Source organism: Fortiea sp. LEGE XX443, assembly GCF_015206815.1.
GTDB lineage: Bacteria > Cyanobacteriota > Cyanobacteriia > Cyanobacteriales > Nostocaceae > Nostoc_B.
Map to the genome: position 1 here is coordinate 57,672 of NZ_JADEXZ010000013.1, position 41,441 is coordinate 99,112.

Sequence of the window (41,441 nt, forward strand, 5' to 3'; positions counted from 1 at the left end):
TTCTCCAAAATGTATAGATAGTCCTATACACTGGCCCGCCAACTAATAACCAAAGTATCAAGACGATTTCATTAATCAATCCGGCAGAATATAATATTGGTAATATTAAAATTTCTCTCCTCTCACTTTCCGGAAGGGCGATTGCTAGAAGCCTCATCAGGTAATTAATACAAGTTATCCTATTAGAAAAAAATGAGTGTTGTATTTGTTATTAGAAAAAAATCTGGCTATTGCCTACGGCACTGGCGAAGCCAATCGCTTCCTATACAAAAGCTCTGGATTTCAGAAATAGCAAAAGTTTTCGGAGACTGAAAGAAGAGGGATATATACTAAATTGACATTATTGAGTGTTAAATTCAGTAAATTTACTAATATTTCTGATTTGGGTAAGCGCCGTATCTGATCCAAAACTGATCTCTAACTAGTGCGATCGCTCACGGTATTTGCCACTGCGGCGCGATAAAATTCTAAAACAATAGTCATAAATAAAGGCTTAAATGGCAGAAACACTATTTTTTAACGCTCTGCGGGAAGCCATTGATGAAGAAATGGCTCGTGATTCCAGTGTATTCGTTCTTGGTGAAGACGTAGGACACTATGGTGGTTCCTATAAAGTTACCAAAGACCTATACAAAAAGTATGGTGAATTGAGAGTTTTAGATACTCCCATCGCCGAAAACAGCTTCACTGGTTTGGCAGTCGGGGCGGCCATGACGGGGTTGCGGCCGATAATTGAAGGCATGAATATGGGCTTTCTGCTCTTAGCCTTTAACCAAATCTCTAACAACGCCGGGATGCTGCGCTATACTTCCGGCGGTAACTTTAAAATTCCGATGGTCATTCGCGGTCCTGGTGGTGTAGGTAAACAATTAGGCGCAGAACACTCCCAACGTCTAGAAGCTTACTTCCAAGCTGTTCCAGGGTTAAAAATTGTTGCCTGTTCAACACCTTACAACGCCAAAGGGCTACTAAAATCAGCCATCCGCGATAATAATCCAGTCCTGTTCTTTGAACATGTATTGTTGTATAACTTAAAAGAAAATTTACCAGAAGAAGAATATCTCCTGCCCTTGGATAAAGCCGAGGTTGTGCGTCAAGGTAAAGATGTCACAATTCTTACATATTCACGGATGCGTCATCATGTGATGCAAGCTGTGAAACCCTTAGAAAAACAAGGTTACGATCCAGAAGTAATTGATTTAATCTCCATTAAGCCATTAGATTTTGATACTATCGGTGCATCTATACGTAAAACCCACCGCGTGATTGTTGTCGAAGAATGTATGCGGACTGGGGGTATTGGCGCAGAGTTAACTGCTTCAATTAATGATCGCTTATTTGATGAATTAGATGCACCAGTTTTGCGTCTGTCTTCTCAAGATATTCCCACACCTTACAACGGCACTCTAGAGCGTCTCACCATTGTTCAACCAGAGCAAATCGTCGAAGCTGTACAGAAAATGGTCGCAATGCGAGTGTAAAAAAGTATGAAGTGTGAAGTCTAAAAAAGTGTGAAGTGTGAAATTTGAATTTCAGCATAGCTTACAGCAAGATGCGAAGCGTCTAGCCCTTTCATACTTCATACTTTATACTTCATACTTCAAAGAACGCTATTATAGCGTTTGTCAGATGCGAGTTATGGTATGCAAAGACAGCGATCGCTATTAGCATTGATTTTTGCCCTGATCATTGCCGCTATTGTGGCAATTGTCCAGATTCCAGTGCCTTTAGGGCTAGACTTACGTGGGGGTTCCCAGCTTACAATTCAGGTGAAGCCTACCCCAGAAATCCCCCAAATCACAGAACGTGAATTAGAAGCCGTTAAAAAAGTTGTCGAGGGTAGAATTAACGGCCTTGGTGTTTCTGAACCAGTCATTCAAACCGTAGGTGCAGACAAAATTCTTGTACAGCTACCTGGGGTAAATGATCCAGAACAAGCAGAAAGAGTTCTGGGTGGTACTGCACAATTAGAATTTCGCCAACAAAAACCAAACACCGAAACCCAAGTGTTTGCCTTTCAGTCTTCCAGATTAGAGTTGAAAGCAAAGCAGCTAGAATTACGCAATAGCAAAGATAAAGCTGCGATCGCCAAAAATCAAGAAGAATTACAGAAAAATAATCAAGCAATCCTAGAATTGTTTGACAGCACCAAGCCACCACTCGATGGCAAATACCTCAAGGATGCCTATGGTGAACCCACTCAACAAGGTAACAATTGGAATGTGGCCATTCGCTTCGACCAAAAAGGTGGTGAACTATTCGCCGACATCACCAAAAACTTGGCTGGTACAGGTCGCAGTATTGGTATATTTCTGGACAACGAACTCATCAGTGCGCCTGTAGTTGGGCCAGAATTCGCTGCTACTGGAATTACTGGTGGTGCAGCAGTAATTACAGGACGATTTACAGCACAGCAAGCTAATGATTTAGGTGTGCAGTTGCGTGGTGGCGCGTTACCCGTACCTGTGGAAATTGCTGAAATCCGTACTGTTGGCGCAACCTTAGGTCAAGACAGTATTACCAGCAGTATCTACGCTGGTAGTGGTGGTCTGCTTTTAGTATTAATATTTATGATTGTGTACTACAGACTACCAGGGGTGATTGCGGATATTGCTCTGATTATCTACGCCATCCTCACTTGGGCTAGTTTTTCTTTGTTGGGTGTAACTCTCACACTGCCTGGTATTGCAGGTTTTATCCTCAGTATTGGCATGGCTGTGGATGCCAACGTGCTAATTTTTGAGCGCACACGAGAAGAGTTAAAAGCGGGCAAGTCACTGTATCGTTCTGTAGAATCTGGCTTTTACCGTGCTTTTTCTAGTATCTTAGACGGCAACGTTACTACAGTTATTGCTTGTGCTGCACTATTCTGGCTAGGTGCTGGTTTAGTCAAAGGTTTTGCCCTAACATTGGCTTTGGGTGTAACAGTCAGTATGTTTACTGCTATTACCTGTAGTCGTACCTTCATGTTTTTGGCAATTTCTATTCCTGCACTGCGGAAACCAGAACTATTCTGTCCAAATCTGTCAGCATCAGGTGCATCTAATAAGGCTGAGGTAGCTCAATGAAACTGAGTATTAACAAATCGCGATCGCTTTGGTGGACTATTTCTGGTGCCATAATCCTGGCTGGTATTATCTCAATGATCATTTCTTGGCAAAACCCGAATATTCGTGCGCCTCTACGTCCCAGTTTGGATTTTGTGGGTGGAACAAGATTACAGTTTGAGCGGGATTGTACTCAACCTAGTAACTGTGATCAACCAATTGATGTCAATGTTGTTCGGGAAGTCGCCAAAGCACAAGGATTAGGTGATAGTAGTATCCAAGTTGTTGCTGATAAAGAAACAAGGGCAGAAAACGGGATATTAATTCGGACGAAAAACTTAAATCGCGATCAGCGTACCCAGTTGCAAAATGCTTTAAGTGAAAAAATCGGTAATTTTGACCAGCAGAAAAACCAAATTGACACTGTTGGCCCTACCTTGGGAAGAGAGTTATTTACCTCTGGTATGGTGGCTCTGATTGTATCCTTTGCAGGGATTGTTTTGTACTTGACCTTCCGGTTCCAGTTAGATTATGCCATCTTTGCTATTATCGCTCTGTTTCATGATGTGGTCATAACAACAGGCATATTCTCAATTTTGGGTCTGGTTTTGGGAATTGAAGTAGATAGCCTTTTCATTGTCGCTTTACTGACAATTACAGGGTTCTCAGTCAACGATACAGTGGTAATTTACGATCGCATTCGAGAAACCCTCAAAGCTAATCCCAATCGCCCAATTGTTGAAATTGTAGATGATGCGGTCAACCAAACACTAGGAAGGTCAATCAACACTTCATTCACAACTTTGTTGACTTTATTTGCCATCTTTCTCTTTGGAGGAGAAACACTGAAAAACTTTGCCTTAGCTTTAATTGTTGGCTTCGTAGCAGGAGCTTACTCCAGTATTTTCATTGCTAGTACTCTCCTGACTTGGTGGCGAGAACGTACAGGTCAATCTATCCTAGTAGCAAGCACCGAAGCTATGGATACATCGGCTGATAATTAGTCAAGAGTCAATCTTCCTCATGACCTTTTCCTGCTATGGATCAATCTGAACAACCATCAATAACTGACCCAGATTTTGCTCAACAAGTTCAGAAACTACATCAGCTGACTGTATATGGCAGATGGTTATTTGTGACCTTTTTATGGCTGATCATTGCACCTGTTTGTTTGTGGGATTTACGTTCAGAAATTTCTTTGTGGCAACAATATTTTACCTGGGTAGCGGTGCGATATGGACTCATATATCATCCACTGTCTACCTTAGGTTTAAGTTTTTGTATCGCCATGACTGTTTCAGTTTTAGTTTGGCAAAGCCGGAATATTTTAATTGGGCTACCACAGGATGAAAAAGAACGCTTAGAAAAACAAGTTTGTCGAATCCGCCAGCAAGGGCCAACTCACCCCCTGTGGAAGTTAATTTGTCAATAAAGGGGTTAGATAAATAAGTTTACATATAGTTGCATGTAAGTATACGTATGCGGAAATTTCTAGCACAATCTAAATAAAAGCAAAAATACTTTACACATGAACTGTACTCAGATTAAGTTTAGCGATCGCCATTCTGATATAGACCTTTACCAACTCCAAGAGTTATTTAATATTTCAGCTTTTTGGGCAGAAGGACGTAGTATCGAGGATTTAGGCATTGCTGTTACCAACAGCGAACCAGTGATTTCTCTGTGGGATGACACAAAACTCATTGGCTTTGCCAGAGCAACTTCTGATGGTATCTATCGCGCCACAATCTGGGATGTGGTGATTCACCCAGACTACCAAGGTACTGGCTTAGGAAGCAAGTTAGTCGAAACTGTTTTGAGCCATCCCCGCATGAAGTGGGTTGAGCGAGTGTACTTGATGACCACTCACCAACAGGGATTCTACAAGAAAATTGGTTTCACATCCAATACCACCACAACTATGGTGCTACATAACCAATCTAAACAACTGGTTTCCCTATCGGTTGCGGAATTACAGTTTCAGGAATAGCTAAAGGGAGAGAAATTTGTACCCTAGTTAGTTGCTCAGTTGATTCTTGTGCTGTTGAATTTGGCAGGATTTCTAGCTTTCCTCCCATGAATTTTAACAGAGTTTGATTGAGTAATAATTTCATTCCTGGGGAAAGATTTAGCTGATCATTTTCAGTTTGAGGAGGCTTATTATTATTTTTAATTAAATCAATCGGTTCACTTTTAGGTAGCGCATGGCTAGGAATATCCAGGTAAATATGAGCCGTATTAGTAGTATGTAAAACAGTAGCGGAAACACAGATACTACCTTCCTGCATTTGCGTAATGGTAGTATCTATTAAATTTACTAACACTTGGCGTAGCCAGCGATGATCTGCCAATACATAAATTTCGGGATTTATTGATGACACCTGCAATGGAAAATTACGATTCGCCGCCAGCATATAAGTTAAGTCTTTAACTTCCTGAAACACTGTATTTAAGGAGCGAGGCTGAATATCTAATTTGTTCGTTCCGTATTCAGTTCTGGAAATGCTGAGAATTTCATCCATCAAACTTAGTAGTTTCAAAGCTTTTTCGTGAGCTTGGGTAATAAATTCTCGTTCTTCCTCCGGGTTTTCACACAAGTCTGATAAAATTAATTGATGCAAGCTAATCACACTATTGAGTGGCGATCGCAATTCATGGGTAGTCCGTGCCAAAAAACCCGCTTTAAACTGGCTCATTTCCTGTGCCATTTGGTATGCCAGCTGCGTTTGTTTGATATCTTGCAGCAGTTTTGGCACAGTTTGTTGCTCTTCTGATACTATTGGTGATGAGTTAGAGATGGTGTTTACCGACTTTGCAAATAACCAGCGAAAACCCATTCCTAATACTATTCCGGCTCCGAGATATACCCAGTTGCTCCAATTCATATTTTGGCAATTATTAACTTTTTAATTGACCACAATGGTAAAAAATTGATTACGGATTTTTTCATTAATCTAGCGTAATTTTCCCTTGGCGCAAAATTTGCCAGTCTGTCCCAGTCCACTTGGCAACAGTGGAAGGTACACCAACCTCTGACATTTCGCCAAAAAATTCTGTAGTTGCCAAGGTTAAAGCATCAGGAAATTGCACCGTAATTTCTGCCATTGTTTTTAAAGGCGGCTGACCAGAAAAATTGGCACTTGTTGTTGCTAAAGGGCCAGTTTTCGCCAAAATAGCACGAGCGATCGCATTATCAGGTACTCGAATACCTATCGTCTTTGGATCAGTCGGGTTGACATGTTTAGGTAAGCGATCGCTGGCTGGCAATACTAACGTTAGCGCTCCCGGCCAATATTTATTCACTACTTGTTGCCAAAGTTCATACTCATCCTCGCTACCTTTGACGTAAGGCCATAAATCCTCAGCACTAGCAGCCATCAAAATCAAAGGTTTGTCCTGACTACGGTGCTTGGCAGCAAAAATTAAAGCGGCTTTTTCTGGTAAAGTTGCCAGCGCCGGCACAGTATCTGTGGGAAAACTCACTAGGCAACCAGCTTGTGCGCCAGCTATCAGGTCTTCTAAATTAACTTGAGCCATGTTTACGAAATATTAGGAGTTATGAATGAAAAATGTGTAATTTTTTGTATTTTCACTCATATAGCAGGTGACAGGGAACAGGTGACAGGTGACAGGGTTAAAAGTCTTTTAGTGCATGAGTTTTATCATTGGCCAATGTCCTAACTGCCTTGGCTACTGCTATAACTCCGGTAAATAGTCCTGGCAAATATAATTCGCGGCTACACAAACTAAGTCCGCCTGCGCGGACTAAAATTTAGGGATTCACATAAGCTAGGGCAAAACGTTCAATTCCCTCTAAATCAGAGTGGATTTGAATATTGCAATAGCTACCTTGATTTTGCAAAAGTTCTCGCACTGTATCGGCTTGCCCTAACATCATCTCAATCAACCACACACCACCAGGGCGCAAATAGCTGGAGGAGACTTCAATTAAATGGCGAATATCATCTAAGCCATCAGCACCACCATCCAAGGCCAAATGTGGCTCATGTTTCATCACTTCTGGTTCTAGGGTAGCCACAGTTTCAGTAGGGATATATGGCGGATTGGAAACCATAGCACTAAATTGGCCTTTCAGAGATGTTAATGGTTCCCACCACGAACCTTGAGCAAAGTGAATCCGTTCGGCAAATCCCAAATTTTGGGCGTTGGCTTGGGCAATTTCTAGGGCTGCGGTACTGTAATCAACAGCATGAATTGTGGCTTTTGGCAACGCATCCGCAAGTCCAATAGCGATCGCACCACTACCAGTTCCCAAGTCTACCCAGTGTCCTTGGTCTAAAGGGGGTATGGCCTCACTCTGAGAAATGGCTGCTACAGCTAAATCAATTAAGCACTCTGTCTCTGGTCGAGGAATCAAAACCGCACTCGACACCATGAGTTTAAATTGTCGCCAAGGGGTGATTCCAGCAATATACTGCGCTGGTAAGCGATCGCGCAGTCTTCTCTGCCAAAGCTCCTCTAAATCTATCAAAGACATTGCCATTGGTATTCCAGACAAGTCTTTGAAAGACTCTAAACATAATGCTAAACGGTCTAAACCAGCGATTTCTTGTAGCAACCAATCAACTTCGTATGGTGAAATATCATTGGCGATCGCAGCTTGCATTGCTTGGTTGCGCCACCGCCAAAGTTCTATACCCGAAACTACCCTTGGCCTTTGCTCTACCATGCTTTAACGTTTTGACTTTGCAGACTGGGAATGACTACCACCATTTAGTAGAGTTCGGATTTAAAGTACGTAAGTCATAAATTCATTATTTTTTAGGAGCAGGTGTCCTAGAAGGTCTATTAGCTGGTGGTTGATTAGGCGTGGTTGATTTAGGCGAGAGTGAGCTGAGAAATTCTATAGACTCCCGTGATGGCCATAGAACAAATTTACTCATATTTGGATCGTTACTGCTATTGAGTGTATCAATAACACTATATAGATCTGCTACTTCGATTCCCGCATCCTTAGCTTCTTGTGGCACAGCTTTTTTAAACTCGTCTAACAAAGCTGTGGCTTGTTCTTTCTCGAAATATAAAGGAACATACCGCTCTTTGCTTTGGGGAACAGGAATGGTCAAATAACCTTTCTTCAATTTCGGTATAAACAAGGGAATACCGTTAAATTGCTGGACTTTTTGACCATTTTGATTCAGAAGTGTTTTTGCTGATTCTAACTGTTGTTGCGTTGGCACTAAAGTATAAATTGTAGAATCTTTTTTCTTTTTAGCTTCTTGAACTATCTGATAGTAATTTGCTAATGACAGAGGTGTTACCTGGAACGTGCTTGCTAATTGGGGGTTTTCTTTCTTGATCCGAACATCCAAAAATTTCTGAGCATCTTGCTTGCTGATAAAAAAACCGACTTGTGAAATAGCCTTAGATTCGTTGTTTCTTGAGATAACTAAAAATTCGCCTTTAGGGTTAATAAGTGTAAATACAGGTACTGACTGTAGCTTTTTCACTATTTCATTTTGTGGCAATGCTACTGCCTGCAAAGTCCCAATCTCCGATATTCCTCCAAAGATTACACTACCAGCTATACCCAATGTTGCGCCCCAGCGAACTAATGCTTTCATAACTACTCCTAGCGTCAATGGTTTTTTTATTAAGTCAGACTAATTGGTTGGATTTGCACAGCACTAACTTGTTTTAGTTATATAGCAATCCATTCAAGATGTGAAAAAGCCATTATGGCTGTTAAATGGTGACAATCAACTCGCAAAACGGAATATTTCTAAATTCTTGAGAACTCCTATGATATTTTCGTCGCAGTGGATTGTGCTGCAACTTGATTTTTTAATTTCACTTCGCCTTTCACCTGCACAAGAATTATAGATGCCTATTACATTCAGATCTCAACGAATGAAAAATTTTGCTGACTGTTGAGACGATTAATGCCATTTTATTGTCTTTCTCAAAAACTGGTGACGCGATCGCAAATTAAATCGTTCCATCTAGCTATTGAGCTATTCACAGCATCAATCAATACCTAGCTCGGCTTCCGGCTAGTTCTGCGATTAAATACAATATGCCCAAACCTTTCTCAGGGAATATCTTGAGCGCATTACAAGGTAAATTCTTTTATCTGTATATTTTTCCATTTATTGTTAAATTTACTACGCAACTTACTTATTTAGTGGGCATCAAGTATAGTAAATTCTGATTTAGCTTTGAAAAAATAAAAAAAACTCCTATCTATGAAATAGCAAATAGGAGATTTACAGACACAAAAATCAAATCGGGATGACAGGATTTGAACCTGCGGCATCCTGCTCCCAAAGCAGGCGCGCTACCAAGCTGCGCTACATCCCGGATATTCTGATTAAGTTTTGCTGATTTTCTTTTTTGGCCTATACAGAATATAAACCTAAAAGCTTTGACAGTTATACTTTACTTGGTTTTGCCAAGATGTCAATCTTACCACACCACCAATTCTAGTATACCAAACTTAACATATATTTGCCAACCACTTCTATGTTTATCGTCTCCCAAAACAAAATTTCGCTTAAATACCAACTTAGCTGTTCCAATTAACAAGGCTCAGGGTTACTGTGGTTGTTTTGATCACAATATTTTTTAGTGAGGATACCAAAACATTCCTTTAATACCTTCAGGATCTGACATAAAACCCATAGTCCGATAGAAATCAACAACATGAGGATCAGCAAAGAGAGTTACATTACTGATTTCTTCGCTTCTGAGTTTTCTGAGTACGTACTTCATTAAGGCTTTACCCAGTCCTTTACCTTGAAAGTCTGGATGAACGACTACATCCCAAATCGTGGCATTAAATGCGTGATCTGAGGTAGCGCGGGCAAAACCAATGAGCCGCCTTTGGTTTCCTCGCACTTGCCACATTGAGGCAACGAGGAAACTATGCTCAATAGCTTTTTTAACTTTTCTCAAGGGACGGCGCGACCAACCAACTGCATCACACAGTTCTTCTAATTCATACAGGTCAATATCCCGCTCTGTGCTGAAAACGATACGTTCCGCGTTACGCGCCGCAGCATCGCCATTAACACCAGAGCCGCTTCTAATTTCCCCTGTATGCTCTTCAAAAGAGGTTGTTTTATTTGTCGCTAAAGATTCAGGAGTACTAAACCAAGTTTTCCAAAAACCCATGCCAACGTGGTTCGGGTAGTATAACTGAATTGGCTACCACTCACTTTGAGTGATGATTCACGTTTGATTGAGCCAGTACCATATCATATCCTCCACACTAGAATTTTTTTGGGTGTTTTCGGGATAGGCAATGGTAACAGCCTTTCATAGCGTGTTTCTTACCAATCATTTTCAACTTTAGCATTTTGTTGTAAAGCCTAGGAGAAATTCCCCAAAAGGCAAAGTTTTGAGAGTCAATTGTATATATGGGGATTGGGTGTTAATTATTGGGTATTGGGAATAATGTTTACTAGTACCCAGTCCCCAGTCTTCAGCACCCAGGTGACAAAAGCAAGCGAGTCTTACCCCAACAATGGCTTCTGGTTTAAAATCTTCGACACTGGAACTCCTAAAGCGCTTTAATCGAGCGTTTCCCCAGTTTTATGAGCAATTTGTCAGTAGTGAGATTCAACTGCAAAATCTCCGGTTAGCTTACCGTCTCTATAAAACCAGACGCGCCGTTATCGAGTTGAAGCCGGAAGGTAGCAAAAGCGCCCTGCACTTTGCCTACCGCAACCAGTCATTTCTCCTCAGTGATATTTTTGGTGTATTGGCAGCTTACGGTTTGACTATCCACGGTCTTAGTCTTTATGGTCAAATTCGACCTCCAATGCTAGTTTTCATTAAACTTTTGGTATCTCGTGGTAGCAAAGCTTTGACAGAAAAAACCTCAGAAAATGTTTGTCGCGCCATACGGGAAGCTTTGGGAGGGCGGTTTGAGGTTGAAGAAATGTTAGCCGTGGAATTTAATTTAGATGCTGGCTTAGAACAAGTACAAACTGAGTTCTATGTAGATCCTGTATTTCATCTGCCTGCTCTGGTGATTGAGGCAGATAACCAACCAGGATTATTTTACAAAGTGATGTACGCCATCTGGCAAGAAGACCTGCTAGTGGTCAATGCGAATTTGTTAGTGTGGCGGGGACGCACGCGGTTGATTCTCTATTTGTTGGGGCCGAATGAAAGCCTGATTCCTGAATATTTAGGACACAAAATTGCTGAAGGAGTCCGACAGAGGTTGTTAGGTAAGTAATCAAAGGCTGAACTTATATGTTTCACACTTCATACTTCAGCCTTTTACATTCTGTATTTAGTCGTACCCATCCTTAAGGGTACGATATAAGTATGGCAACCATAGAAATCTTGGGCGTTCCACACGCTTACGAGTTAACGGCTCCCACATCCTGCCCTCATGCTTTGGTGTTCATCCACGGTTGGCTAAACAGCCGTGGGTACTGGCAGCCTGTGATTTCCCGTCTGTCAGCAGATTTACAATGTTTATCTTATGATTTGCGAGGTTTTGGTGAGTCACAGTGCCAACCGGAAATTGATGTCAATCAGCTACAAAGTACTGTTGCTATGACAGCCCACTTTCTTGATACATCTGACTCATCATTTGATTTTCTGTATACACCAACTGCTTATGCTCAAGACTTAGCAGCTCTGTTACAACAGCTAAATATTACCAGTGCATGGCTGATTGGACACTCTTTGGGCGGCACGATCGCTCTTTGGGCAGCAGATCAAATGCCTGACTGTGTTCAGGGTGTGATTTGTATTAATGCAGGTGGTGGTATTTACCTCAAAGAAGCTTTTGAACAATTTCGTTCAGCCGGCCAGCGATTTTTACAAGTTCGTCCGCGCTGGCTATCTCAGCTACCTTTGATTGATTTGCTGTTTACTAGAGCAAGTGTAGCCCGTCCTTTAGACCGTCATTGGGCGCGTCAACGGGTGATAGATTTCGTTGTTGCTGACCCAGAAGCTGCCTTAGGGACGCTGTTAGAATCAACAACTGAAGAGGAAGTTAACCGATTACCTCAATTAGTGTCGCAATTGAAGCAGCCAGTTTATTTTCTGACTGGTGCCGATGATAAGGTAATGGAACCCAAGTATGTTCGCCATTTAGCCAGCTTTCATCGGCTTTTCCAATACTGTGGTGACAATGTGATTGAAATTCCTGATTGTGGCCATTTGGCCATGTTAGAACAACCAGATGCCGTCGCTAGTCATATTCGTTCAATAGTTATTAGTCAAGAGTCAAGAGTCAATGGTCAATAGTCAATAGTTTTGGAGTAAACGACAAATGACTATTAACCATCAAAGTTTGATACAGCAATATTTAAATACCAAAAGATTTTTAACTCTGTAACATGTAACCTGTCACCTGCTATATAACTTCATCACCTGCGTAAGAGCTAGTCGTGACTCAACACCCAACGTTAACGGTGAGATGTGGCCGCGAGATAAGTGGTGAGATGCAGCACACGCAATCATGGCGGCGTTATCAGTACAATATTTCAACGGCGGGAACAGGACACGTAGGTTGTGCTCGCTGGCAGATGCCCGTAAGTGCTTTCTCAAACCGCTGTTTGCTGCTACCCCGCCACCAACGGCAATGGTATTAAGACCATAGTCAAGAGCGCAGGCGATCGCTCGTTTGGTGAGTGCTTTTGCTACAGTTTCCTGAAAACTCGCCGCTACGTCTGCCACCGGAACTTTCCCACCATCTTTCTCTAATTGCTGTACTAGCCGCAGTACGGCTGTCTTTAAGCCGCTAAAACTGCCATCATAGGGATGAAACCCTCCACCTGGTAAAGAAACTTTACCTTCTGGCAAGATAAAGGCTTGGGGATCACCCTGTTGAGCCAGGTTGTCAATAATTGGCCCGCCCGGATAACCTAGTTTTAATAATCGTGCTACCTTGTCAAAGGCTTCCCCCGCAGCATCATCCCGCGTTTCACCCAGGGTTTCGTAAACACCACAGTCTTTAACGTAAATCAAGCTTGTATGTCCGCCTGAAACTAGTAAGCTAAGAAAAGGGGGATCTAATGTTGGCTCACTCAAATAAGTCGCGTAAATGTGGCCTTCGAGGTGATGAACTCCCAAAAATGGTTTATTGTGTACCATCGCTAAAGTTTTGGCAGCAGTTAATCCTACCAACAGCGCTCCCACGAGTCCAGGGGCGCATGTGGCGGCGATGCCATCAATTTTTGACCAGTCTAACCCGGCTTGTTCCAGAGCTTGAGCGATCGCCTCGTTGATTGTTTCCAAATGCTGGCGAGATGCCACTTCCGGCACGACTCCACCATATTGCTGATGGATTGGTATTTGGGAAGCGATAACACTACTGTAAACTTGACGATTGTTAACAATTGCGACGGCAGTTTCATCACAACTGGTTTCGATTGCTAAAACGTTGACCATCTCAGGGTTCTGCAAAATAACTACTTGTTTGAGAAGCTTTAACTTTTATTTACTTAAACTTTACTCGGTTCCCAGGCAAGAGTATGATGACATGCTAGTTAGCCAAATAAAGAATGTACAAGCCGCTTCGTTTTGTACATAAAACTTTTTCTTTTGTAATAAAAGGAAACAACTCCATGCGACGATTGTTTGCTTTGATTTTAGCGATTTGTCTTTGGTTCAATTTTGCTCCGCCAGCTAAAGCTCTAGGGGCTAATCTGACACCCTGCCAAGACAACCCCGCATTTCAAGCACTAGCCAAAAATGCCCGGAATACCACTGCTGATCCTCAATCAGGTCAAAAGAGGTTTGAGCGTTACTCTCAAGCACTTTGTGGCCCTGAAGGCTACCCTCACTTGATTGTTGATGGTCGTCTGGATCGGGCTGGGGACTTTTTGATTCCCAGTATCCTCTTTCTCTATATAGCCGGTTGGATTGGTTGGGTAGGACGTGCTTACCTAATCGCAGTTAGAAAAGAATCTGACTCCGAACAAAAAGAAATCCAAATCGATTTGGGTCTAGCATTACCCATCATGGCCTCCGGTTTTGCTTGGCCTGCAGCAGCTCTCAAAGAATTCCTTTCTGGCGAATTAACTGCTAAAGATTCAGAAATCCCTGTTTCTCCACGTTAGTTCAGCTTCACTTATTTATTGATTTTGGAGACTAAATACATGGCTGAAAAAAGCGATCAATCATCCTATTTGATCAAATTTATTTCCACAGCACCAGTGGCAGCGACCATCTGGCTGACAATTACAGCAGGCATTTTGATTGAATTTAACCGCTTTTTCCCAGACCTACTATTTCACCCAATGCCATAAGCGGAGCATGGGATTTAAAACTGTTGCATGTGTAATTGAGAGGCGAACATAAAATTATGGCGCAAGCAGTAGATGCTTCTAAGAATCTGCCCAGCGATGTGAGAAACCGGGAAGTAGTTTTTCCCGCAGAACGCGATCCTCAGCTGGGAAATCTCGAAACTCCAGTGAATTCTTCTCCGGCAATCCAGTGGTTCATTAACAACTTGCCAGCTTATCGTCCTGGTTTGACTCCTTTCAGACGTGGGCTAGAAGTTGGTATGGCACATGGCTACTGGATATTTGGCCCCTTCGCTAAATTAGGACCCCTGCGTAATGCTCCGAATGCTAATTTAGCTGGTTTACTAGGAGCTATCGGCTTGGTAATTTTACTCACAGGGGCTTTGTCTTTATATGCTAATAGCAATCCTCCCAAAGCACTGAATAGCCCAACTGGAGCTTCAGCCCCAGATGCTTTTCTATCTAATGAAGGCTGGAATAATTTTGCCAGTGCTTTCTTAATTGGTGGCATTGGTGGTGCAGTAGTTGCTTACTTCTTAACTAGCAATATTGCATTCATTCAAGGTTTAGTGGGTTAATTTGGTTTCTTGGTAATTGGTAATTAGTGATTAGTCAAAGTTGGGAGTCGGAAGGTTTTTTGTAATAAGAAACTTTAGATGATGACTTTCTAATTACTGATTATCATTTACCAATATGTAGCTGTACTAGATAAAAACAAATGTATTTTTGCTACGAAAATATTGGAAGGACACATATTTCTATGTGTCCTTTATTATTAGATATGCAAAATGCTTGGGTTTGATTATCCAAATAAAACCGCTTCGATCGCCTCAACAGCGGTTTCAAAATCGTCATTTACGATTTGCAGATCAAATTCATCAGCAGCTTCAATTTCTGCTTTAGCACGACATAGGCGACGAGCGATCGCTTCTTCAGCGTCTTGTCCACGACCACGTATCCGTTTTTCTAATTCATCAAAGGAGGGCGGCAAAATAAAAATGCTCAGGGCATTAGGAAAGGAAGCGCGAATTTGTCTTGCCCCTTCTAACTCAATTTCCAGCACTACCAACTTACCAGACTGAATTTGGTTTAGCACAGCTTCACGCGGAGTACCGTAATAATTCCCCGCAAATTCCGCCCACTCTAAGAATTCACCTTGAGCAACCAGTTGTTCAAACTTACTACGGTTAATAAAGTAATAATTTTTGCCATTTATTTCTCCAGGGCGAGGAGAACGAGTTGTCACGGATACAGAATAATAAAGTTGCGGATGACGCTGCAACAGCGATCGCATTAAGGTACCTTTGCCAACTCCACTGGGGCCGGTTAAAACAATTAACTTGCCTGTAGGCGAGCATTCTTTGGTAGTAGCACTAGTCTGGATAGGTAAAACTTGCATCATCCGTTCAACCTGTGAATTAATCAATAAATATGATTTATGAGTTTGTGTTCGTTGCCAGGGCGACCTCGACTAACGAATTTGTAGCACTGGTGACAGAAAGCCAGCCTAATTCACATGGTACTGCCGATATGGTGCAAATAGAATGGACGTTTGTCAATTATGCCTAGTTAATTATCTACAGCATGATGATCACGAGAAATCACAAAACGATTTGCTACCGTTTCTGGTTGAATCGCTGAAAGGATTACGTGGCTGGAATCTGTGATAATTACAGCCCTTGTCCGACGACCATAAGTTGCATCAATCAGCTGACCTCTGTCCCGCGCATCGGTGATGATCCGCTTAATTGGCGCAGATTCTGGACTAACAATCGCAACTACTCGGTTAGCCGAAACAATGTTGCCGAAGCCGATGTTTATTAATTGAATTTCCATAAATTAACTGACATTTAATGTGGCACGAGAATCCAGTAAGGAATGTATTCCCATGTTATCCCTAAAAAATAGGAGTTACAACGCATCACATCTAGCCAGCTTTAGTTTTTATAGAGCAAATGCTTTTTTTAGCTGTTTATTTGACAAATATACTGAAAATATTCCCCAAGACACATGCACAACTATGAGAATGCAATCTAGTCCAAAGAAGCAGAGGGGAAATACTAACGACCATTGACTTTTTTTAATTCCTGCCATTTTTGTCGTAGTTGATGCAAGTTGGGAGTATGACCGCCATAACGCCAGCTAACATAGGCTTGACTGATTTCATCTATAACTTGGGCGGTGGCTGGCGCATGATGTTGATATGAAACTTTGGCATACTCTAGGGGTGTTTGTGCTGGATGCTTACCTAAACCTTTGAGCGCAGTCCATTGCAGCATTTGTTGATAAAGTCTTTCCATCGGCGGTAATTTACTTAGCCACCGACGCTGTAACCACTCGCGCCACTGTACCCAACCTAGCCAAGCAAAAAAAGCGATTGTGGTTCCTAAGGTTAAGCCAGTTAGTATACCCAACCAACCTTGGGTAAATAAAGCAAAAAACCAAGCGATCGCTCTTGTTGTCCAGGTAAATATTGTCCCGAATACATTGTTAAATAACCCAGTCACAGGCGACGGTAGCCACCCAGCCACCCAATTCCAAAATTGGCGCAAAACGCTAAAAGTTTGGGAATCTTCGATGGATGGGGGAATTAAGGGATGATTGGGAATTGGATCAAAAGCAAACCAGCCATATTTGGGGAAGTAAACTTCTGTCATCGCATAAGCATCGGTGTTACGAACAACATACATTCCTGTAAAGGGATTAAACTCCCCAGAACTAAAACCCGCTACCAACCTCGCTGGAATGCCAATGGAACGGAGCATCATGGTTAGCACTGTTGAGAAGTGGTCTGGATAACCACCTTGATGCTTAAACAAGAAAGCTTCAACCAAGTCTTCTTTTTCGGACAAATAAGGAAAATCGAAGGTATTTTCGGGAATAGAGTAGCGTTGTTTTATGTACTGAGCCAGATAAAGCGCCTTCTCGTATGGTGAATCTAAAGTTTTGGAAACTCTAGATACATTGTCTCGACTGTAGTTAGCCAGAATTTCTTCAGTAAATTTTCGGACTTTGGACGCAATTTCTGGCGGGATTTGCAGATAGTATTTTTGAATATGCTGCGGATATTTAGTAGTAGCTTTTCCTAGCAAAGTCCGATCGCGGTATGGTACTTCTGAAATAACTGTGTAGGTAAGGTCTTCCGATAAACCAACAGGCGATCGCAGTCCATCTTCTTTATCCACAGCCACAACTGGTGTGGGAAAGTAAATTTCCTTGGGATGGGTCATCGCCGGAATCAAGTTCGGCAAATCTGCTACTACTGTGTAGGTTTGCACTACTTCTCTAGTTTGAGCAGAGGTAGCAGGAGGAGACAGATAAATTTGATAAGACCAAGGCGATCGCTTCAAGGTGATAACATCTTCGTTACGGGAAATCTCCCAACCTTTACCTGTGTAGCGGTCAAATGCTAGTACACGCCAAAATCCTTCTGCCTGCGATCGCACCCGCATCACTACCTTGGGTGTCATATTTCCCCGCAGGTTTTGGTTTATTTGGCTATTAAAACCGTAATAAGAACTATCATTCAGCTTGCCTGGTTGCCCAGTTTGGCTTTCTCCTGTCCCATTGCCTTGATTTTCGGCATTACCTTGGCGGACATAACCAGGGTTAATAATGCTCCTTCCGGTAAATCCACCTTTAACATCAATTGGTGAACTGACAGGAAATGTCCGTAATTGATAGCCAGGGAATCGGGGTAAAACTGCAAAAATCCCTAATCCCAATCCCACAATTAAACTAAAGAGTAAAAAATAAAAAGGTAAATTTAATTTTAATGGTACTTCTTTTGCCTTTTGGCTTTTAACTTTTGACTTATCAAGACCGATTTGGGAACGGTAATTTAAAACTAAAGTTGGTAAGGCGATCGCTAAAAATAATAGTAATACAGGCGCAAAGGCTAACGTTTGACTCAGCGTTGCTGCCACACCCAATAAAATCAACCCAATCACTATTGAATAGCCCAAGTCTTTACGCCGGGGCATATCAAAACTGTGGAGTATTTGAAGTTGAATTAATAACTCTGCTAAAGCCAGCCGTGTATCATTTAATTCTCCCAATAACCGCCCAAAGAATGCACCTAATCCAATTAACATCCCAATGGCAATACAGAATTTAATTGGCACATTGGGATTTCGGCGATAGCGGTAACTCCAAACAGCACCAACAACACTTAAGGGGACTGCCCAAAAACTAAATGTTGTCTCAGCAGCAATATCTACTGCCACAGTCCCCATAATCACCAACGCCAGTACTAGCACCCGCAAGGAAAGAGAATCTTCCACTGCTGTCAAAGGCGATATCTGGATATTTTGTCGCCAATTATTAACTATAGGTAGACGCGAAAACCAATTAATCCTGGATAAGTTAAACATTTAAAGGATCAGAAATGGTGTAGATGCAGTCAACAAAATGCTTGGTTAGTCCAATTATTTCTCTAGTTGTAGCTCATACCCTGCCAAAAATCTTGTTCAGATAACAGTAACTCCCTGAAGGCATCCTTTGGGAGTTTAAATATCGTTAGCCCTAATGATCGTCTCAAATCAAAAAACGTAGAAGCCCTAATGATCGCTTGTTAAAAAAAAGATAAGCTCCAAAACCGCGATAATCTTCTTAATTGCTCAGTATTGCTCAACCGAATTACGGCAGGTTTGGTGACTTTGGCTATGTTGTGGGATTAATCACGAACAACAAAGGCTGTTGGTCTACTTCTGGAAATTCCACTTCCAATGTATAAGTTGGGTTAAGTTCCTGGCATGATAGCTCTACACTCAAGCATCCCGAACTGGAAGACTGAGCCATTGCTAAGGTACCTTCTCCCCGCAAAGTCAAAATTCCCTTTGTGGGTAAGTTACCTTGAACATGCAATTGTGTTTGCTTACCACGAGTTTGGTATTCTACCCTCAAAGTCAAGATACCCTCGCTTGTCAGCCATTGTCTTTCTACTACTGGACTATTTGGCGTGACTGGTAGACTCAGATTTTCTAGCAGTTGTTTAGCAGCCAGTAGAGACAATGCCATTTGTTGGCGTGGTTGTAAATCTGGGTAATCGCTTTCGATATTGAGCTTTTGATCGAGAACTTCCACAGACCGATAAGGACTTCTTAGTACCAAACCGGCTATGTCGTTCAGCACCTGAGACTCTTGAGGGAAAAAGCTCTCTACTACCTGAACTAATTTTGCGCCTAAAGGCAGTGCAGATGTCAGCAATACTTGACACTTTTCTAGCAACTCCCGAAAAACTTCCTCTGGTAGAGGAATCGGCAGATTTAACTTAGATTGTTGTACCTTCCACCCCCACGCCGGAACTAAGGTAAGCGATCGCTCTTCTAAGCGATCGGGGTATTCCATTAATTGTGTTTCCCAAGGGAATAAAGGTGGCTGGTTTTCGATTTCGGTTTGTAACCGACGCTTGAGTACGGCTTGGAAACGATCTTGCACAGTAGGAATGTCTCCCAGTTTAAAGGTTTGGGGTATCCCTCCCAACTCTGGCTTACCACTGGCGAAGGTGGTGGCTGGTTTGAGAGGGTGATTAACCCCGTCAATTTCCTTAAACTCGACCAAGTTAGGCTCATCAGTGTTGACATCATTTGCCAACAACCAAGTGAGTAAATGGTTTCGTAAGGATTCTGAGTCACTATTCATGAGTAGATGCACCTGATCCGGACACTAATGAGTTACGAATTTCCCAAGCTTGTTCTAGAATTTTAAACCAGCGTTTTTGCAGTTGTGCCATTGATAACCCTAGAGTTTTAGAAATTTTTTCGTCAGGTTGACCTTGTTGTTTCAAGTCTAATAAAGACCGCTGTTTATCGTCTAGCTGGGAGGTGTAGGCTTCCCATTGCTGAGGAGTTAGCCCCAAATTTGTCTGTAAAGAAGCTTCCAACCATTCGTGTACTAGTTCCCAACGATGTAACAAAGCAAACCTAATTAAATGATACTTGAAGCGCTGTTGTAAGTAATCTCTCTGACGAGGGGTGAGATTTAAAATTGTCTCTATTTCCTGTGTGGATAGATCCTGAAGACGCAATGAGAAGTAATCAGCGCAATCAGATTGTTGTTTTTGCTCCAAATAACTCATCAATTCGGTAATCACAACAGAACGCAAAGTATCTTCTTCGGGTTCGGGTTCGGGTTGCGTCGCCATTGTTGAGCGTAACTGATGTACTGCTGGCTCTTCCCAAGAACCATCGCCGTCACCGGAGCTACCTTCAGAAGCTTGTTCTATATCTACGCTGGTTTCTGGGGGTTGCTGTTGCGAGAAGGTCTGCGCCCGTAGGATAATCAGCTGTTGCTGACGACCTGGTAAAGGAATGCGCCGCTTACCGTAGCGTTCGGTAAAGGCCATGTACTCTGCTAATTCCAGGAGAGATTGGGGACGATAGGTAGTACCTAGTTGATTTTCGCGCCGGAAAGCGTTTAGTGCTTCCAAATAAAAACTTTGTAGAAAATCTTCGATGATAGTCAGCCGCCCTTGATAGCTCAATTGCCGCTGCGGAGGATTAATGTAACGATAAATAATGGCACTCAGGGTACTGTGTAACTCAACTCTGCCCCGATTAGAACCCAACTGATAGTACCTAAGACATTGTTGCAGCCGATGTCTGGCTAGGGTCATTGCCGAGTTCTCTACGGCACCAGAAGCTTGGATACGTTTACTTTCGCTGCAAATCCGATATACTTCAGTGGTAATGCGTGTTGCCACATCATGGCAATTCTGTTCTGAGGCTTTGGTTGATTGCCTAAACTCCTTGTACAGGAGTTGAAATATCACCTCCACGCCGATAGTATGTTCTCCCAGAAAAGTTGCGGTTGGAATAGTTGCGGTTGCGGCTGAATTCATAGTCTCGGTGTTTAAAAGACCCTAACATACATAGAAATAACCTGTACGACGGTGAGTATTGGCTTTGTGTGTTTTGCGTATAAGCTAAACGCAGGGCTGTCCTACATTGAGGATATGGCTGATTTTATTATTCCCAATTCCGATGGAATTGTTCACACCTTGACCTGCTGTGATTGCCATTACCCAAAAGTCGTTGACAAGTCATTATGGATTTAGAAACACAAATTCAATTGCTGATTGACAATGCACCCCGCGATGGTATTTCACCACATCTTGTTGCAGCAATTGCTCCTGCTTTTCGCGCGATCGCTCAACAATTACGCCACTCCCAGTACTATATTCTCCAAAAGGAGGGAAGCTGGGTCTTAACTACATTGAGCCACCGTGCAGATCCAGGATTGGAGAAGCAGGTGATTTACGCTTTTTCTACCATACAGGATGTTTCCCTAATTTCATCTGCTGGGCGAGACCCTCAAGTGGTGGCTACACCTATTGCTGTCACCCATATTTTGTTCCAATTATTGGCGTTAGCACCCGTAGATAGCATAGTTTTTTTAGAAACACCAGGCACACTCGATCATGCTTTTGAAGTGCCGCGTTCTCAGTTAGAAAAAATCATGCAAAAACAGCTAAAACAACAGATGCAACCACAAAAACAGCCAAGAAATATACCACCCGACATTGCCTAAAATAAATTTGGAGTTGGGATTTTTTGGATACAATCCAATTTTCCAACTCCAAACTCCAACATCAAAAATTTATCATCTAAAATTTTTAATAAAGTCGACTCAGTACGTAGTCAGTGATGTCGATTAAGGCTTGACGTGATTCTGAAGGAGCAAGAACTGCAATATCTTCAGCAGCTAACTTTGCATGATGAGCCGCTAGTTCCCGCGCCTGCTGTATTCCTTGACTGTCTTGAATCAATGCTAGTGCTTGCTCTAAATCTCCTGCTTGGGCAAATTGGCGTTTAATTAGGACTTCTAAATATGGTTTTTCCTCTAGGGCAAATAAAACGGGTGCAGTCAGATTGCCACTTTTCAGGTCAGAACCAGCTGGTTTACCTAAGGTATCTGTTGTGCTGGTGAAATCTAAAATGTCATCCATAACCTGAAACGCTAAACCAAGATTTCGCCCGTAGCTATATAAATGCTGGGCTGTTTCTGGAGAAACTTCACTAAGTAAGCCTGCGGCTTTAGCGCTGTTGGCGATTAATGAGGCGGCTTTGTAATAGCTTTTTTCCAGGTAAGCTTCAATTGCTAGGCTACTATCAAAGCAACTCATCCCTTGTTGGATTTCTCCAGTGGCCAGATCCATAATTACTTCTGAAAGCAGTTTGACTACTTCTAAGTTGTCTAAGTTTGCCAGATACCAAGATGATTGGGCAAAGAGAAAGTCTCCTGCCAGTACCGCAATGCGGTTCCCAAACAAGCTATGAACGGTTGGCACACCACGGCGCATTTGCGATTCATCTACAACATCGTCATGCACTAGGCTTGCCGTGTGAATCATTTCTGTAATTTCTGCTAGGCGACGGTGACGCTGGGTGATGTCGTCTTTTAAGATGGTCGCCCGTGATATCAGCAGGACGATCGCTGGTCTGATGCGCTTTCCCCCAGCTCCGAAGAGATGTTCGGCGGCTGCAAAAAGAATGGGATGGCGATTGCCAACTAACTGCTTGAGGTTATCGGCTAGTAGTTGCAAGTCTGCTTCCACAGGGGTAAACAGGGAGTTATCTGGGGTCATGGATGGGCGGACTCTGGCTTAGGTTACGAAAGTTTACATATCCTAATACTCATTTTAAGATAACCCTGTGCCAGCGCAAAGTTTTGCTGAGAGAATACTTATCTTTAGGCTGCCAACTCACCACTGAGTGTTGAGGCTATGTCTCTTCAGTTAAGGTATATGGGCAGTTTTAGTGGTCTTACTTCACTCAAAATGATGCAGAATTTTTTTATTATTTCTACAAATAATTTATCTAGAGGTTCGTCACCATGCGTTGCTTGTGCTTTCTTCACTAATAATTTTATATTTTCTTAAGTATTATCAGTATATATACAAGTATAAAAACATAAGATTTTGTTGTCTCATGCTTGAGTAAGCACTATTTTTGAGAAATAGCTTTGATTTTTATGATAAATTTATATTTAACAGTACACATTGTAAGTAACAATAAGTACATCAGTAGAATATTGCGTTTTTTTATTTATGATCAAATTAGACACAATTAATATTTTTAATTAAAGAAAAAGTTGTTTTGGCTTTGAATTTAGTCTTCTAGAAAATTCAAAATTTAGCCTCAAAGATAGCTTAAAAGTCAGGTTCGTTGTGCTACGCTAAAATGTAGGGATTTTAAATTTTTCAGGTATTGACAACGTAAAGGTAAAGCACTGTTTGGTGAACTTACCTCAAAATTGTTGTAAATCCAGAATAGCTAGTAGCCGCAAAATAAAATCAAGAAAATTATTTCTTGTGATTTTGTAGCGGCAGATAAACTTCTTGGGATGGAGTTAGGCGTTACCCTTACAGGAGTTCGCTTTCGGCTTTCAGCGTATGTTGTAAGTCGTGGTATATCCTACCACAGAAGCACGAAAAACAATAATGCAGACTAAGTGAACTGCTGAGGAGCGCAGTTAATTATGCCGTTTGGCAATTTAACTGGTGTGGTATGTGTTGTCTGCAAATAGCTTCAACTAAATAGTTATTTTGTTGACCGGAGAGTGTGATATCTCTACGGCAACTTTAGCATAGCAAACTACAGCCATCAAAAATTTTGTTGAATGGTTGAGTTTCTACGCAATGTATGGAATTTGATATTTTTCTGGAAAAAAAGCTGGTAGAACTATGATTTACACAAATATGCCTATGATGATTTTTATTTTAGCTGCTGGATATTTATTCACAGTTTATCTATTATTAGCACTAGCAAAACGCAGTGGTCAAAAATATGCTTCTCAGAATTTTCTGCCAGGAAACAATGAGAAACATCAACAGGAAGTTTCTGTAACATCACAGATAACTGAAGTGGTTAATAGTCAAGAGTCAATAGTCACATAATTATGAAGTGTGAAGTGTGAAGTATGAAGTGTGAAATTTATTTTTAAGGCTTCATACTTCATCTTGTTTATAAAAATTGGGAAACTACTGTACTATTTAAATCCACAACCTCAACCATTGGGGTATGTCCTAGCCACTGGACTGCGGACTGAGCAAATTGTTGTGGACAACCGCTAACAATAAAGCGAGTTGGTAATGGGGGGTGAGTGTTAGTTAAGCCTAGCAACTCTAAGTCTTGGTCACATGCGGCCGCGACATGAATAGCTGGGTCAACTAATTTGACATGAGCGGGAAGAAGCGATCGCAACACTGGTGCAAGGTGAGGATAATGAGTACAGCCGTAGACCAAAGTATCAATTTCTTGCTGGAGTAAAGGCTCTAGGTAAGAACGTGCTACCTCAGTAGTGTAAGGGTCGTGAATGCGATTTTGTTCAATTAGTGGGACAAATTCTGGACATCCAACTTGCCAGACTTGAACCTCAGAATCATTTTCCAGAATCGCCTGCTTGTAAGCATTACTTTTAGCGGTTGCTGGGGTAGCAATGACACCAATACGCTTTCCTTGCTGCACCGCGGCTTTAGCGCCTGGGAGAATCACGCCCAAAATCGGGATGCTAAATTCTTGACGCACAATTTCTAGGGCAAGGGCAGAACTGGTGTTGCAAGCCATAACCACCATTTTTACCTTCTGCTGTTGCATCCAGCAGAGAATTTCGCGCACAAATTGGAGAATTTCTCCTTGGGAACGGATACCGTAAGGCAGTCTTGCTGTATCACCAAAGTAAATAATTGATTCATTTGGTAGTTGGCGGTAGATTTGTCGCAGTACCGTCAGCCCACCCACACCACTGTCAAAAACGCCGATAGGCGCACGTTGAGGTTCTTTATCAGAAAAATCGTAAAGATGACCTTCAAAAATGGAAGATGAATACACAGGCAGATATTGATTTAGGTTTTGGCATTTAAAATACAGAATTTAGCAGACAATTTGTGAACTGACTACTAAATTCTTAGCTTTTAAGAAGTTTACATACCACCTCATTAATTAAAAATTTTTACTATATTTTGAGATGAGTTGTATTCTTACCTTTGACGTAAGTACTTGAGAACACCACTAGCGATCGCATCTGCCATCCGATTTTGATATTCTGGTGAACCCAACCGCGGATTATCTTCCCGACCAGACATATAACCTGTTTCTACTAAAATTGAAGGCATAGAACTTTTTCTCAGAACATAGAACCGCGCTTTGCGTGTGCCTCGGTCTTTAAGAGTGCCTATATCTTGAAGAATAGTTTTGCGAACCACTTCAGCTAAAGCATAACCACTATCGTAGTAATATACTTCTAACCCATTCACATCAGGGCGATTACCTACTGAATTAGCATGAATACTAACAAATAAAGTTGCATTTACACGCTCTGCAATATCTACCCGTCCCTGAAGCTCAACAAAAAAGTCAGCATCTCGTGTAAGAACTGCTTGTACACCATTTTGCTCTAAAATAGCAGCTACCCGTTTACCAATCGGTAAAACTACATCCTTTTCTAATAGTCTACCCAAACCTGGCGCGCCAGAATCTTTACCACCATGTCCAGGGTCAATAACAACTAGCAGTTTTCCTCTGGGGACTGGACGTGTTTCTGGTGGTATCGTTTGGGGAACATTTATATTGAGTTCTGGTAATTGATCTCTAGTTGAGGGTAGAGGAGGTAAAGCAACTGGTGGTGTAATCGCCCGATTGCGTTGTAATTGTAAAGTTAACAACTGATTACTAATTTGGTTGAGTTCCCCAATTTGGATTCCAGAAGCTGGTTGAACCAAAACATCTACCGAATCTTCCTGGGGCTGAAGACGTACCCGCAGAATGGGACTATTGGCATTAAACGCTGGCCCGGTAACTCTAGGGGCTAACTTTGCATTGGCGATGGTAACGCGAAACAAACCAGAGGATCTATCCCAACCACCCTTAGCAGATACAGGTTTATCAGAACGGATTAAAAGTTGAGTACCATTATCAGCTAATTCCACAGATTGAATTATTGCTGGTGAATCAGTCGCCTGTGAAATCAGACTAGAATCACTATCACCCGGCAATTTAACAACACGACTAGGTATAATTACGAACCCACCAATACTACTAGTACTTGCCCGCCAGTCTGGACTATTTTTATCAACATACAACGTCATGCGGACTGTTGGTTGTCTTGTTTGTAACTGGTAAAATTGAATCCGACTGACACCATAGCGATTAACGGATAAATCTTGTTGCGCCAAACTTGATGATAAGGACGCACCAGTAATATCAATATTAACTGCTCGTTTATCTGAACTGCGATTTACTTGAATCTGAGGATTACCACCGTTGGTACGGACAAAAAAACCATCACCAGTAACTCGGAAACTTTCAAGTTGAGTGACTGCGGCGAGAGTGTTTCCTAGTGGTCTAGGATTAGTTGATGTTACTGAGTCTGTTTTAACTACAGAGTAAATATTTCTCGATGAAAACTCAGTATTAGATGTTGGTTGCGGAGAGATAGGTTCTGGCTGTATGGAAATATCTGCTGAAGAACCTATGGATGCTAATGTTGGTGTTGGTAATTGTACGAGCCAACGACTGCCAGTACTGGCAACAAATTTCACTTCTTGGGGGTCAATAGTATAACCCGGCGCTAACTCTACTACAATGCGGGCGGTTTGAGGTTCAAATTGCCCCACACGAATTGAGCGAACTGCGCCACCCACTGATTGTGTTAATTGTGGCCGTCCAAAGGTTGTATCTGGTAAATCAATCACCAGGCGTGTTGGGTTAAATATAAGCTGTGCTTTGGGTTGAACACTCCCAAAAGTATTAAATTCCAGACGGTTTTGCTGGGCATCAAATTGCCAAGACTCCAATTTCGCTGCCAAAGCTGGCGACGATAATAAGAAGATCGTTCCAATAGTACCGGTTAGTAACCAGTGTAGTTTCACAGTCATTTCTCCTAATTTGCATTCATAGAAGTAAGCACAAGATGAAGATTGGAGTATTCCATTTCATCCTTTAGCTTTTAGCCTTTTTCTTAGTAAACCCTCACACCATCACCGCCACATTATAGTTAGTCTTTATCAAGAGTTTGGAACAGTGTTATCCACTGACAATAACTGCTGTTAGTAACAAAATAATTTTGTCGTGATAGAAAGACTAGGTTAATGGCGTTAAATTTTAGCACGTAGTTCTTGGGATGCCATGTGAGCAAAGTAATGAATTTTACCCACAAGGCTGGAAGAAGTAATCAGGATTCATACCGTTTCACTTTAAGGTTGATACATTTAGGCAAGCAGGGGGCAGGGGGAAAGAATTTGAAATCCTTAGTTGGAATTGCTGGTGAGGTAAGAGTATATTCCCTATACCTTCATGATTTAGAAACCTGTGAGCAGGTTTTTATCCATTGTGTCAATTGTGGGAGAAATGGGAATAATAAGATTGAAAATAGTGATTTGTCTCTGATTTTAAAGATTTTTGGCAGTTAGCGATCGCTATGACTGCTAATGCCAATAATCACGACTATTTCTTTCTAGTTTATCTGTGGTATGTATGCTCAATTACCTCAATCGTTTATTAAATACTCAGTTGACGCAGGTTCCTGTCAAACTTAAGTCGAAGTTTTCAAGATGGTATATCTTTTTAGCAGCAATTATAGTTGCGATCGCCAGTGCTACTGCTATTTATCAACTGAATCAAATAGCAGAACGCAGTAATAATACAAAACTTCTGTTAATTCAAGTCAAAGAACAAGTCAGCAGACTTAATGCTTTGGAATGGGAAGGCATTTCCAAAGGTAAAATTGATGAGGACTTAACCCAAGAACTTGCTGAAAATCAGCAAAGTACTGATGTAATTCTGAATGAGCTTCGGCAAATTAATCAACAAAATAATTTAAAAAATCTTTTTGCTCTATACATTCTCTACAGAACGAAAATAGACGTTGCTTTAGAATTAATTGTCCAAGGCAAAATCAAAGAAGCAATAGAGATTGATGCAGATTCCATCGATGAAATCTATGATAGTTTGTATGCTGAAGTTGCAACCCTGGAAAAAGTTTATGTAGATCAGAAAGAGCAGACAAGAAAACTTGCAGATATTGGAACCACCTGTTCTTTAATATTCGCAGCCAGTATAATTGGCATATTGTCCCACCAATTTAATAAAAACCTGTGGAATAAAAACCAAGAGTTAAATGTTGCTTTTAATGAACTTCAGCGAACGCAGGATCAATTGATTCAACAAGAAAAAATGGCAGCGTTAGGACAACTAATTGCCGGAGTAGCTCATGAAATCAATAATCCTTTAGGTATTATCAAAGCATCGGCAAGTAATACCGATCAGGCACTGCAAGAAGCCCTTGCCGAGCTTCCCTCTTTACATCAGCGTTTGAATTTTGAAGAGCAAAAAAGCTTCTTTAAACTCATCAATCAAGCACTCAAAAATCAACCATCAGTTGCCTTTGAAGAAAACCGTTCGTTGAAACGTCAAATGGCTGCATATTTTAAGGAGTGCGGTATTAACGATGCTAGAGATATTGCTGATCTTTTAATGGACATGGGAATATATGAGGATTTGGAATTTTTGCTGCCGCTTTTGAAGGGTAATCATGGTGGATGGGCTGTACAGTTTGCTTACAATCTAACTTGCTGCTTCGTCAACAATCAGATGATTCTCAATGCTGTTGATCGTTCTGCCAAAATAGTGTTTGCTCTGAAAAACTATTCTCATTTTGATCAAAGTGGCAAAAAACAGTTAATGGAGGTGACTGAAGGAATAGAAACCACGATCGCCATTTATCATAATCAACTTAAATACAAGATCAATTTGATTCGAGACTATCAAAGTACTGCCGAGATTTGGGGCTATCCCGATGAACTGATTCAAGTTTGGACAAACCTGATTTTTAATGCAATTCAAGTGATGGAATCAGGAGGGACACTAACCATTGCCACCCGTCAGCAGGAAAAGGGTGTTGAGATCAGGATTACGGATACTGGCTCTGGCATTTCACAAGAAGTACAGCAAAAAATCTTTGATGCCTTTTTTACCACCAAGCCAGCCGGTGAGGGAAGTGGTTTGGGACTACACATTTGCAAAAAGATTATTGACAAACATCAAGGACATATAAAAGTAGAGACTCAACCAGGGAATACTCAATTCAGTGTTTGGTTGCCAATAGAGTTGGTTTAAAAAGTAGGAGGAAATTTCACCATGTCTGATGCTGCTATTCTCTGTGTAGATGATGAAGCTTCAATTTTAAAAGCTCTCAAAGAACAACTTAAAAGGTTATTTGGTAATCAGTATGTTTACGAAGTTGCCCAAAGTGCTGAAGAAGCCTGGATTGTAATTGATGAGTTAGAACAGGAAGAAATCAAAATTTTGATCATTGTCTCTGATTGGCTGATGCCAAATGTCAGAGGCGATGAATTTTTGACTCAAGTCCACCAACGCTTTCCTGAAGTTATCACTCTCATGCTAACAGGACAAGCTGATGAAGCTGCAATTGAACGTGCTAGGCAACAAGCTAATCTATATGCTTGTATTCGTAAACCCTGGACTGAAAAAGAGTTACAGCAGGTTATTAGTACAGCGTTGAATTAACACAAGAGGCAATTCTATAGCAAAGTGCTGAGTATTAACTCAGTTGTTATACCAATTTTCTCTAACGGATTTTTTTGTAGAGACTTGGCAATTGCTAAGTCTCTACAGATTTTATGTGCATCATAATGATTTATCTGCGTCTGAGGTACTGGAGTATACCACGAGCGATCGCATCTGCCATTTGATTTTGATAAGCTGAACTGCGTAACTTGACTACATCCTCTCGACCGGTTAAATAACCTGTCTCTACCAGAATCGAGGGCATAGAACTTTTTCTGAGGACAAAAAATCTGGCTCGTCGTACACCTCTATCTTTGACATTCAGACTCTGAAGAATGCTGCTGTGGACGCTGCGGGCTAGACTCAAACCACTGCCATAATAGTAAGTTTCCAAACCACTGACATCTGAACGACCGCCACCTAAAGCATTGGCATGGATACTGACAAATACATCAGCGTTGGCTCTTTCTGCCAACTGTACTCGTCCGGGAAGACTCACAAAATAGTCAGAATTCCGGGTCATAATTACCTGTACACCATTTTGCTGAAGAATTTCAGTGACCCTTCTACTAATGGGTAGAATAATATCCTTCTCACGAACTCCACCAATACCAATTGCACCAGGGTCTTTGCCGCCGTGTCCAGGGTCAACCACAACTACTACTTTGCCTCTGGGGATGGGGCGTGTTCCTGGCTGAGGTATAGAACGGGGATTTTCATTCGGGTCTGGTAATTGGCCACGCAATGGAGGTAAAGGCAATGTTCCCGGAACGGTGACGACACGACGAGAACCTTGTAATTGCAGCGCTACTTGGTCGCCGTTTTGGTTGATTTGCCCAACTTGCACTCCAGCTGCTGGTTGAACCAAAAGAACTACTGTATTTGATTCTGGTGCTTGTAAGCGGACTCGCAGAATGGGACTATTGGCATTAAAAACAGGGCCTTTGATCTGAGGAGCTAATTTAGCATCTTTGATGGTGATGCGATACAATCCAGAACTTCTATCCCATCCACCCATAGCAGATATAGGTTGGTTAGCTTTAACTAGTAGTTGCTGACCATCATCAGACAATTCTACCGCTTCAATTGTTGCTGTCTGGTTGCTAACAATTCGGCGGGGGGGGGGAGAAAATTCTGGCTGATTTGCTTGGGAATTGTCGGGGTTATTTCCGGGTAATTGGACAAACCGATTGGGTAGAACTATCAAACCACCGCTACTGCTTTTTGTTGCTCGCCAGTCTGGGCTATTTTTATCTACCCGCAAGGTCATGCGGACTGAAGGTGGACTGGTTTGTAGTTGGGTAAATTCAACACGATTGACACCATGCCTATTAACGCTGAGTTCTCGTTGTGCCAAATTTGCTGATAAAGTTGCACCAGAGACATCCATAAAAATAGTAGAGCGATCGCGGCTACGATTCACCTTAACCTGTGGATTGCCGCCCTTAGTCCGAACAAAAAAACCATCCCCTGTAACTTGTAAGCTGTCGATTTGAGTTGTGCTTTGTGTCGTGCTGGCAACTCTAGAAAACTCCGGTTTCGCGTCGGAGTCAATGGTGACTACGTTATAAACATTGTCTGAAGAAGATTTTACTGGCTCTAGTGTTGGTCTTGGTAATTGTACCGTCCAACGACTCGCAGTTACACCAACAAATTTCACTCCTTGGGGGTCAAGAGTATAACCAGGAGCTAGTTCTACAACAATTCGCGCTGTTTGGGGTTCAAACTGGCCAACACGGATGGCACGAATTGCTCCACCGATTGGTTGCGTCAGCTGCGGTCTTCCAAAGGTTGTGTCTGGTAAATCAATAACCAGGCGTGTGGGATTGAAAATTAGTTGTGCTTTAGGTTGAACAGCCCCCAAGGTATTAAATTCTAGGCGGTTTTGGTTGGCATCAAAACGCCAAGATTCCAGTTTGGCAGCCAAAACTGGCGACGACAGTAAGCAGATAATCCCAACAGTACCAGGTAGTAACCAGTGTAATTTCACAATCCTTTCTCCTAATTCGCATTCATGGTATCTGTCAATATCTCAATATCTTGGTAAATTGTTTTATTGTCACCAGATAATTTTGAGATTTGACTTTGACTTTTTTGAGTTAAAGAAACAATTAATGCTATAAATTGCAAACTGCTTACATGGTCTTTGATTTTGATGTTGCTGCACTACCAAGGCATAAAAATTCAATTTAAACCGCACTAAAGGTAACACAAATATAATCAAAATTAACTCAATTCCGTCAACATTCGTGAATTTTTGGCTCAGTTATAAGTTGGTTTTGAATTTTTGTTGATTGGCTAACAATTTTCTAAGTAAAAAATTTCAGATACTTTTAACTGATGTTGTAATGTTTACAACTACTAGTTTGTCATTTCTATGAACATGTTTATGTGATGCTTAGTAAGCAGGTAAAATTGGTAACAAAATACCTTTTCAAGTCTAATTATCACTAGTTAAGAATGGCAGAGAAACAACGATATCAGAGGACGAAGATAGAAGGACAGAAGTTTCCTTTAATTAATCAAGAGATTGAGGAGGAAGAAAGTATGAAATTTGAACCTTCATACTTTATCCCTCCTATTCCCCAATCTTTAATCTTGAATCAATTGCTCGGATTCAGTTCCCACTTTGCTGGATTCTGGAAATACGAAGCGTAACAAAGGCGGAGCTAAAAAGGTTGTGATGATAACCATCATGATAATTGCTGCTCCCAATGGTTTTGAGAGAGCGCCGCTTGCAGCCCCGACACCAGCAAATACCAATCCCACTTCACCTCTCGGAATCATACCCACACCGATCGCTAAACGATTGATTTGGGGTTGACCAAAGACACTCAAACCTGTGATCACTTTACCAATAATGGCTACTGTAATCAGGAAAATCGCCATAATTAGACCTTCTCGATTGCTGGGAATGGCTGGGTTTAGTACTGCCAAATCAGTTTTTGCCCCAACAGCCACAAAGAAAATTGGCACCATCAAATCGGCTATGGGAATGACTTGCTTTTGTAATTCTTTACGTTTATCGGTTTCCTCCAGGACTAAACCGGCAGCAAAAGCACCCAAAATTGCTTCTAACTGGATGATTGAAGCAAGATATGACATAGCAAAGGCGAAGATAAAAGCTGGTATCACCAACTCACCTCGCGTTTTGAGTTGATTAGCGATCGCTACAAATGTTTTATTGAAAACATTACCCAAAACGATCGCGCCCAAAAGAAATGCCGTAGCACTAATAATTAGGTAAATAACTTTACCTACATCTACGACACCATCCTTAGCGAGGCTGGCAACTACCGCTAAGACAATAATTCCCAATACATCATCAATTACAGCTGCACCGAGAATAATCTGCCCTTCTTTGGAATTGAGCTTGCCTAGTTCTGCCAATACTTTAGACGTAATCCCAATACTAGTAGCTGTCAACGCCGCACCTGCAAAAATTGCTGGTACAGCACTAACACCAAATAACGTCATTAAACCCACAGTACCAGCAGCAAAAGGTACAACTACCCCCACGACGGCGACAATTGCGGCTTGAATCCCAACCGCCATCAAGTCTTTTAAGTTTGACTCCAAACCAATTTCAAACAGCAGGATGATGACACCCAACTCTGATAACACAGAAATAACTTCTGATTGGGCTGCAAATACCTGGGGCGCTGCTTCTGGAGATAAACCAGCAGTAGTTTGAAGAAAAGCCATGATTAACGAACTAGAACTGTCTGCGCCACCTTCTGGAAACACCAACAGGTGTAAAACAGAAACACCTACGACTACACCGCCTACAAGTTCGCCTAAAACAGGGGGTAAACCGATGCGGTTGGATAACTCCCCACCAACTTTGCTGGCGAAGTAAATTACCACTAAACTCAGCAGCACAGCCGCCACTACCATAGAGCTGTCTGCTGCTTCTGTTGTGCTGGCCAGCAGGGGAAAAGAAAAGTTGATTGCATCTAAAAACTGCATGGTTTCCGCGAAAATCCTTCTCTTTATTTTTACTCTTTTATGAGCAATAGCTTATGAAAAAGCTGATTCAGGAAACCAAAACAAGACCTAAGCAGGAAGTTTGTCTGTTAAGGCTGGGTGTAAGGGGATAAGAGTTTTTCTGATCACCGCGTAAGTTCTACAGAAGATAAAATAAGGGTGTTGCATAAATGCGGGATGATTTTCTTATATTTATCTCTCAAAACCTCTTCTTCTCTACGAGACGCTGCGCGTTGGCGGAAGCCTTTCGTAGAGAATGCGTACTTTGCGGTTCATTATTTCATCCCTAAATTCAGCAACGCCAAAATAAGTAATCAGACAGAATTAATTACACAAATTTTTGACTGTAACCAGTCCCCTATCTCCACCCATGAATTTAATTGTGTCCGACTACTTATCACTTCCTGTTATTTTGATCAGGTGTTGCCAATAAAATTCAGACACTGGGACAACAGATAATCTGGGGAGTCGCAGCAAGTCGAAGTCTGTAAATTTATCGTCTTGCTTGATTTGAGCTAGGGTGACAGGCTCAGAGGCTGGGCGTACTGCTCGCACATCCACAACTACCAGTTTGGCATCATTTAGTGCTGGGTCAGGGTAAGGTTGACTGATTATCTCTGCCACACCCACGATTTGCCGTTCCTTGCCAGTGTGATAAATCAGAGCTAGATCACCAGAAACCATTGTGCGAATGTACTTTAAGGCAAGAGCATTGGTAATTCCATCCCAAGCTGTGCAGCCGTCGCGTTCTAAGTCTGAGTAGGAATAATTATCCGGTTCAGTTTTCAGCAGCCAATACGCCATAACTACATCTCCTGTGATTTTTTAGTTTCCAAAAATGTAACAATACCTGTTTTTGACTACGGCAGTGTCACAGTAGAAACATAGAAATCGTATCGAGCGATCGCACCTCAAGTTCTGACTGTTAACTATTAATGCTGGACAGTTAACAGATGATTGCTGGATACAGTTTACTTATTAACATCTGTAGATATTTTTCAGAGGAGTGCAAGTTTATGTCTAGAGCCGCTTTGTCTGGTTCTCCGTTTCGTGCTGGCAAGTTTTGTCAATCTCTGCCGTTAGCTTTACTGTTATTCGTGACGTTGATTTTACCAGCCTCAGCCCAAGAAAAAGAAAAGTTATGGCGGACTCTGACGGTGAGTGGACGCGGCATGGAATCAGTAGCTACAACGCTATCGCAAGTTAATTTAGGGGTAGAAATTCAAGGTAAAACTGCTCAAGAAGTACAGCAAGAAGCTGCAAAAAGAACATCTGCTGTCGTGGCTTTACTCAAAAGCCGCAATGTCGAGAAACTAGAAACTACAGGGATTCGCCTGAATCCTGTTTACAGTTACACCAATAATGTGCAGCGAATTACTGGCTATGCTGCTAGTAATACTGTGAGTTTTCGCATTGTCACCGAGAAAGCCGGGACATTGTTAGATGATGCCGTGAAAGCCGGGGCAACGCAAATTAACGGTGTTAGTTTTATTGCTAGTGATGAAGCGATCGCCGCTGCCCGAAAAGTCGCATTAAGAGAAGCAACTCAAGATGCTCAACAACAAGCAGACGCTGTTTTTAGTTCTTTGGGACTCAAATCTAAGGAAATAGTCAGCATCCAAGTTGGTAATGCCAGCGCCCCGCCACCACCTGTATTTTTACGCGCCCAAGCATCTAAAGTTGCTGAAGACGTTTCTACCCCCGTAATTGGTGGTGAACAGGAAGTAGAAGCATCGGTAACGTTGCAAATTAGTTATTAGTCAATGATCAATGGTCAATAGTCCAGAATCTCTCAAACCACTAAGTCGCAAAAACTATTGACCATTGAGCCATAAAGGATGAAAGATTAAGAGAAGTATTTGACAGTACATACCGCATCATTTAAGGGGTAGTGTAATTTCATACTTCATACTTCATACTTCAGTTGACAAACTAAAAATTGTCTGAAGACATATCGCTCATTCCCCCGTCTCCATCTTGCTTGGAACCTAATAAATCCAGCTGGTCTACTAGAATAACTGGTTTAGAACGACTGGCTCCGGTTTGGCGATCGTTCCATGTATCAAACTTCAAGGAACCTTTGACAGCGATTTGTTTGCCTTTACGTACATAATTACCGGCGACTTCAGCTGTCTTTCCCCATATTTCCAACTCAAACCAGTCAGGCTCATCGCTGTTGCGTGTTCTTCTGTTCACTGCCAGTGTTAATCTACACTTAACCTTACCAGACTCAAAATATTTAATATCTGGGTCGCCACCCACACGACCGATAAGATGAACTGTATTAATACTCATGTGCTTTACCTTTTAGTACTTGTGTACTTATTTGTCTTGACTCCCATAATAGCCAATTGTGAACTGATTGAAAATGTGTTAAAAACTTAACAACCTTGCGGGGTATATAAATTTGAGCTATTACTTGGGAAAACTAAAAACTGTACGGATATGCTGAGTTGGTCTGAGAATATCGAAAACGTGAATGTCTAAAACCTAGTCAGTATGGTCAACAACAAATCAAAAAATGGCCAAGTTTACTAGACTGAAGATCAAAAACGTAATAGAATCCAGCACGATTCAATCTAACATTTTTTTATAGTCAAAAAGTATTGCAAATAGGGGGCATAAAGACGCGTGGGTCTGTTTAGGAACTTTCGCTCATCATGGGATATGGGTATCGACCTCGGTACTGCCAATACCCTTGTTTATGTATCTGGTAAAGGCATTGTACTGCAAGAACCTTCTGTAGTGGCGATCGACCAAATCGAAAAGGTAGCACTGGCAGTAGGTGAAGATGCCAAAAAAATGCTGGGACGCACACCAGAAAACGTGATCGCCTTGCGTCCCTTGCGCGATGGTGTAATTGCTGATTTTGATACAGCCGAGTTGATGCTCAAAAGCTTTATTCAGCGAGTCAATGAGGGGCGATCGCTGATTTTACCCCGGATTGTGATTGGTATTCCTAGTGGTGTCACAGGGGTAGAAAGACGAGCAGTAATGGATGCAGCCGCTCAAGCGGGGGCTAGAGAAGTTTATTTAATCGATGAACCAGTAGCAGCAGCGATCGGCGCAGGGCTACCAGTTGCCGAACCGACTGGTAACATGATTATCGATATCGGCGGTGGTACAACAGAAGTGGCTGTGTTGAGTCTTCAAGGGACTGTTTTAAGTGAATCAGTCCGGATTGCGGGAGATGAACTCACTGAATCTATCACCCAATATATGAAGAAGGTTCATAACTTGGTGATTGGAGAACGCACAGCAGAAGAAATTAAGATTCGTCTTGGTTCAGCTTATCCCACCAACGACGATAATGAAGCCATGATGGAAGTTAGAGGTTTACACTTACTTTCTGGTTTACCGCGAACTGTCACAATCAAAAGCCCAGAAATCCGTGAAAGTATGATGGAACCCCTATCTGTAATTGTAGAAGCGGTGAAGCGGACACTAGAACGTACTCCGCCAGAACTAGCATCTGACATTATTGATCGCGGGATCATGCTTGCTGGTGGTGGGGCATTGCTCAAAGGTATAGATACACTCATCAGTCATGAGACAGGGATTGTTACCCACATTGCAGCTGATCCTCTCTGCTGTGTTGTGTTGGGAACAGGTCGTGTGTTAGAAAACTTTAAGCAGCTGGAACGGGTGTTCAGCGCACGTTCTCGAAATATGTAGCAAAAAATATTGGATATTGGGTTCTATTTGGCTTTGATTTGGGTTTCATATAAATAGAATCCGATATCTATCAAATTATAAAAATAGGTATAAATGGTTACTGTACGTCGTTGGTGGGGTCGCAAAGGGTTACAGATTGGTTTGGTTGCCCTTGTAATAGGTGGTGCTGGGATATTACGACAAACTCAAGGGGCAATGCTGCTGGAAGTTTATCAAGTAGTTACTCGTCCTTTACAGATTTTGCAATCTGGGCAAACTCCAGAAGAACGTTTGGAAGAACGCCTCAAAGATGCCCAATTTATGGAGATGCAAACCCGCATCCAAGAACTGGAAAGCCAAAATAAACAATTACAAGATTTGTTAGGCTACGTGCAGACTGAGCCAGTTTCATCTCGTCCACTGCCAGCGCGGGTAGTAGGGCGCAGTGCCGATCACTGGTGGCAACAAGTGACTCTCAATCGTGGCTCAAATTCCGGCATTCAAGAAGGCTTTATTGTCAAGGCTGAGGGTGGGTTAGTTGGTTTGGTGGATAGTGTTACGCCAAATACTAGCCGTGTCTTACTAATTAGTGATCTGAAAAGTCAAGTGGGTGTGACTATTAGCCGCACCTCAGCTAAGGGAGTATTGCGGGGAGATTCCTCGGCGGAAGCTGTGTTGGAATTTTATGAAAAAGTGCCTAATGTCAAAGTGGGAGATTTAGTTTCTACTTCAACTTACAGTCAAAAATTCCCATCAGGCTTGCCAGTAGGTAGAATCAAGTCTTTAGATTTAAAGAAACTTCCCGCATCAGTGGCAAAAATTGAACTTTTCCCGCCGATTAGGTCATTAGATTGGGTAGCTGTGCATCCAAAACCGACAAACCAAGAACAAGAAAACCCACAGTCGGCGCAGCAAGAACAGGCAAATAAACAACTGCAAAAGTCTAAATAAATTCGAGCAAATCTCTCAAAATAATGAAGATACCTTCATTTAATGGTCGTCAACAGAAAAAGCCCAAGTCTTCGGAGCGAAAGTCAAAATCTTATCGCAAACCGATCGCACGTTGGCATCCTAACGCAGTTAGACTGTTAGATTGGTCTGTAACGGTTGGGTCTGTGCTGTTATGTTTGCTATTATTGCCCACCCGCTTTCCTGGTACAGAATTGTTGGGAATTGGCCCTAATTGGCTATTAATTTGGGTAGTTGCTTGGAGTGTAAAACGCTCCCTCTGGGAAGGAGTAGTAGCAGGTATCGTTCTGGGGCTACTTCAAGATGCAATGACATCACCAGATCCGACTCATGCTTTAACTTTGGGTTTAGTGGGATTGATCACTGGACTCATGCAAAAGCAGCGATTTATCCAGGAAGACTTTATTTCTATTGCTTTAATTGTTTTTGTGATGGCAATTTTGGCAGAAACAATTTTTGGGATGCAATTGAGTTTGATTGGCGATCGCAAAGTAGAATACATCTGGGCTTATTATCAGCGAGTCGCCCTAGCTTCGGCTATTCTCAGTAGTCTTTGGGCCCCTGTAGTTTACTATCCCCTAAATCTTTGGTGGCAAAAGCGCAAAGCGATCGAGCAATAGTTACATTAGGAGATAATTTTGAGTTTAAATTTGGGAGTGAGGAATCATGGGCATAGACCCTAAATCCTCACTCTTTTTGGTTGATTTTAAGGTAAGCGCCCCGACAACAAACAGTAGCTCTGAGATATTACTGTTGAAGTATCAAGATATTAAGTCGGTAACGTGCAGAATATTGAAGTTATTGCCCAAACAAAATTTATGGATAATTCCCCAATTGTTGCTCAAGCAGATACATCCTTACCAAATTACACTCAAGAAAATGGGCTGCTAGTGCAATTCTCCTCTGGAGAGGCTGCACCAACGCCTGTAGAATCTGATTCACAAACACAGGACAGTATGAGCAGTGAAACTGACTTTGACTCCCATATGATGCAAAGGTGTTTGACACTGGCTCGCCGTGCTTTGGGACGTACTTCACCGAATCCACTGGTAGGGGCGGTTGTAGTCAAAAATGGGGAGATTATCGGGGAAGGGTTTCATCCTCGTGCAGGTGAACCTCATGCCGAAGTTTTTGCTTTGAGAGCAGCAGGGGTTGGCGCTCGTGGTGCTACAGTTTATGTCAACCTTGAACCTTGCAACCACTATGGCCGCACGCCTCCTTGTTCTGAAGGGTTAATAGAGGCTGGTGTCGCTAAGGTGGTAGTTGGGATGGTTGATCCGAACCCCTTGGTGGCTGGTGGTGGAATTGCTCGTTTACGTGCTGCTGGTGTAGAGGTGTTAGTTGGGGTAGAAAATGAAGCCTGTCAGCAGCTAAATGAAGCTTTTGTGCATCGCATTCTTTATAAAAAACCTTTAGGGATTTTGAAATATGCCATGACTTTAGATGGCAAAATTGCCACTGCTGGCGGCCATAGTGCTTGGGTGACAAATCAAGCCGCCCGTAGTGAAGTACATCAACTGCGGGCGGCTTGCGATGCCATCATTGTTGGTGGTAATACAGTCCGACAAGATAATCCTTACTTAACTAGCCATCAGGTGGAAGCGCATAATCCTCTGCGGGTGGTGATGAGTCGTCAACTTAATTTGCCGGAGAATGCCCGGTTGTGGGAAACTCAAGAAGCTCCCACGTTGGTGTTAACCGAAATCGGAGCCAACCCTGATTTACAAAAACTTCTGCTCAAGCGAGGTGTAGAGGTTGTGGAGTTACCTGCACTTACACCCGAACAGGCAATGATTCGTTTATATGAACGGGGTTTTTGCAGTGTTTTGTGGGAGTGTGGCGGCAATTTAGCTGCGAGTGCGATCGCTCAAGGAGCCATACAAAAAATTATGGCCTTTATTGCTCCTAAAATTATTGGTGGTAGCCATGCACCTACACCTGTAGGTGACTTAGGTTTTACTACCATGACTGAAGCATTGCCCTTAGAACGTGTTCGCTGGCGTGTGGTTGGTTCCGATTGCTTAGTTGAAGGTTATTTGCCCCAAAAAAATCATCAATAGTCAATAGTCAAAAATCTGTAGACTATGGACTCTTGACTCACTTATTACATTCAAATCATCTTTAACACTGCCTTTCATAAGCCATATCGCGTATGAGAGTTAGCCGGGATTGAATATATTCACAGAGAAAATCAATCTCGTGGGAATCTAACAAAACTTGTGTTGTGGTTTGTTTTACCAACCATTGCACCAAGCTAGTATCATCCAGCTGTAAGAGGGTCATGGTTTGGGTAGTTTCAACCACAGACCAAAGCTGACGCAGAATTTTAGGAGTCATCAGACCTCAATTGAAGATTAGCCTAGCTGTTTTCAGATTACACAATTTCAGCAGTAATGTACGACAAGAATGTACAACCTGAGATAAGTATTATTAAAAAATTAATAATGCGATTTATAACTTTATGAACTTTCTGAAATGAACAAATAAATTCCTTTAGTTAATAAAAAGTTACTGAAACAATGTTTATGTCTTTATAATGCTTTCTAAATGGGATATATCAAAAGAAACATCTTGATTATCTATTATTTAATAACGTACTTAAAGAATATAATTACTTCTCAGTACGCATAAAAAGAGACACAATGATTCCCAAACTGACTGCTCCCCAACCAAACCAATTAATCATCTTGGAAGAATAGTCAAATTGAATTGGTGAAGTATTTGGATTCTGGATTAAAAAATTAATTTTTTCTGCAACGGTTTCAGCTTCTGTAGGATCTTTTCCATCTTGACCAATTTGGCTTAGTGGTGCAGAAAAGTCCTGAATGCTCGATACATGGGGAATTTTACTGAAACAAGGGTGGCACAGAGGGGGGGAGACATGGGATGCTCAAGTTTCCACACAAAAACTACCCTATGCCAGTCCCCCATCTTTATCGTCAAGTACAAGATCAAGTAAGTCAATGGATTCATCCCCAAGACCAACGACATCTACAAGTGTTTTGTGAAAATGTAGCAGCAAT

General features: G+C 41.9%; 38 protein-coding genes and 1 tRNA gene. 19 read left to right on the forward strand and 20 right to left on the reverse strand.

The genetic code is table 11. The features are described 5' to 3' along the window. Positions 1-497: 497 nt before the first annotated feature. The 5 genes from IQ259_RS07765 to IQ259_RS07785 all read left to right on the forward strand — a co-directional run bounded on the left by IQ259_RS07765 (position 498) and on the right by IQ259_RS07785 (position 5,037). Entirely contained in the window at positions 498-1,481 is a 984-nt protein-coding gene (locus IQ259_RS07765; RefSeq protein WP_193883303.1) for an alpha-ketoacid dehydrogenase subunit beta, read from the forward strand. Positions 1,482-1,643: 162 nt separating this feature from the next. Then, positions 1,644-3,068 (forward strand): protein translocase subunit SecD, encoded by a 1,425-nt coding sequence (secD, locus tag IQ259_RS07770; protein WP_193883380.1) that lies wholly within the window; start codon positions 1,644-1,646, stop codon positions 3,066-3,068. After that, positions 3,065-4,051: a protein translocase subunit SecF gene (gene secF / locus IQ259_RS07775; protein ID WP_193883305.1), complete on the forward strand. Its 987-nt coding sequence runs from the start codon at positions 3,065-3,067 to the stop codon at positions 4,049-4,051. Before secD ends, secF begins: the two co-directional genes overlap by 4 nt. 35 nt (positions 4,052-4,086) lie before the next feature. Next, a complete protein-coding gene (locus tag IQ259_RS07780; protein WP_193883307.1) occupies positions 4,087-4,479 on the forward strand; it encodes a hypothetical protein in 393 nt (130 codons plus the stop codon). A gap of 96 nt (positions 4,480-4,575) precedes the next feature. Further along, complete coding sequence (locus IQ259_RS07785) at positions 4,576-5,037, forward strand: GNAT family N-acetyltransferase (RefSeq protein ID WP_193883308.1); 462 nt, start codon at positions 4,576-4,578, stop codon at positions 5,035-5,037. Here IQ259_RS07785 and IQ259_RS07790 read toward each other — a convergent pair. From IQ259_RS07790 to IQ259_RS07815, 6 genes are all read right to left on the reverse strand, one after another. After that, complete coding sequence (locus tag IQ259_RS07790; RefSeq protein WP_193883310.1) at positions 4,988-5,932, reverse strand: sensor histidine kinase KdpD; 945 nt, start codon at positions 5,930-5,932, stop codon at positions 4,988-4,990. The two genes, IQ259_RS07785 and IQ259_RS07790, sit on opposite strands and share 50 nt — an antisense overlap. Before the next feature lie 64 nt (positions 5,933-5,996). Next, positions 5,997-6,584, reverse strand: a complete 588-nt coding sequence (locus IQ259_RS07795; protein WP_193883312.1) for an L-threonylcarbamoyladenylate synthase — start codon at positions 6,582-6,584, stop codon at positions 5,997-5,999. A gap of 235 nt (positions 6,585-6,819) precedes the next feature. Beyond that, the gene (gene prmC / locus IQ259_RS07800; RefSeq protein WP_193883314.1) at positions 6,820-7,737 is read right to left on the reverse strand and encodes a peptide chain release factor N(5)-glutamine methyltransferase; all 918 of its coding nucleotides are present in this window, start codon (positions 7,735-7,737) and stop codon (positions 6,820-6,822) included. 85 nt (positions 7,738-7,822) lie between these two features. After that, the gene (locus IQ259_RS07805) at positions 7,823-8,632 is read right to left on the reverse strand and encodes a Tic22 family protein (protein WP_193883316.1); all 810 of its coding nucleotides are present in this window, start codon (positions 8,630-8,632) and stop codon (positions 7,823-7,825) included. A 662-nt stretch (positions 8,633-9,294) separates the two neighbouring features. Further along, positions 9,295-9,368 (reverse strand) — tRNA-Pro (locus IQ259_RS07810). Between the two features lie 264 nt (positions 9,369-9,632). Then, positions 9,633-10,181, reverse strand: coding sequence for a GNAT family N-acetyltransferase (locus IQ259_RS07815; RefSeq protein WP_193883318.1), 549 nt, complete (start codon positions 10,179-10,181; stop codon positions 9,633-9,635). Between the two features lie 352 nt (positions 10,182-10,533). Between IQ259_RS07815 and IQ259_RS07820 the strand changes: the two genes are divergently transcribed. Continuing rightward, positions 10,534-11,253, forward strand: a complete 720-nt coding sequence (locus tag IQ259_RS07820) for a hypothetical protein (protein WP_193883320.1) — start codon at positions 10,534-10,536, stop codon at positions 11,251-11,253. 92 nt (positions 11,254-11,345) lie between these two features. Further along, positions 11,346-12,278 carry an alpha/beta fold hydrolase gene (locus tag IQ259_RS07825; protein ID WP_193883322.1) on the forward strand — a complete coding sequence of 311 codons (933 nt, stop codon included), beginning with the start codon at positions 11,346-11,348 and terminating at the stop codon, positions 12,276-12,278. 102 nt (positions 12,279-12,380) lie between these two features. Here the strand turns inward: IQ259_RS07825 and tsaD are convergent, their stop codons facing one another. Beyond that, positions 12,381-13,424, reverse strand: coding sequence for a tRNA (adenosine(37)-N6)-threonylcarbamoyltransferase complex transferase subunit TsaD (gene tsaD, locus IQ259_RS07830; RefSeq protein ID WP_193883324.1), 1,044 nt, complete (start codon positions 13,422-13,424; stop codon positions 12,381-12,383). Between the two features lie 176 nt (positions 13,425-13,600). Here tsaD and IQ259_RS07835 point away from each other — a divergent pair, with 176 nt between their 5' ends. Genes IQ259_RS07835 through IQ259_RS07845 form a run of 3 tightly spaced genes read left to right on the forward strand, consistent with a single transcriptional unit; the run spans position 13,601 to position 14,859 of the window. Then, positions 13,601-14,095 (forward strand): Photosystem I reaction center subunit III, encoded by a 495-nt coding sequence (locus IQ259_RS07835; RefSeq protein ID WP_193883326.1) that lies wholly within the window; start codon positions 13,601-13,603, stop codon positions 14,093-14,095. Positions 14,096-14,134: 39 nt separating this feature from the next. Beyond that, the gene (gene psaJ / locus IQ259_RS07840; protein WP_193883328.1) at positions 14,135-14,284 is read left to right on the forward strand and encodes a photosystem I reaction center subunit IX; all 150 of its coding nucleotides are present in this window, start codon (positions 14,135-14,137) and stop codon (positions 14,282-14,284) included. A 56-nt stretch (positions 14,285-14,340) separates the two neighbouring features. Then, positions 14,341-14,859, forward strand: a complete 519-nt coding sequence (locus tag IQ259_RS07845) for a photosystem I reaction center protein subunit XI (protein ID WP_193883330.1) — start codon at positions 14,341-14,343, stop codon at positions 14,857-14,859. A 224-nt stretch (positions 14,860-15,083) separates the two neighbouring features. Here the strand turns inward: IQ259_RS07845 and gmk are convergent, their stop codons facing one another. The 5 genes from gmk to hetZ all read right to left on the reverse strand — a co-directional run bounded on the left by gmk (position 15,084) and on the right by hetZ (position 21,122). Next, complete coding sequence (gene gmk / locus IQ259_RS07850; protein ID WP_193883332.1) at positions 15,084-15,683, reverse strand: guanylate kinase; 600 nt, start codon at positions 15,681-15,683, stop codon at positions 15,084-15,086. Positions 15,684-15,850: 167 nt separating this feature from the next. Beyond that, entirely contained in the window at positions 15,851-16,117 is a 267-nt protein-coding gene (gene remA, locus IQ259_RS07855) for an extracellular matrix/biofilm regulator RemA (protein WP_193883334.1), read from the reverse strand. 224 nt (positions 16,118-16,341) lie between these two features. After that, complete coding sequence (locus IQ259_RS07860; protein ID WP_193883336.1) at positions 16,342-18,654, reverse strand: DUF3488 and DUF4129 domain-containing transglutaminase family protein; 2,313 nt, start codon at positions 18,652-18,654, stop codon at positions 16,342-16,344. Positions 18,655-18,943: 289 nt separating this feature from the next. Next, positions 18,944-19,924: a PatU gene (locus IQ259_RS07865; protein WP_193883338.1), complete on the reverse strand. Its 981-nt coding sequence runs from the start codon at positions 19,922-19,924 to the stop codon at positions 18,944-18,946. Then, positions 19,917-21,122 (reverse strand): heterocyst differentiation protein HetZ, encoded by a 1,206-nt coding sequence (gene hetZ / locus IQ259_RS07870; RefSeq protein ID WP_193883346.1) that lies wholly within the window; start codon positions 21,120-21,122, stop codon positions 19,917-19,919. The genes IQ259_RS07865 and hetZ overlap by 8 nt, the downstream gene beginning before the upstream one ends. 206 nt (positions 21,123-21,328) lie before the next feature. Between hetZ and IQ259_RS07875 the strand changes: the two genes are divergently transcribed. Then, the gene (locus IQ259_RS07875) at positions 21,329-21,811 is read left to right on the forward strand and encodes a hypothetical protein (protein ID WP_193883348.1); all 483 of its coding nucleotides are present in this window, start codon (positions 21,329-21,331) and stop codon (positions 21,809-21,811) included. An 85-nt stretch (positions 21,812-21,896) separates the two neighbouring features. Here the strand turns inward: IQ259_RS07875 and sds are convergent, their stop codons facing one another. Continuing rightward, a complete protein-coding gene (gene sds / locus IQ259_RS07880) occupies positions 21,897-22,868 on the reverse strand; it encodes a solanesyl diphosphate synthase (RefSeq protein WP_193883350.1) in 972 nt (323 codons plus the stop codon). 1,098 nt (positions 22,869-23,966) lie between these two features. On the opposite strand from sds, the gene IQ259_RS07885 reads away from it, so the two are divergent. Then, positions 23,967-24,179, forward strand: coding sequence for a hypothetical protein (locus tag IQ259_RS07885; protein WP_193883352.1), 213 nt, complete (start codon positions 23,967-23,969; stop codon positions 24,177-24,179). Between the two features lie 67 nt (positions 24,180-24,246). On the opposite strand, the gene murI is transcribed toward IQ259_RS07885, so the two are convergent. Further along, positions 24,247-25,113 carry a glutamate racemase gene (gene murI / locus IQ259_RS07890; RefSeq protein WP_193883354.1) on the reverse strand — a complete coding sequence of 289 codons (867 nt, stop codon included), beginning with the start codon at positions 25,111-25,113 and terminating at the stop codon, positions 24,247-24,249. 149 nt (positions 25,114-25,262) lie between these two features. Next, entirely contained in the window at positions 25,263-27,152 is a 1,890-nt protein-coding gene (locus tag IQ259_RS07895; protein WP_193883382.1) for an N-acetylmuramoyl-L-alanine amidase, read from the reverse strand. A 604-nt stretch (positions 27,153-27,756) separates the two neighbouring features. Here IQ259_RS07895 and IQ259_RS07900 point away from each other — a divergent pair. After that, positions 27,757-29,397 (forward strand): sensor histidine kinase, encoded by a 1,641-nt coding sequence (locus tag IQ259_RS07900; RefSeq protein ID WP_193883356.1) that lies wholly within the window; start codon positions 27,757-27,759, stop codon positions 29,395-29,397. A gap of 21 nt (positions 29,398-29,418) precedes the next feature. Then, positions 29,419-29,808, forward strand: coding sequence for a response regulator (locus IQ259_RS07905; protein ID WP_193883358.1), 390 nt, complete (start codon positions 29,419-29,421; stop codon positions 29,806-29,808). A 130-nt stretch (positions 29,809-29,938) separates the two neighbouring features. Here the strand turns inward: IQ259_RS07905 and IQ259_RS07910 are convergent, their stop codons facing one another. From IQ259_RS07910 to IQ259_RS07920, 3 genes are all read right to left on the reverse strand, one after another. Further along, a complete protein-coding gene (locus IQ259_RS07910) occupies positions 29,939-31,798 on the reverse strand; it encodes an N-acetylmuramoyl-L-alanine amidase (RefSeq protein WP_193883360.1) in 1,860 nt (619 codons plus the stop codon). A 602-nt stretch (positions 31,799-32,400) separates the two neighbouring features. Further along, the gene (locus tag IQ259_RS07915; RefSeq protein WP_193883362.1) at positions 32,401-33,777 is read right to left on the reverse strand and encodes a cation:proton antiporter; all 1,377 of its coding nucleotides are present in this window, start codon (positions 33,775-33,777) and stop codon (positions 32,401-32,403) included. Positions 33,778-34,185: 408 nt separating this feature from the next. Then, entirely contained in the window at positions 34,186-34,599 is a 414-nt protein-coding gene (locus IQ259_RS07920; protein WP_193883364.1) for an EVE domain-containing protein, read from the reverse strand. Positions 34,600-34,811: 212 nt separating this feature from the next. Between IQ259_RS07920 and IQ259_RS07925 the strand changes: the two genes are divergently transcribed. Then, complete coding sequence (locus IQ259_RS07925; protein WP_193883366.1) at positions 34,812-35,555, forward strand: SIMPL domain-containing protein; 744 nt, start codon at positions 34,812-34,814, stop codon at positions 35,553-35,555. A 172-nt stretch (positions 35,556-35,727) separates the two neighbouring features. Here the strand turns inward: IQ259_RS07925 and IQ259_RS07930 are convergent, their stop codons facing one another. Continuing rightward, positions 35,728-36,090 (reverse strand): single-stranded DNA-binding protein, encoded by a 363-nt coding sequence (locus IQ259_RS07930; RefSeq protein ID WP_193883368.1) that lies wholly within the window; start codon positions 36,088-36,090, stop codon positions 35,728-35,730. Positions 36,091-36,462: 372 nt separating this feature from the next. Here IQ259_RS07930 and IQ259_RS07935 point away from each other — a divergent pair, with 372 nt between their 5' ends. From IQ259_RS07935 to ribD, 4 genes are all read left to right on the forward strand, one after another. Continuing rightward, on the forward strand, positions 36,463-37,470 hold the full coding sequence (locus IQ259_RS07935) for a rod shape-determining protein (RefSeq protein ID WP_193883383.1): 1,008 nt from the start codon (positions 36,463-36,465) through the stop codon (positions 37,468-37,470). A gap of 93 nt (positions 37,471-37,563) precedes the next feature. Then, positions 37,564-38,400 (forward strand): rod shape-determining protein MreC, encoded by an 837-nt coding sequence (gene mreC, locus IQ259_RS07940; protein WP_193883370.1) that lies wholly within the window; start codon positions 37,564-37,566, stop codon positions 38,398-38,400. Positions 38,401-38,423: 23 nt separating this feature from the next. Then, entirely contained in the window at positions 38,424-39,038 is a 615-nt protein-coding gene (gene mreD / locus IQ259_RS07945) for a rod shape-determining protein MreD (protein WP_193883372.1), read from the forward strand. 198 nt (positions 39,039-39,236) lie between these two features. After that, complete coding sequence (gene ribD / locus IQ259_RS07950; protein ID WP_193883373.1) at positions 39,237-40,478, forward strand: bifunctional diaminohydroxyphosphoribosylaminopyrimidine deaminase/5-amino-6-(5-phosphoribosylamino)uracil reductase RibD; 1,242 nt, start codon at positions 39,237-39,239, stop codon at positions 40,476-40,478. 61 nt (positions 40,479-40,539) lie between these two features. Here ribD and IQ259_RS07955 read toward each other — a convergent pair whose 3' ends face one another. Further along, positions 40,540-40,755 carry a hypothetical protein gene (locus tag IQ259_RS07955; RefSeq protein WP_193883375.1) on the reverse strand — a complete coding sequence of 72 codons (216 nt, stop codon included), beginning with the start codon at positions 40,753-40,755 and terminating at the stop codon, positions 40,540-40,542. Positions 40,756-41,441 lie beyond the last annotated feature (686 nt).

What these genes read in the sequence shown, in the direction of transcription:
- hetZ (WP_193883346.1), bottom strand. Translation starts at nt 21,122, where the DNA reads ATGAATTCAGCCGCAACCGCAACTATTCCAACCGCAACTTTTCTGGGA.
- IQ259_RS07790 (WP_193883310.1), bottom strand. Translation starts at nt 5,932, where the DNA reads ATGAATTGGAGCAACTGGGTATATCTCGGAGCCGGAATAGTATTAGGA.
- gmk (WP_193883332.1), bottom strand. Translation starts at nt 15,683, where the DNA reads ATGATGCAAGTTTTACCTATCCAGACTAGTGCTACTACCAAAGAATGC.
- ribD (WP_193883373.1), top strand. Translation starts at nt 39,237, where the DNA reads ATGGATAATTCCCCAATTGTTGCTCAAGCAGATACATCCTTACCAAAT.
- IQ259_RS07805 (WP_193883316.1), bottom strand. Translation starts at nt 8,632, where the DNA reads ATGAAAGCATTAGTTCGCTGGGGCGCAACATTGGGTATAGCTGGTAGT.
- secF (WP_193883305.1), top strand. Translation starts at nt 3,065, where the DNA reads ATGAAACTGAGTATTAACAAATCGCGATCGCTTTGGTGGACTATTTCT.
- IQ259_RS07900 (WP_193883356.1), top strand. Translation starts at nt 27,757, where the DNA reads ATGCTCAATTACCTCAATCGTTTATTAAATACTCAGTTGACGCAGGTT.
- IQ259_RS07820 (WP_193883320.1), top strand. Translation starts at nt 10,534, where the DNA reads ATGGCTTCTGGTTTAAAATCTTCGACACTGGAACTCCTAAAGCGCTTT.
- IQ259_RS07930 (WP_193883368.1), bottom strand. Translation starts at nt 36,090, where the DNA reads ATGAGTATTAATACAGTTCATCTTATCGGTCGTGTGGGTGGCGACCCA.
- IQ259_RS07925 (WP_193883366.1), top strand. Translation starts at nt 34,812, where the DNA reads ATGTCTAGAGCCGCTTTGTCTGGTTCTCCGTTTCGTGCTGGCAAGTTT.
- IQ259_RS07865 (WP_193883338.1), bottom strand. Translation starts at nt 19,924, where the DNA reads ATGAATAGTGACTCAGAATCCTTACGAAACCATTTACTCACTTGGTTG.
- IQ259_RS07835 (WP_193883326.1), top strand. Translation starts at nt 13,601, where the DNA reads ATGCGACGATTGTTTGCTTTGATTTTAGCGATTTGTCTTTGGTTCAAT.
- IQ259_RS07860 (WP_193883336.1), bottom strand. Translation starts at nt 18,654, where the DNA reads ATGTTTAACTTATCCAGGATTAATTGGTTTTCGCGTCTACCTATAGTT.
- IQ259_RS07765 (WP_193883303.1), top strand. Translation starts at nt 498, where the DNA reads ATGGCAGAAACACTATTTTTTAACGCTCTGCGGGAAGCCATTGATGAA.
- IQ259_RS07915 (WP_193883362.1), bottom strand. Translation starts at nt 33,777, where the DNA reads ATGCAGTTTTTAGATGCAATCAACTTTTCTTTTCCCCTGCTGGCCAGC.
- remA (WP_193883334.1), bottom strand. Translation starts at nt 16,117, where the DNA reads ATGGAAATTCAATTAATAAACATCGGCTTCGGCAACATTGTTTCGGCT.
- IQ259_RS07785 (WP_193883308.1), top strand. Translation starts at nt 4,576, where the DNA reads ATGAACTGTACTCAGATTAAGTTTAGCGATCGCCATTCTGATATAGAC.
- sds (WP_193883350.1), bottom strand. Translation starts at nt 22,868, where the DNA reads ATGACCCCAGATAACTCCCTGTTTACCCCTGTGGAAGCAGACTTGCAA.
- IQ259_RS07815 (WP_193883318.1), bottom strand. Translation starts at nt 10,181, where the DNA reads ATGGGTTTTTGGAAAACTTGGTTTAGTACTCCTGAATCTTTAGCGACA.
- IQ259_RS07780 (WP_193883307.1), top strand. Translation starts at nt 4,087, where the DNA reads ATGGATCAATCTGAACAACCATCAATAACTGACCCAGATTTTGCTCAA.
- IQ259_RS07825 (WP_193883322.1), top strand. Translation starts at nt 11,346, where the DNA reads ATGGCAACCATAGAAATCTTGGGCGTTCCACACGCTTACGAGTTAACG.
- mreC (WP_193883370.1), top strand. Translation starts at nt 37,564, where the DNA reads ATGGTTACTGTACGTCGTTGGTGGGGTCGCAAAGGGTTACAGATTGGT.
- IQ259_RS07875 (WP_193883348.1), top strand. Translation starts at nt 21,329, where the DNA reads ATGGATTTAGAAACACAAATTCAATTGCTGATTGACAATGCACCCCGC.
- IQ259_RS07885 (WP_193883352.1), top strand. Translation starts at nt 23,967, where the DNA reads ATGATTTACACAAATATGCCTATGATGATTTTTATTTTAGCTGCTGGA.
- secD (WP_193883380.1), top strand. Translation starts at nt 1,644, where the DNA reads ATGCAAAGACAGCGATCGCTATTAGCATTGATTTTTGCCCTGATCATT.
- IQ259_RS07935 (WP_193883383.1), top strand. Translation starts at nt 36,463, where the DNA reads ATGGGTATCGACCTCGGTACTGCCAATACCCTTGTTTATGTATCTGGT.
- IQ259_RS07795 (WP_193883312.1), bottom strand. Translation starts at nt 6,584, where the DNA reads ATGGCTCAAGTTAATTTAGAAGACCTGATAGCTGGCGCACAAGCTGGT.
- IQ259_RS07905 (WP_193883358.1), top strand. Translation starts at nt 29,419, where the DNA reads ATGTCTGATGCTGCTATTCTCTGTGTAGATGATGAAGCTTCAATTTTA.
- mreD (WP_193883372.1), top strand. Translation starts at nt 38,424, where the DNA reads ATGAAGATACCTTCATTTAATGGTCGTCAACAGAAAAAGCCCAAGTCT.
- tsaD (WP_193883324.1), bottom strand. Translation starts at nt 13,424, where the DNA reads ATGGTCAACGTTTTAGCAATCGAAACCAGTTGTGATGAAACTGCCGTC.
- psaJ (WP_193883328.1), top strand. Translation starts at nt 14,135, where the DNA reads ATGGCTGAAAAAAGCGATCAATCATCCTATTTGATCAAATTTATTTCC.
- IQ259_RS07955 (WP_193883375.1), bottom strand. Translation starts at nt 40,755, where the DNA reads ATGACTCCTAAAATTCTGCGTCAGCTTTGGTCTGTGGTTGAAACTACC.
- IQ259_RS07845 (WP_193883330.1), top strand. Translation starts at nt 14,341, where the DNA reads ATGGCGCAAGCAGTAGATGCTTCTAAGAATCTGCCCAGCGATGTGAGA.
- IQ259_RS07920 (WP_193883364.1), bottom strand. Translation starts at nt 34,599, where the DNA reads ATGGCGTATTGGCTGCTGAAAACTGAACCGGATAATTATTCCTACTCA.
- prmC (WP_193883314.1), bottom strand. Translation starts at nt 7,737, where the DNA reads ATGGTAGAGCAAAGGCCAAGGGTAGTTTCGGGTATAGAACTTTGGCGG.